This window comes from Micromonospora sp. HK10 (assembly GCF_000982955.1).
Taxonomy (GTDB): domain Bacteria; phylum Actinomycetota; class Actinomycetes; order Mycobacteriales; family Micromonosporaceae; genus Micromonospora.
In genome coordinates this window covers 1-55,979 of the sequence record NZ_KQ058892.1, presented here as the reverse complement: position 1 = coordinate 55,979, position 55,979 = coordinate 1, and the positions used below count along the sequence as shown (strand labels likewise).

General features: G+C 73.9%; 52 protein-coding genes and 2 pseudogenes. 33 read left to right on the top strand and 21 right to left on the bottom strand.

The features are described 5' to 3' along the window. Nucleotides 1-30: 30 nt before the first annotated feature. Nucleotides 31-1,152: a lytic polysaccharide monooxygenase gene (locus LQ51_RS28400; protein ID WP_046571001.1), complete on the bottom strand. Its 1,122-nt coding sequence runs from the start codon at nucleotides 1,150-1,152 to the stop codon at nucleotides 31-33. Between the two features lie 352 nt (nucleotides 1,153-1,504). On the opposite strand from LQ51_RS28400, the gene LQ51_RS28395 reads away from it, so the two are divergent. Further along, on the top strand, nucleotides 1,505-2,437 hold the full coding sequence (locus LQ51_RS28395; RefSeq protein ID WP_046570999.1) for a carbohydrate kinase family protein: 933 nt from the start codon (nucleotides 1,505-1,507) through the stop codon (nucleotides 2,435-2,437). Nucleotides 2,438-2,552: 115 nt separating this feature from the next. Here the strand turns inward: LQ51_RS28395 and LQ51_RS28390 are convergent, their stop codons facing one another. Further along, nucleotides 2,553-3,773 (bottom strand): multidrug effflux MFS transporter, encoded by a 1,221-nt coding sequence (locus LQ51_RS28390; RefSeq protein ID WP_046570997.1) that lies wholly within the window; start codon nucleotides 3,771-3,773, stop codon nucleotides 2,553-2,555. 82 nt (nucleotides 3,774-3,855) lie between these two features. Between LQ51_RS28390 and LQ51_RS28385 the strand changes: the two genes are divergently transcribed. After that, nucleotides 3,856-4,374, top strand: a complete 519-nt coding sequence (locus LQ51_RS28385; RefSeq protein WP_046571019.1) for a MarR family winged helix-turn-helix transcriptional regulator — start codon at nucleotides 3,856-3,858, stop codon at nucleotides 4,372-4,374. Between the two features lie 7 nt (nucleotides 4,375-4,381). Further along, nucleotides 4,382-5,281 carry an aminoglycoside phosphotransferase family protein gene (locus tag LQ51_RS28380; protein ID WP_046570996.1) on the top strand — a complete coding sequence of 300 codons (900 nt, stop codon included), beginning with the start codon at nucleotides 4,382-4,384 and terminating at the stop codon, nucleotides 5,279-5,281. Between the two features lie 19 nt (nucleotides 5,282-5,300). Here the strand turns inward: LQ51_RS28380 and LQ51_RS28375 are convergent, their stop codons facing one another. After that, the gene (locus LQ51_RS28375) at nucleotides 5,301-6,131 is read right to left on the bottom strand and encodes an MBL fold metallo-hydrolase (protein ID WP_046570994.1); all 831 of its coding nucleotides are present in this window, start codon (nucleotides 6,129-6,131) and stop codon (nucleotides 5,301-5,303) included. Beyond that, nucleotides 6,128-6,532, bottom strand: coding sequence for a thioesterase family protein (locus LQ51_RS28370; protein WP_046570992.1), 405 nt, complete (start codon nucleotides 6,530-6,532; stop codon nucleotides 6,128-6,130). Before LQ51_RS28370 ends, LQ51_RS28375 begins: the two co-directional genes overlap by 4 nt. 111 nt (nucleotides 6,533-6,643) lie before the next feature. On the opposite strand from LQ51_RS28370, the pseudogene LQ51_RS28365 reads away from it, so the two are divergent. Continuing rightward, nucleotides 6,644-7,711, top strand: a pseudogene (locus tag LQ51_RS28365) (phosphatase PAP2 family protein); the annotation flags it as partial. A 212-nt stretch (nucleotides 7,712-7,923) separates the two neighbouring features. Here LQ51_RS28365 and LQ51_RS28360 read toward each other — a convergent pair. The 3 genes from LQ51_RS28360 to LQ51_RS32465 all read right to left on the bottom strand — a co-directional run bounded on the left by LQ51_RS28360 (nucleotide 7,924) and on the right by LQ51_RS32465 (nucleotide 10,433). After that, a complete protein-coding gene (locus LQ51_RS28360) occupies nucleotides 7,924-9,318 on the bottom strand; it encodes a PH domain-containing protein (RefSeq protein ID WP_369799905.1) in 1,395 nt (464 codons plus the stop codon). A 337-nt stretch (nucleotides 9,319-9,655) separates the two neighbouring features. Continuing rightward, a complete protein-coding gene (locus tag LQ51_RS28355; RefSeq protein ID WP_046570990.1) occupies nucleotides 9,656-10,180 on the bottom strand; it encodes a PH domain-containing protein in 525 nt (174 codons plus the stop codon). Between the two features lie 22 nt (nucleotides 10,181-10,202). Then, a complete protein-coding gene (locus tag LQ51_RS32465; protein WP_082159702.1) occupies nucleotides 10,203-10,433 on the bottom strand; it encodes a hypothetical protein in 231 nt (76 codons plus the stop codon). A gap of 241 nt (nucleotides 10,434-10,674) precedes the next feature. On the opposite strand from LQ51_RS32465, the gene LQ51_RS28350 reads away from it, so the two are divergent. The 3 genes from LQ51_RS28350 to LQ51_RS28340 are packed head-to-tail and all read left to right on the top strand — an operon-like array spanning nucleotide 10,675 to nucleotide 13,708. Next, on the top strand, nucleotides 10,675-11,784 hold the full coding sequence (locus LQ51_RS28350) for an AAA family ATPase (RefSeq protein WP_046570989.1): 1,110 nt from the start codon (nucleotides 10,675-10,677) through the stop codon (nucleotides 11,782-11,784). Then, entirely contained in the window at nucleotides 11,763-12,761 is a 999-nt protein-coding gene (locus LQ51_RS28345) for a DUF58 domain-containing protein (protein WP_197087942.1), read from the top strand. The genes LQ51_RS28350 and LQ51_RS28345 overlap by 22 nt, the downstream gene beginning before the upstream one ends. After that, nucleotides 12,758-13,708 carry a VWA domain-containing protein gene (locus LQ51_RS28340; protein WP_046570985.1) on the top strand — a complete coding sequence of 317 codons (951 nt, stop codon included), beginning with the start codon at nucleotides 12,758-12,760 and terminating at the stop codon, nucleotides 13,706-13,708. The genes LQ51_RS28345 and LQ51_RS28340 overlap by 4 nt, the downstream gene beginning before the upstream one ends. Before the next feature lie 428 nt (nucleotides 13,709-14,136). On the opposite strand, the gene LQ51_RS28335 is transcribed toward LQ51_RS28340, so the two are convergent. From LQ51_RS28335 to LQ51_RS28320, 4 genes are all read right to left on the bottom strand, one after another. Beyond that, complete coding sequence (locus LQ51_RS28335) at nucleotides 14,137-15,282, bottom strand: acyltransferase family protein (protein WP_046570984.1); 1,146 nt, start codon at nucleotides 15,280-15,282, stop codon at nucleotides 14,137-14,139. After that, entirely contained in the window at nucleotides 15,279-16,175 is an 897-nt protein-coding gene (locus tag LQ51_RS28330; RefSeq protein WP_052745093.1) for an alpha/beta hydrolase, read from the bottom strand. The genes LQ51_RS28335 and LQ51_RS28330 overlap by 4 nt, the downstream gene beginning before the upstream one ends. Nucleotides 16,176-16,273: 98 nt before the next feature. Next, nucleotides 16,274-16,936 carry a response regulator gene (locus tag LQ51_RS28325; protein ID WP_046570983.1) on the bottom strand — a complete coding sequence of 221 codons (663 nt, stop codon included), beginning with the start codon at nucleotides 16,934-16,936 and terminating at the stop codon, nucleotides 16,274-16,276. Continuing rightward, the gene (locus LQ51_RS28320; protein WP_052745092.1) at nucleotides 16,933-18,156 is read right to left on the bottom strand and encodes a sensor histidine kinase; all 1,224 of its coding nucleotides are present in this window, start codon (nucleotides 18,154-18,156) and stop codon (nucleotides 16,933-16,935) included. Before LQ51_RS28320 ends, LQ51_RS28325 begins: the two co-directional genes overlap by 4 nt. 153 nt (nucleotides 18,157-18,309) lie before the next feature. Between LQ51_RS28320 and fabG the strand changes: the two genes are divergently transcribed. The 4 genes from fabG to LQ51_RS28300 all read left to right on the top strand — a co-directional run bounded on the left by fabG (nucleotide 18,310) and on the right by LQ51_RS28300 (nucleotide 21,766). Next, nucleotides 18,310-19,014 carry a 3-oxoacyl-ACP reductase FabG gene (gene fabG / locus LQ51_RS28315; RefSeq protein WP_046570982.1) on the top strand — a complete coding sequence of 235 codons (705 nt, stop codon included), beginning with the start codon at nucleotides 18,310-18,312 and terminating at the stop codon, nucleotides 19,012-19,014. A gap of 23 nt (nucleotides 19,015-19,037) precedes the next feature. Further along, on the top strand, nucleotides 19,038-19,805 hold the full coding sequence (gene fabI / locus LQ51_RS28310; protein WP_046570981.1) for an enoyl-ACP reductase FabI: 768 nt from the start codon (nucleotides 19,038-19,040) through the stop codon (nucleotides 19,803-19,805). A 113-nt stretch (nucleotides 19,806-19,918) separates the two neighbouring features. Beyond that, nucleotides 19,919-20,950 (top strand): ferrochelatase, encoded by a 1,032-nt coding sequence (locus tag LQ51_RS28305; protein ID WP_046570980.1) that lies wholly within the window; start codon nucleotides 19,919-19,921, stop codon nucleotides 20,948-20,950. Nucleotides 20,951-20,986: 36 nt separating this feature from the next. Further along, nucleotides 20,987-21,766, top strand: coding sequence for an HAD-IIA family hydrolase (locus LQ51_RS28300; RefSeq protein WP_046570978.1), 780 nt, complete (start codon nucleotides 20,987-20,989; stop codon nucleotides 21,764-21,766). Between the two features lie 12 nt (nucleotides 21,767-21,778). Here LQ51_RS28300 and LQ51_RS28295 read toward each other — a convergent pair whose 3' ends face one another. Next, nucleotides 21,779-22,573, bottom strand: coding sequence for a hypothetical protein (locus LQ51_RS28295; protein ID WP_046570976.1), 795 nt, complete (start codon nucleotides 22,571-22,573; stop codon nucleotides 21,779-21,781). Nucleotides 22,574-22,734: 161 nt separating this feature from the next. On the opposite strand from LQ51_RS28295, the gene LQ51_RS28290 reads away from it, so the two are divergent. Beyond that, a complete protein-coding gene (locus LQ51_RS28290) occupies nucleotides 22,735-23,547 on the top strand; it encodes a DUF3097 domain-containing protein (RefSeq protein ID WP_046570973.1) in 813 nt (270 codons plus the stop codon). A gap of 21 nt (nucleotides 23,548-23,568) precedes the next feature. On the opposite strand, the gene LQ51_RS28285 is transcribed toward LQ51_RS28290, so the two are convergent. Beyond that, nucleotides 23,569-24,882: a serine hydrolase domain-containing protein gene (locus LQ51_RS28285; RefSeq protein ID WP_046570971.1), complete on the bottom strand. Its 1,314-nt coding sequence runs from the start codon at nucleotides 24,880-24,882 to the stop codon at nucleotides 23,569-23,571. Nucleotides 24,883-24,973: 91 nt separating this feature from the next. Here LQ51_RS28285 and LQ51_RS28280 point away from each other — a divergent pair, with 91 nt between their 5' ends. The 5 genes from LQ51_RS28280 (at nucleotide 24,974) to LQ51_RS28260 (ending at nucleotide 30,530) form a co-directional block, all read left to right on the top strand. Continuing rightward, entirely contained in the window at nucleotides 24,974-25,447 is a 474-nt protein-coding gene (locus tag LQ51_RS28280; protein ID WP_046570969.1) for an NfeD family protein, read from the top strand. A 4-nt stretch (nucleotides 25,448-25,451) separates the two neighbouring features. After that, nucleotides 25,452-26,558, top strand: coding sequence for an SPFH domain-containing protein (locus LQ51_RS28275; RefSeq protein WP_046570966.1), 1,107 nt, complete (start codon nucleotides 25,452-25,454; stop codon nucleotides 26,556-26,558). A 136-nt stretch (nucleotides 26,559-26,694) separates the two neighbouring features. After that, entirely contained in the window at nucleotides 26,695-27,489 is a 795-nt protein-coding gene (locus LQ51_RS28270) for a hypothetical protein (protein ID WP_046570965.1), read from the top strand. Nucleotides 27,490-27,598: 109 nt separating this feature from the next. After that, nucleotides 27,599-29,806 carry a transglycosylase domain-containing protein gene (locus LQ51_RS28265; protein ID WP_046570964.1) on the top strand — a complete coding sequence of 736 codons (2,208 nt, stop codon included), beginning with the start codon at nucleotides 27,599-27,601 and terminating at the stop codon, nucleotides 29,804-29,806. Between the two features lie 166 nt (nucleotides 29,807-29,972). Then, nucleotides 29,973-30,530 (top strand): dihydrofolate reductase family protein, encoded by a 558-nt coding sequence (locus LQ51_RS28260; protein ID WP_046571008.1) that lies wholly within the window; start codon nucleotides 29,973-29,975, stop codon nucleotides 30,528-30,530. 3 nt (nucleotides 30,531-30,533) lie between these two features. On the opposite strand, the gene LQ51_RS28255 is transcribed toward LQ51_RS28260, so the two are convergent. Next, nucleotides 30,534-32,372 (bottom strand): thiamine pyrophosphate-requiring protein, encoded by a 1,839-nt coding sequence (locus LQ51_RS28255; protein WP_046570962.1) that lies wholly within the window; start codon nucleotides 32,370-32,372, stop codon nucleotides 30,534-30,536. Nucleotides 32,373-32,482: 110 nt separating this feature from the next. Between LQ51_RS28255 and LQ51_RS28250 the strand changes: the two genes are divergently transcribed. The 3 genes from LQ51_RS28250 to LQ51_RS28240 all read left to right on the top strand — a co-directional run bounded on the left by LQ51_RS28250 (nucleotide 32,483) and on the right by LQ51_RS28240 (nucleotide 36,821). Further along, a complete protein-coding gene (locus LQ51_RS28250) occupies nucleotides 32,483-33,316 on the top strand; it encodes a TrmH family RNA methyltransferase (RefSeq protein ID WP_046570959.1) in 834 nt (277 codons plus the stop codon). 28 nt (nucleotides 33,317-33,344) lie between these two features. After that, a complete protein-coding gene (gene argG / locus LQ51_RS28245) occupies nucleotides 33,345-34,796 on the top strand; it encodes an argininosuccinate synthase (RefSeq protein ID WP_046570958.1) in 1,452 nt (483 codons plus the stop codon). Nucleotides 34,797-35,147: 351 nt separating this feature from the next. Then, nucleotides 35,148-36,821 carry a PucR family transcriptional regulator gene (locus tag LQ51_RS28240; protein WP_046570955.1) on the top strand — a complete coding sequence of 558 codons (1,674 nt, stop codon included), beginning with the start codon at nucleotides 35,148-35,150 and terminating at the stop codon, nucleotides 36,819-36,821. 27 nt (nucleotides 36,822-36,848) lie between these two features. Here LQ51_RS28240 and LQ51_RS28235 read toward each other — a convergent pair whose 3' ends face one another. After that, nucleotides 36,849-38,198: a hypothetical protein gene (locus tag LQ51_RS28235; RefSeq protein ID WP_046570953.1), complete on the bottom strand. Its 1,350-nt coding sequence runs from the start codon at nucleotides 38,196-38,198 to the stop codon at nucleotides 36,849-36,851. 89 nt (nucleotides 38,199-38,287) lie between these two features. Between LQ51_RS28235 and murD the strand changes: the two genes are divergently transcribed. Further along, a complete protein-coding gene (gene murD, locus LQ51_RS28230; protein ID WP_046570951.1) occupies nucleotides 38,288-39,634 on the top strand; it encodes a UDP-N-acetylmuramoyl-L-alanine--D-glutamate ligase in 1,347 nt (448 codons plus the stop codon). 55 nt (nucleotides 39,635-39,689) lie between these two features. On the opposite strand, the gene LQ51_RS28225 is transcribed toward murD, so the two are convergent. From LQ51_RS28225 to LQ51_RS28215, 3 genes are all read right to left on the bottom strand, one after another. Beyond that, entirely contained in the window at nucleotides 39,690-40,259 is a 570-nt protein-coding gene (locus tag LQ51_RS28225) for a DUF6114 domain-containing protein (RefSeq protein ID WP_082159701.1), read from the bottom strand. 1 nt (nucleotide 40,260) lies between these two features. Then, complete coding sequence (locus LQ51_RS28220; protein ID WP_046570949.1) at nucleotides 40,261-40,890, bottom strand: DUF6230 family protein; 630 nt, start codon at nucleotides 40,888-40,890, stop codon at nucleotides 40,261-40,263. Between the two features lie 214 nt (nucleotides 40,891-41,104). After that, entirely contained in the window at nucleotides 41,105-41,869 is a 765-nt protein-coding gene (locus LQ51_RS28215; protein WP_046570947.1) for a TetR/AcrR family transcriptional regulator, read from the bottom strand. Between the two features lie 412 nt (nucleotides 41,870-42,281). Here LQ51_RS28215 and LQ51_RS28210 point away from each other — a divergent pair, with 412 nt between their 5' ends. Then, nucleotides 42,282-42,944 (top strand): hypothetical protein, encoded by a 663-nt coding sequence (locus LQ51_RS28210; RefSeq protein WP_046570946.1) that lies wholly within the window; start codon nucleotides 42,282-42,284, stop codon nucleotides 42,942-42,944. A gap of 152 nt (nucleotides 42,945-43,096) precedes the next feature. Here LQ51_RS28210 and LQ51_RS28205 read toward each other — a convergent pair whose 3' ends face one another. Then, nucleotides 43,097-44,068, bottom strand: a complete 972-nt coding sequence (locus tag LQ51_RS28205; RefSeq protein WP_231605913.1) for a hypothetical protein — start codon at nucleotides 44,066-44,068, stop codon at nucleotides 43,097-43,099. Between the two features lie 88 nt (nucleotides 44,069-44,156). Here LQ51_RS28205 and LQ51_RS28200 point away from each other — a divergent pair, with 88 nt between their 5' ends. The 4 genes from LQ51_RS28200 to LQ51_RS28185 all read left to right on the top strand — a co-directional run bounded on the left by LQ51_RS28200 (nucleotide 44,157) and on the right by LQ51_RS28185 (nucleotide 48,787). Beyond that, nucleotides 44,157-45,023 carry a hypothetical protein gene (locus LQ51_RS28200; protein ID WP_046570944.1) on the top strand — a complete coding sequence of 289 codons (867 nt, stop codon included), beginning with the start codon at nucleotides 44,157-44,159 and terminating at the stop codon, nucleotides 45,021-45,023. Nucleotides 45,024-45,035: 12 nt separating this feature from the next. After that, on the top strand, nucleotides 45,036-45,818 hold the full coding sequence (locus LQ51_RS28195) for a hypothetical protein (RefSeq protein ID WP_046570942.1): 783 nt from the start codon (nucleotides 45,036-45,038) through the stop codon (nucleotides 45,816-45,818). A gap of 174 nt (nucleotides 45,819-45,992) precedes the next feature. Next, on the top strand, nucleotides 45,993-47,300 hold the full coding sequence (locus LQ51_RS28190) for an aspartate aminotransferase family protein (RefSeq protein WP_046570940.1): 1,308 nt from the start codon (nucleotides 45,993-45,995) through the stop codon (nucleotides 47,298-47,300). Then, a complete protein-coding gene (locus LQ51_RS28185) occupies nucleotides 47,297-48,787 on the top strand; it encodes a CoA-acylating methylmalonate-semialdehyde dehydrogenase (protein WP_046570939.1) in 1,491 nt (496 codons plus the stop codon). Before LQ51_RS28190 ends, LQ51_RS28185 begins: the two co-directional genes overlap by 4 nt. On the opposite strand, the gene LQ51_RS28180 is transcribed toward LQ51_RS28185, so the two are convergent. After that, nucleotides 48,759-50,219 carry an acyltransferase family protein gene (locus LQ51_RS28180; protein WP_046570937.1) on the bottom strand — a complete coding sequence of 487 codons (1,461 nt, stop codon included), beginning with the start codon at nucleotides 50,217-50,219 and terminating at the stop codon, nucleotides 48,759-48,761. The two genes, LQ51_RS28185 and LQ51_RS28180, sit on opposite strands and share 29 nt — an antisense overlap. Before the next feature lie 206 nt (nucleotides 50,220-50,425). On the opposite strand from LQ51_RS28180, the gene ngcE reads away from it, so the two are divergent. From ngcE to LQ51_RS28145, 7 genes are all read left to right on the top strand, one after another. Further along, a complete protein-coding gene (gene ngcE / locus LQ51_RS28175) occupies nucleotides 50,426-51,844 on the top strand; it encodes an N-acetylglucosamine/diacetylchitobiose ABC transporter substrate-binding protein (protein WP_046570935.1) in 1,419 nt (472 codons plus the stop codon). Between the two features lie 68 nt (nucleotides 51,845-51,912). Then, complete coding sequence (locus LQ51_RS28170; RefSeq protein ID WP_046570934.1) at nucleotides 51,913-52,821, top strand: carbohydrate ABC transporter permease; 909 nt, start codon at nucleotides 51,913-51,915, stop codon at nucleotides 52,819-52,821. Between the two features lie 5 nt (nucleotides 52,822-52,826). Beyond that, a complete protein-coding gene (locus tag LQ51_RS28165; RefSeq protein WP_046571003.1) occupies nucleotides 52,827-53,726 on the top strand; it encodes a carbohydrate ABC transporter permease in 900 nt (299 codons plus the stop codon). Nucleotides 53,727-53,812: 86 nt separating this feature from the next. Continuing rightward, nucleotides 53,813-54,460: a hypothetical protein gene (locus LQ51_RS28160; protein WP_046570932.1), complete on the top strand. Its 648-nt coding sequence runs from the start codon at nucleotides 53,813-53,815 to the stop codon at nucleotides 54,458-54,460. A 90-nt stretch (nucleotides 54,461-54,550) separates the two neighbouring features. Then, entirely contained in the window at nucleotides 54,551-54,928 is a 378-nt protein-coding gene (locus tag LQ51_RS28155) for a VOC family protein (protein ID WP_046571002.1), read from the top strand. A gap of 1 nt (nucleotide 54,929) precedes the next feature. Beyond that, the gene (locus LQ51_RS28150; protein WP_231605912.1) at nucleotides 54,930-55,244 is read left to right on the top strand and encodes an ArsR/SmtB family transcription factor; all 315 of its coding nucleotides are present in this window, start codon (nucleotides 54,930-54,932) and stop codon (nucleotides 55,242-55,244) included. Continuing rightward, a complete protein-coding gene (locus tag LQ51_RS28145; protein WP_046570929.1) occupies nucleotides 55,237-55,668 on the top strand; it encodes an SRPBCC family protein in 432 nt (143 codons plus the stop codon). The genes LQ51_RS28150 and LQ51_RS28145 overlap by 8 nt, the downstream gene beginning before the upstream one ends. A gap of 78 nt (nucleotides 55,669-55,746) precedes the next feature. Here the strand turns inward: LQ51_RS28145 and LQ51_RS28140 are convergent. Continuing rightward, a pseudogene (locus LQ51_RS28140) lies at nucleotides 55,747-55,979 on the bottom strand (ATPase); the annotation flags it as partial.

Genomic DNA, 55,979 nt, shown 5'->3' with positions numbered 1-55,979 from the left:
CGTCCCCGGGGGCCCTCCTTCGGTGCGTGCTCAGCGGCCGGTGCAGCTGACCGTGGGCAGGCTGTTCGTGCCGGAGACGTTCGCGGTGAAGCCGAAGGTGGTGCTGCCCTCCGGCGAGATCGTCCCGTTGTACGCGGCGTTGTTGACCGTCACCGCCGAGCCGTTGGCACTCAGCTGGCCGTTCCAGAGCTGGGTGATGGTCTGACCATTGGCCCAGCTCCAGGTCGCCGTCCAGCCGGCGTACGTCCGGGTGCTGTGGTTCATGATCGTGACCTCGGCCTGGAAGCCGCCGCCCCACGCCGTGACCACCTTGTAGACCGCCATGCAGCTGTTGGTGCCCGGCGACGTGTTCGGGGTGCTCGGCGAGGTGCCGGGCGTGGTCGGCGTGGTGCCCGGGGTGGTCGGCGTGGTGCCGGGCGTGGTCGGCGTCGTACCCGGGGTGGTCGGCGTCGTGCCGCCGCTGCCGACCCCGGTCACCTCACCGTTGCCTCCGTCGAAGGTCACGTCCGAGCAGCCGAAGAAGTTCTCCTGGCTGTCCGAGCGCACCCAGCGCGAGTAGATGATGTGCCGGCCGCTCTTGTTCGACGGCAGCGTGCCGTTGAAGTAGTAGTGGCCGTCGTTGGTCCCCACCGCGCCGCTCTGCGGCGGGTTGGTGACGGTGAGGAACGGCTGGTCCTCCAGGTCGCTCCAGGCCAGCGGCCGGGTCGGGCTCCAACTGTCCTTGGTCACGTAGAAGTAGAAGGTGCCCGGGTGGTGGGCCCAGTTGCTGTAGTTGAACTCCATGGTGCGCCCGGCGGTCAGGTGGGTGAGCGGCCAGTCGGTGCGGGCCGCGTCGTAGCCGGTGAAGTTCGGGTTGCCGCCGCTGCACAGCTTGCCGTCGGGGATGAACCCGACGGTCCGGCCGCCCGCGTCGGAGCGCAGCACGCTGAACCAGTTGTACAGCGAGTTCGTCCCGCTCTCGGCGACCGCCGCCGCGCAGGCGGGGTTGTTGGGCCGGATGTCGCCCTGCGGGCTCAGCCCGTCCTTCCAGCACAGGTAGGTCCGGGAGCCCGGCTTCATTGCCGCGCCGTGCGCGGCGGCCGGGTCGGGATTGCTGGCCAGCGCGAAAACGCCCAGGGCCAGGGTGGCGACCGCGGTGAGCAGCGCGGCCATACGGGATCGGTGCACGGGTTTCTCCTGACTCGCGGGGCGCGACCGCACGGATCCGCCCCGCTGCGAGCAGCGGATGCGTCGATCGCGGTGCCACGCCCGACGGGCCCGGGAGTGCTGCCGGGCTGTCGGAGCGCGCGCACCGCCCCCGGTCCGTGCCACGGACCGGTGTGCCCTCGCGTCGGCTCGACCCGGCGGCCGGGCGGCGCGGCAGCCCCCGCGCCGGTCCGGCAAGCGCCATCCCATCACGTCCCGGCAGCGGAGGCAATAGCCGCCGGTCGATGAGGCCGTCTCGTCGCGCCGCCCCGGTGCGATACGCCAGGATCGGGGGGTACCAAGGACGGAAGGAGCCAGCATGGGATACGCGGTGGTGCTCGGCGAGGCGCTGGTCGACCTGCTCGACGACGAGTTCGACGGGCAGCCCGGCTACCGGCAGGCGATCGGCGGCGGGCCGCTCAACGTGGCCGTGGCGGTCGCCCGGCTCGGCGGCGACGTCCAGTTCGTCGGCTCGCTCGGCGATGACGCCTTGGCGGAGCGGATCCGCGCCTTCCTCACCGCCGCGGGCGTCGGGCTGGCCGGGGCGGTGACCGTGCCGGCCCCGACCGCGCTGGCCGTGGCCACCTTCGCCGGCCCCGAACCGGACTTCCGCTTCTACGGCGAGCCGCGCTCGTACGCCCAGCTCACCGCCGACGACCTGGATGTGGCCCTGGTCGAGGGCGCCGACGTGCTCTACTGCGGCTCGATCGTGCTGCTCGACCCGCCGGTGCTGGCCGCCGCCCGGCGGGCCTGGACGATCGCCGGAGCGCTGCGGGTGTTCGACCCGAACGTGCGGCCGCGGCTGCTGACCGGGCCGGACGCGCTGGACGGGCTGCGCGGGGTGGTCGCCGAGTTCGCCGCGAGCGCGCATCTGGTGAAGCTGAGCAGCGCCGACGCCCGGCTGCTCTACCCGGACGAGCCCGTCGAGGGGGTCGCCGCGTACCTGCGCGAATTGGGCGCGACAACCGTGGTGGTCACCCTCGGCGCGGACGGCGCCCTGGTCGCCGCCGCCGACGACGTGGTGCGGGTGCCCGCGCCGAAGGTCGACGCGGTGGACGCCACCGGCGCCGGGGATTCGGTGATGGGCGCGCTGATCGCCGACCTGCTCGCCGCCGGCGAGCCGGCCGAGCCGGCCGGCTGGCGGGACCGGGTCGCCTTCGCCCTGCGGGTCGCCGGCCTGGTCTGCGAGTCCCCCGGCGGCGCCACGGCCATGCCCACCCGCCCCGCCGTCCACTCCCGCTTCCCCACCTGACCCGCCCCCGGCCTTTGCCCCGCGCCTTCGCCGGTCAGGGCGTGGTGGTGGTTGACAGACAAGCAGCGGTTGCCGGTGGGGCGCCACAGCTCCATGACCGGTGCGGGGCGCGGGGTCAGCGGGGGCGGGTGAGGGTGAGGACGGCGGTGAGGGAGAGGGCGGCGGCGCCGGCCAGGACGACGGCCATCGGAAGGGCGCTGCCCTCGCCGCCGAGCCCGACCAGCGGCGCGGCGAGCGCGCCGACCACCGACTGGACGCCGCCCATCAGCGCGGCCGCCGTGCCGGCGTGCCGGGCGTGCGCGTCCAGCGCCAGCGCGGTGCTGTTCGGCATCACCATGCCCAGCGAGCCGACGAAGGCGAACAGCGCCACCGCCGTCACGGCGAGGCTGCCGGCGAGCGCGCCGGTGAGCACGCCGACCGCCGTGACCAGCCCGACCACGAGCGTGGTGACCAGCAGCCGACGCGGGCTGAACCGGTCGAGGAGCCGGGCGTTGAGCTGCCCGGTGGCCACCAGGGCCAGCGCGTTGACCCCGAACAGCACGCTGAACACCGCCGCCGAGACGCCGAAGACGTCCTGGAACACGAACGATGACCCGGAGATGTACGCGAACAGCCCGGCGAACGCGAAGCCCTGGGTCAGCGCGTACCCGAGGTAGACCCGGTCGACGGCCAGCGAGCGCATGGTTTGGGCGGTGCTGGCCAGGCCGCCGGTGCTGCGCCGCTGCGCCGGCAGGGTCTCCGGCAGGCGCAGCGCGACGGCGACGGCGAGCACCGCCCCGATGACGGCCAGGGTGAGGAAGACCGCCCGCCACGAGCCGAACCGGAGCACCAGGCTGCCCACGCTCGGCGCCGCCACCGGCGCCACGCCGAAGACCAGGGTGAGCCGGGAGAAGTACCTGGCGGCGTCGCGGCCGGAGTAGAGGTCCCGGACCACCGCGCGGGCCACCACCACGCCCATGCCGCCGGCCAGCCCCTGCGCGAAGCGGGCGGCGGCCAGCATCGGGGCGTTCGGCGCCGCGGCGCAGGCCAGCGCCAGCAGGGCGTACGCGGTGACGCCGATCAGCACCGGGCGGCGCCGGCCCCACCGGTCGCTGAGCGGGCCGGTGACCAGTTGACCCAGCGCCAGGCCGATCAGGCAGGTGGTCAGGGAGAGTTGGATGCCGGCCTGGTCGGCGCCGAGGTCGCGGGTCATCGCCGGGAACGCCGGCAGGTACATGTCCAGCGAGAGCGGGCCGATCGCGGTGAGGGTGCCGAGCAGCACCAGCAGCGTGACGCCACCACCGCGGGGGGACCGGTCGGCGGGCGGGCGCGCGGCGGTCCGCACGGTCTGGCTCACGAAGGTACCCCCTGGTTCTGGTGCGCTCCGGGTACCTTATCTCTGTAGTCAGAACTATTGCGATGTGAAGCAGGTGACTCCGGTGGCGACCCAGGAGGAGATCGCGCGGTTCGGGGCGGTGCTGGGCGAGGTGCACCGGCTGCTGCGCCGCAGGACGGTCGCCCGGGCCGACCGCGAGCCGTTGCCCGAGGCGCAGGTGGAGGTGCTCCTGCTCGTCCGGGGCGCGCCCGGAATCAGCGGCAAGGAGGCGGCCCGGCGCCTGGGCACCGCCCCGAACACGGTCAGCACGCTGGTCCGCGACCTCACCGACGCCGGTCTGCTGGCCCGCGACCGCGACCCCGCCGACCGGCGGGTGGTCCGACTGCGCATCACCGAGGCCGCCCGGGAGCGGATGGCCCACTACGAAATCCACCGCGCGGCGTTGCTCGCCGGGGCCCTGGCCGAACTGGATCCGCCGGTACGGGCGGCGATTCTGGCCGCCGCTCCGCACCTCGACGCGCTGCGCGACGCGCTGGCCGGGCCGGCCCGGCCGGAGGGGTCCGGGCCGGCCGCCGGGACGGCGGGAAATCCGCTGGCCGTCGCACCGCCCGGCACCGCATGATCCCGGGATGCTGCACCAGGACGAGATACCGGTGGACGAGGAGGTCGTCCGCGCGCTGCTGACCGAACAGCGCACCGAGTGGGCCGCGCTGCCGCTGACGCCCGCCGGCGGCGGGACCGACAACACCATGTACCGGCTCGGCAGCGACCTGCTGGTCCGGCTGCCGCGTACCGCGGGGAAGACCGCCGCCCTGCGCAAGGAACAGCTGTGGCTGCCCCGGCTGGCGCCGCTGCTGCCGTACCAGGTGCCGGAACCGTTGTACGCCGGCACGCCGGGCGCCGCCTTCCCGCTGCCGTGGTCGGTGCAGCGGTGGATACCCGGCGACGAGGTCCGGCCCGACACCGTCGCGGACTGGGCCGCGCTCGGCGCCGACCTGGCCGTGTTCGTCCGGCACCTGCACTCGGCCGACCTCCTCGGCGCGACCCGGGCGGGCGAGCTGAGCGGCTACCGCGGCGGCAGCCTGCGTCCCTGTGACACCTGGATCACCGCCGCGCTCGACGACTGCCGGACCCTGATCGGCGCGAACACGGACGTCGGCACGCTCCAGCGGTGGTGGCGCGAGGCCCTCACTCTGCCCGAGCCCACCGGCCCGTACGTCTGGCTGCACAGCGACCTCAAGCCCACCAACCTGCTGGTGCACGGTGGCCGGCTGCGGGCGGTCATCGACTTCGGCGGCCTGACTGTCGGCTGGCCGGACGCGGAGCACGCCCCGATCTGGGACCTCCCCCCAGCGGCCCGGCACGCCTACCGGGAAGCGCTCGGCCTGGACGACGTGACGTGGGCCCGCGCCCGTGCCTGGGCGCTCGGGGTGGCGGCCAGCGGCGTCTCCTACTACTGGCACACGTTCCCGGCGTTCGTCGCCGAGTGCCGCAACCGGCTCCGCGAGATCCTGGCCGACGCCGGCTGAGCCCGGCCCTCGCCGCCGGTCAGGCGGTGCCGTCGAGTTCGGCGTAACCGCGGCGGGCTGCGATCAGCCCCGGACGGGCCCCGAAGGGCGACTCGGCGGCCACCCGCTCGGGCGGAGCGTTGCCGGTGTGGCCGGCCCGGATCAGCCACGCCTGGTGGGCCAGCTGGGCGTGCTGGTCCCGGACGAAGTCGGCGTCGACGGGCTCGCCGTGCCCCGGCACCACCACCGTGCCCGGCGTGGTCAGCCGCAGCAGGTCGGCCACCGCGTCCGGCCACTGCAACGGGTACGACTCCTCGAAGGCCGGCGGCCCGCTCTGCTCCACCAGATCGCCGGCGACCAGCACGTCGGCATCCGGCACGTGCACCACCAGGTCGGCGTCGGTGTGCCCGTGCCCGGGGTGGCGCAGCACCACCCGACGGCCACCCACGTCGAGCACGGTCCCGGTGACCACCCCGTGGGTCGGCGCCAGCAGCTCGGTGTCGGCCAGCTCGGCGGCGAGCGCGGGCTGCTCGGCGCGCATCTCCTCGTACGCCGCCCGGCGCAGCGCGTCCGGATGGTCCCGGAGCACCAGGAGGGCCTGCTCGTGCGCGTACACCGGGCGGGGCGGGTCGGCGGCCAGGGTGGCGTTGCCGAAGCAGTGGTCGAAATGGTGGTGGGTGTTGACGATCGTCCACGGGTGCGGGGTGACCGCCCGGGCGGCCGTGGCCAGCTCCCGGGCCTGGCCGGCGGTGGAGAGCGTGTCCACCAGCAGGGCGGCCCCGTCGCCCACCACCAGCGTCACGTTGACCTGTAGCAGCGGGTCGCGCAGCACGTGCACCCGGTCGGCGACCTCGACGAACCGGGCCGTCATGACGCCCGCGCGGCGCGCTCGACGAACCGCTGGCGGTCGACCAGCGCCCGCTCGACCCGCCCATCGGCGACGGTCTCGTCGCCGTCGGTGACGGCCACCTCGAAGAGCAGCCGCCGGCCGTCGACCTCGGCGAGCCGGGCCTGCGCCACCACGGTCCGCCCGACCGGGGTGGCGGCGCGGTGCGCCAGCTCGACGCGGGTCCCGACGGTGGTCGCGCCGGGCGGCATCCGGGTCGCGGTGGCCGCCACCGTCGCCGCCTCCGCCAGCGCGACGACCCGGGGCGTACCGAGCACCGGCACGTCGCCCGAGCCCACCGCCTGCGCGGTGTCGGCGTCGGTGACGGTCAGCTCGACCCGGGCGGTCAGCCCCGGCGCGAAGGGCGGCTCCCGCTGCTCCTGCATGCCCCGAGCCTAGACGAGCCGGGGTGGGGACGTCCGGGCTCCGGGGCCGCCGGCCGGAGCACCGGTGGTCGCCGTCCGTCGATGCCTTCCGCGCCGTTAACCTTGACCGCGATGGCCGTCCAGACAGAATCCCAGCCCCCCGCCCCGACCAGCGTCCCCGCCGCGCCGGACGGCGGACGTCGCCGCGTCATCGCGATGGTGATCTGGGGGGTCGCCTTCGTGGCCGCCTGGCTCGCCATCGGCCTGCCCACCGACCCGGCGTACGCGTTCGTCTGGATCTGGGCCGGCACCATCGCCTGGCACTCCGCCCGGCCCTGGCGCAGCCACCTGCGCTTCGCCCGGGACTGGATCCCGGTGGTGCTGCTGCTGGCCGCGTACAACCTCTCCCGCGGCTTCGCCGATAACGGCGCGACCCCGCACGCGATGGAGCTGATCGTCGCCGACCGGTTCCTGGCCGGCTGGGCCACCGGCGGCGCGGTGCCCACGGTCTGGCTCCAGCAGCACCTCTACCGGCCCGAGGTGCACTGGTGGGACGTGCTGGTCAGCTGGATCTACTTCTCGCACTTCGTGGCGACGCTGGCCGCCGCCGCGGTGCTCTGGATGCGCAACCGGGCGAGCTGGGCGGCGTACATGCGCCGGTGGGGCTTCCTCTGCGCCGCCGGGCTGGTCACCTACTTCCTCTACCCGGCCGCCCCGCCCTGGTGGGCCGCCCAGAACGGACTGCTGACCGAGGTCGCCCGGATCTCCACCCGGGGGTGGAAGGAAGTCGGCATGCACGGCGCGGGCAACCTGCTCAACGCCGGGCAGGTGGCGTCCAACCCGGTGGCCGCGATGCCGTCCCTGCACACCGCCTTCGCGCTCTTCGTGGTGCTGTTCTTCCTGCCCGCGGTGCGCCGCCGGTGGTGGCCGCTGCTGCTCGCCTACCCGCTGGCGATGACCTTCACGCTGATCTACAGCGGCGAGCACTACCTGATCGACGTGCTGGTCGGCTGGGTGTACGTCGGGCTGACCTTCCTGGTCGTGGGCCTGGCCGAGCGGGCCTGGGCCGGTTACCGGTCCCGGCGCGCCGCGGCGCGGCCCCCGGCGGCGACCGCGCCGGCCGACGCCGGCCTCGCTGGGCCCGCCACCGAGCCGGTCCCGGCCGGGAGCGCACCGGCGGCACCGGCCCGGCCCACCGGCCCGGCCGGCAGCGCCACGGGTACCGGCCCGACCGGCAACGGCGGGCCGGGCCCGAACGGTGGCGCAGGGGTGGGCCCGGCCGGTGACGGCGGGGCGGGCCCGAACGGTGGCGCTTGGGTGGGCCCGGCCGGTGACGGCGGGGCGGTTCCGGACGGCCCGGTCACCAGCGACCCGTCCGCGGTGTCCGCCGAGCGCTGAGCGCCCGGCCCGGCTCAGCGCCGCCGGCCCCGGCCGTCGTGCCGGGCGGCGTGCGCCCGCGCTGTCAGCTCGGCCGCCAGCTCCCACGCCTCGCCGAGGTCCCGGTCCGGTGCGGCGGCGCCCGATCCGCCGGCGGTGTCCGCGTGCACGGTGGCCAGCCGTAGCCGCCGCTGGGCCGGACCCTGGGTCACCCGCACGCTCTGGATCCGGGCGTACGGCACCAGCGTCAGCCGGCGGGTGAGCAGCCCGGCCCGGGCGACGAACACCTGCTCGTCGAGGCCGGCGCCGACCGCCCGCCGGCTCAGCGGGCGCAGCCACCGGGCCCGGCGCGGCGGCGGCGTCGAGGGCAGCGCGTCCAGCCGCACGCCGGGCAGCACCTCCGCGACGACCAGCGCCGCGGTACCCGCGTCGCCGACCGGCAGCAGCCGGTCCGGCCGGTTCCGGTCGTCCGGCTCGGCGGCCGAGTAGCCGGCCACCTCCAGCCGCAGCCGCAGCCAGCCCTTCATCCGCCAGAGCAGCGGCCAGGTGACGCCGACCGTCTGCACCCGGTGCAACGGCACGGTCTGCACCCGGGTCTCCAGCAGCCCGTTGCGGACCCGCAGGGTGCCGTCCTCGCGGTCGAGCCGGAAGCCCCAGTCGTCGAGGACCCGACGGACCGGCTGGAGCAGGACGCCGGCCATCGCGGTGAGCGTGCTGGCCACCGCGATGAACGACCACGACCCCTCGGAGAGGAACTGCGCCACGACGAAGGCCACACCGAACGGCAGCAGGAACGCCTGCGGGGTGAGCAGCTGGCTGACCAGCAGGTCCGCGTTGCGTACCGTGTGCAGCCGGCGCCCGGCCGGGGCGGGCGGGGGCACCGGCGCGGCGCCGGCCGGGACGAGCGCCGGCGGGGTGTCGGCCGGGACGGGCTGCGGCGGCCGGCCGGCCACCGCGAGCAGCCGCTGGCGCAGCGCGGTCGCCTCGGCCACCGAGAGGTACGCCAGCGGCGCCTCGGTCTTGCCCCCGCCGACCACCTCCAGCCGCAGCTCGGCCAGCCCGGTGAGCTGGGCCAGCAGCGGCCGGACCACCTCCACGGCCTGCAACCGCTCCAGCGGGATCGCCCGGGTACGCCGCCAGAGCAGCCCTTCGTGCACCCGCAGCTCCCGGCCCACCACGTGGTAGCCGGTGTTCCACCAGCTGACGATGGAGAGCACGGTGGCGCCGAGCACGAAGATCACGACCAGCGCGGCGAACCACCCGAAGCCGACCCGGGACAGCGTGGACCAGGACAGACCGGCGATCACCACGACCAGGGACTTGGCCCCGTGCAGCACCGGGCTGAGTGGGTGCAGCCGGCGCCGCGGCTCCACCGGACCGCCCGGCGGCCCCGGGAACGGCGGCAGGCCCGCGCCCCCGGCGTACGGCACGCCGGGAAGCGGGCCGTACCCGGGTACTGGTGGCGGCGGACCGTACCCGGGCGGTGGCGCCGGCGGGCCGTATCCGGGTGCTGGCGCCGGCGGACCGTATCCGGGCGGTGGTGCCGGCGGGCCGTACCCGGGTGGTGGTGGCGTGGCGGGGTGGTAGCCGGGCGGTGGCGTCGGCGGGCCGTGTCCGGGCGGTGGTGGCCCGGCCGGGCCCGGTCCCGACGGGACCGGCGGCGCGTGCCCGGGCCCGGCCAGGGCTGGCCGTTCACGGCCGGCGGGGTGCGGGCCGGGCCGTCGTCGGCCGGCGGCGTCGCGGGTCCCGGCCCGGCCGGGCCCTGGCTCACAGCCCCTCCGCCCGGTCCTCGCCGAGCGCGGTGAGCCGGTCCCGCAGCCGGGCGGCCTCGGCCGGCCGCAGCCCCGGCACCCGAGCGTCGCTCGCCGCGGCGGCCGTGTGCAGTTGCACGGTGGCCAGGTCGAACGCCCGCTCCAACGGCCCCGCGGTGACGTCCACGAACTGCATCCGGGCGTACGGGACGATGGAGAGCCGCCGGACCAGCAGCCCGTGCCGGACCAGCAGGTCCTGCTCGCGTTCGGCGTAGCCCCAGGCGTGCACGGCCCGGACGATGGTGACGGTGCGCCAGCCGGCCAGCAGCAGCAGCACGCCGACGGCCAAGCCGAACAGCCAGTGGCCGGTGGTCGCCCAGCCCACCGCGAGCACCACCAGCGTCACCGCGAGCAGGATGCCGAGCCGGATCAGCTCCACCCAGATCAGGTCCCGGGAGATCGGCTGCCACCGGACGGTCGCCGGCCAGGGCTCCAGCGGGCCGGGCGGGGTGGGTGGCCGGCCGGCGAGGTCGTCGCTCACCGGGTTGGTCCGCTGCGCTCGATCACCCTTCGAGAGTAGGCGATCCGGGCAGCGCGACCACCTCGCGCAGGAAGCCCCGCGCGTCCAGGAAGCCGCCGAGGGACTCCCGATGGTCGGGACAGGCCAGCCAGGTCTTGCGCCGGTCGGGCTCGTGCAGGCGGGGATTGTTCCAGCGCAGCTCCCAGCGGGCGGGGGCACGACACCCTCGCGCGGAGCAGATCAACGCCTCGTCGGCGGGAGGGGGAGTGCTCACCGGGGCCAGTCTAGGGTCGCCACGCCGGGAGTTTTAGCGCCGGGCGGCCACGGGGGGAGCCGCCCGGCGACGGGATGAATCGTACACGCGGCGGACCCCCTGTTGTCCACCCGTGTTCGGGGTTTTCAGTGGCCGGTGACGACGCGGCGAAAATCGTCCCTCTCCCGCCCTCGGCTCTCAGCGAGGCATGACAGTCTTGGTACGCATCACATCGCGACGCCGACCAAGCTGTGGAGGACCGGTGGCCCAGCCGACCACGCCCGACGCTTCGACCCCGACCGAGGCGCTGCCGGAGGCGCCGCCGCCGGCGGTCAGCACCCCGGCCCAGGACGCCACGCTGCTGGAGCGGGCGCTGTTCGAGATCAAGCGGGTGATCGTCGGCCAGGACCGGATGGTCGAGCGGATGTTCGTCGCCCTGCTCGCCCGCGGGCACTGCCTGTTGGAGGGCGTGCCGGGCGTCGCCAAGACGCTGGCCGTGGAGACCCTGGCCAAGGTGGTCGGCGGCTCCTTCGCCCGGGTGCAGTTCACCCCCGACCTGGTGCCGGCCGACATCATGGGTACCCGGATCTACCGGCAGTCCAGCGAGAAGTTCGACGTCGAGCTGGGGCCGGTGTTCGTCAACTTCCTGCTCGCCGACGAGATCAACCGCGCCCCGGCGAAGGTGCAGTCGGCGTTGCTGGAGGTGATGAGCGAGCGCCAGGTGTCGATCGGCGGGGAGACCCACCGGGTGCCCGACCCGTTCCTGGTGATGGCCACCCAGAACCCGATCGAGCAGGAGGGCGTCTACCCGCTGCCGGAGGCGCAGCGGGACCGCTTCCTGATGAAGATCATGGTGGGTTACCCGACCGACGCCGAGGAGCGGGAGATCGTCTACCGGATGGGCGTCGCCGCGCCGGAACCGGCCCGGGTCTTCGACACCCCGGACCTCATCGCGCTGCAGCACAAGGCCGACCAGGTCTTCGTGCACAACGCGCTGGTCGACTACGCGGTCCGGCTGGTGCTGGCCACCCGGGCGCCGGCCGAGCACGGCATGCCCGACGTCGCCCAGCTCATCCAGTACGGCGCCAGCCCGCGCGCCTCGCTCGGCCTGGTCCGGGCCACCCGGGCGTTGGCCCTGCTGCGCGGCCGGGACTACGCGCTGCCCCAGGACGTGCAGGACATCGCCCCGGACATCCTGCGCCACCGGCTGGTGCTCAGCTACGACGCGCTCGCCGACGACGTGCCGGCCGATCACATCGTGCACCGGGTGATGTCGACCATCCCGCTGCCGGCGGTCGCCCCGCGGCAGCAGGCCACCCCGCCGCCACCGGCCGTGCCGAACGGCGCCGGCTGGCCCGGGCAGCGGCCGTGACCCCACCCACCCGAGTGCCGGCCAGCGGCGACCGTTCCGGCGCCGTGCTGTCCCGGCTGCAGTTGCTGGTCACCCGCAAGCTCGACGGGTTGCTCCAGGGCGACTACGCCGGGCTGCTGCCCGGGCCGGGCAGCGAGGCGGGGGAGTCCCGCGAGTACCGCCCCGGCGACGACGTACGCCGGATGGACTGGCCGGTGACCGCGCGGACCACCATGCCGCACGTGCGGCGGACGGTGGCCGACCGGGAGCTGGAGACCTGGCTCGCGGTGGACCTGTCGGCGAGCCTGGACTTCGGCACCGGCCAGTGGCTCAAGCGGGACGTCGTGGTGGCCGCGGCGGCGGCCCTGGTGCATCTGACGGTCCGGGGCGGCAACCGGATCGGCGCGGTGGTCGGCACCGGCGCCCCGGTGCCGGCGCGCACCGGCCGGTGGCGCGGCGCACCACCGGCCACCGGGCCGGGGACGCTGGTCCGGCTGCCCGCCCGGGCCGGCCGCAAGGAGGCGCAGGGCCTGTTGCGGGCCATCGCCGGCACCGAGATCCGCCCCGGGCGCGGCGACCTCGGCGCGCTGGTGGACATGCTGAACCGGCCACCGCGGCGGCGGGGCGTGGCCGTGGTGATCTCCGATTTCCTCGCGCCGCCGCAGCAGTGGTCGCGACCGGTCCGTAAGCTGCGGGTCCGGCACGACGTGCTGGCGATCGAGGTGGTCGACCCGCGCGAGCTGGAGCTGCCCGACGTGGGGGTGTTGCCGGTGGTCGACCCGGAGACGGGCGAGCTGCACGAGGTGCAGACCGCCGACCCGGGCCTGCGCCGCCGGTACGCCGACGCGGCGGCCGCCCAGCGCGCCGCGATCGCCGCCGAGCTGCGTGGCGCCGGCGCCGGGCACCTGCGACTGCGTACCGACCGAGACTGGCTGCTGGACATGGTGCGATTCGTGGCCGCGCAGCGGCACGCCCGCACCCGGGGGACGACGCGATGATCCGTTTTCTGCAACCGTGGTGGCTGCTGGCCGTGCTGCCGGTGCTCGCGCTGGCCGCCGCGTACGTCTGGCGGCAGCTGCACCGCCGGGCGTACGCGATGCGGTTCACCAACGTGGACCTGCTGCGCACCCTCGCGCCGAAGGGGTTGGGCTGGCGGCGGCACGTGGCGGCTACCGCCTTCCTGCTCTGCCTGCTGGTGCTGGCCACCGCGCTGGCCCGGCCGGCGGTGGACACCAAGGAACCCCTCGAACGGGCGACGGTGATGCTGGCCATCGACGTGTCGCTGTCGATGCAGGCCGACGACGTCGCGCCGAACCGGCTGGAGGCCGCCCAGGAGGCGGCCAAGCAGTTCGTCGGGGAGCTGCCGGAGAGCTACAACCTCGGGCTGGTGTCGTTCGCGAAGTCGGCGAACGTGCTGGTGCCGCCGACCAAGGACCGGGGTGCGGTGACCACCGCCATCGACGGCCTGGTGCTGGCCGAGGCGACGGCCACCGGGGAGGCGGTCTTCACCTGTCTGGAGGCGATCCGGTCGGTGCCGGCGGACGGCGCGGCCGGCGTCCCGCCGGCCCGGATCGTGCTGCTCTCCGACGGGTACCGGACGGCGGGGCGGTCGGTGGAGGAGGCGGCCGCGGCGGCGCAGGCGGCGAACGTCCCGGTCTCGACCATCGCGTTCGGCACCGACTCGGGTCAGGTGGACATCGGCGGCCAGCTCCAGCGGGTGCCGGTGGACCGGATGGCGCTGTCGCAGCTCGCGGAGACCACCCAGGGCTACTTCTACGAGGCGGCGTCGGTGAGCGAGCTGAAGCGGGTCTACCAGGACATGGGCAGCTCGATCGGGTTCCGCACCGAGCCGCGGGAGGTCACCCAGTGGTACGCGGGGCTGGCGCTGCTCCTCGCGCTCTGCGCGGGCGCGCTGAGCCTGGTCTGGTCGTCCCGCCTGATCTGAGGCGGGCCGGGCCGGCCCGGCCGGCGGCGGTCAGTGACCGCCGCCGGCCAGCACGAAGAGGACGGCCACCCAGACGGCGGCGAGGGTGAAGCCCAGCGGGGCGACGTAACGGCTCATGGGACAGCTCCGTGGCGACGAGACGGTCCGGGCGGCGCGGGCCGGACCGCGGGGGTGGCTCAGGGCGTACGCACACGAAGTCGTGACCGGGGTGCTCCGCCGGCGGGTCGCGCAGCATGCCGCCCCGGCCGGCAGGCCGAGGAGGCGGGCAACGCGGAGGCGGAAAGCGGGTCAGCTCGCCTGACTGAGTCGCGGCTCAGCAGGGCTGACGATCGGCCCGGCCACGACTGGGAGGATCGCTATCTCGCACAGCGATCACCTCCTGCGGTCGGCGGGTCCGAGGGCGGGCGGTCGATCGCCCGCAAACGCGATCATCGTACACCCGGGGCGCGGCGGGCACGCACTCGGCCGAGTGGCCCGGGCGCACCCACCGACCGGGCCGGCCGCGGGGCCGACGACCGGCCGGGCCGGCGCCGCATCGCCAGCAGGACCGCCGCGAAGACCGGCAGCCAGCAGAGCCGGGCCAGCACCCAGACCAGGTCGTGCGGCGCGGTGTGCAGGCCGGGCAGCGGATGGCCGGCGTGGGCGGTCAGCGCCGTCACCCCGACCAGCACCGGCTGGTGGCTCAGGTAGACGCCTATGGCGGACCGGTTGAGCGCCGCCACCGCCCGGGCCGGACGCGGGCGTCGCAGCAGCCGGGCCAGCGCCGGACGCAGCAGCAGGGCCAGCCCCACCTGGGTGACGGCCAGGGCCACCGCCACGAGGGACGGTGGGCTGAGGTTCGACATCGCCGCGCCGGGGACGCCGACCGCGCTGACCGGGTAGCCGAGCGTGACCAGCGCGGCCAGCGCCACCGCGCCGGTACCGGCCAGCACCGCCCCGGCCCGCCGGCCGACCAGCCGGCCGTCGGCGTGGGCCAGGCCGAGCAGCCAGGGCACGCACCAGGCGGCCAGGAGTGCGACCGGCAGGCGCCCCGGCACGGCCGGCAGCAGCCGGGCGGCCAGATCGGCCGCGGCGACCAGGGCCACCGCCGGGGCCACGCAACGCCACGGCCCCCACCGGCGTACGGCGGCACGCAGCGGCACGATCAGCGCGGAGAGGGCGACCAGCGGGAGCAGGAACCACAGTGGGCTGATCGCGAGGTGGAGCGCCACGGCGAGGGTGGCGTCCGGGGTACCCGTGACGATCGCGGCGAGCAGCACGGCGGCGCCGATGCCGAGCAACGCGAGGGTGGGCAGGACCAACCGGCCCATCCGCCGGGCCCACCAGCGCGCCGCGCCGCCCGGACCGCCCGCCAGGGAACGGGCGGCGGCGTACCCGGAGACGAAGAAGAACAGCCCGAGGGTCTGCAGCAGCCAGGTGACCGGCGCCAGCCCCGGCAGGGCGACCAGCGGGCTCGCCACGTGCAGCGTGCCGTCGGCGTCCAGCACCAGCGCGGTGACCAGCCAGTGCCCGAGCACCACACCGCCGATCGCGTACGCCCGCAGCGCGTCGATCACCCGGTCCCGGCCGTTCACCGGGCCACCCCCCGGGCGCCGGCACCGTCCAGCACCACCGACGCCACCGCGGCTGTCGTGGCGCTGCCGGCGGTCAGGTAGTCGTCGTGGCCGGCCACCCCGGTCACCGGCAGGGACCGCGCGCCGAAGGCCGGGTCGCCGGGCCGGCGGCCGTGACCGAGCCCGAGCAGCCGGACCTGGGGCACCCGCCGGATCCAGTCCGTCGGCGCCTCCGCCGCCCACACCCGTACCGGGCCCAGGTCGGTGGCGCGGTCCACGCCGAGCCCGATGCCACCCAGCGCCACCACGTCGGTGACCTGCGCCGGGGCGTCGTGTGCGGCGAGACCGGCGACCAACGCGCCGTAGCTGTGTCCGACCAGGACGATGTGTGCCCGCGGGCGGCGCTCCGACAGCTCCCGCAACTCCGCGCGCAGCCCGGTCGCGCCGCGCCGGGCGGCGGCCGAGCCGGCGGCCGAGGCCACCGTGCCCGGCGGGTCGTAGCCGAGCCAGGCGAGCACGGCGACCCGCGCGCCGGGCGCGGCGGCGTGCACCGCCCGGTACACCTCGGCCGCCTGCCGGGCCGGCGCACGGCGCGCGACCCCGCCCAGGCCGCGGTCGAAGTCGCGCAGCGTGCTGCCCACTCCCGGCACCAGCACCACGATCCGGTCGGCGGTGGCCAGGTCGCCGAGGACCTCGACGGCGAGACCGTCGCCGCGGGGCTCGAAGGCCAGGAACCGCCGGCCCGCCGCGGCCCATCCGTCGTACGGCGCCCCGGCCGCCCGCAGTCGGCCGTCCACCACCGGGTACGCCTCCAGGTACGCCACCGGCGCCAGCGGACCGGGCCGGGCCGGTGCCAGCAGGCCGAAGCCGAGCAGCGCGGCCAGCGCCATCCGGGCGGGTCGAGTCCAGTGCATCGTGCTGCCTCCTCCGCGAGTTCCCGGCGGAAGAATGCGGTGCGGAGCGGCCGCAGATCGTCACTCCACGGGACGGTTCCCGGCGTGCTACCCGGGAGCTACTCCCCGGCGGCGACCAGACCCGTCTCGTACGCGACGACCACCGCCTGGGCGCGGTCGCGGAGCTGGAGCTTGGCCAGGATCCGCCCGACGTGGGTCTTTACGGTCTGCTCGGCGACCACCAGGTCGGCGGCGATCTCCGTGTTCGAGCGGCCCCGGGCGATCAGCCGCAGCACGTCCGTCTCGCGCGGGGTGAGCGCGGCCAGGTCGGTCGGGCGGGGCCGGCGGTGCGCCGGCCGGGCCGCGAACTCGGCGATCAGCCGGCGGGTCACCGCCGGGGCGAGCAGCGCGTCACCGGCCGCGACCACCCGTACCGCCTGCACCAGGTCGGCGGCGGGCGCGTCCTTGAGCAGGAAGCCGCTGGCGCCGGCGCGCAGCGCCTCGTACACGTAGTCGTCCAGGTCGAAGGTGGTCAGGATGAGCACCCGGGGCCGGTCGGTGCGGCGGTCGCCGAGCAGTTGCCGGGTCGCCGCGAGCCCGTCCAGCACCGGCATCCGGACGTCCATCAGCACCACGTCCGGGTCGAGCCGGCGGGCCGCCGCGACGGCCGCCGCGCCGTCCGCGGCGTCGCCGACCACGAGCAGGTCCGGCTGGGCGGCCAGCAGCGCGCCGAACCCCTGCCGGACCATCGCCTGGTCGTCGGCGATCAGCACCCGGATCATCGCGTCGGGTCCTCCGTTCCCAGCGGCAGTTCGGCGGTGACGGCGAAACCGTCGGTGGTCCGTCCGGCGCTGAACGTACCGCCCAGCAGCCGGGCCCGTTCCCGCATGCCGGTCAGCCCGTGCCCGCTGGTCGACGGCGCGGGCGCGGGCGCCGCCGGCCCGCCGGTGTCGCGTACCGCGATCGCCAGCAACCCGTCGCGCTCCCGCAGCCGGACGGTCACCGCCGCGCCCGGCGCGTGCCGCGCCGCGTTCGCCAGCGCCTCCTGCACGATCCGGTAGGCGGCCAGCCCGACCGCGTCCGGCGCGGCCGGCGGCGTGCCGTCCAGCCGGACCGCCATGCCGGCGCGCTCCGCGGCGGCCACCAGGTCCGGCACGTCCGCCATACCGGGCTGCGGCGCGGTCGCGGCCGGGTCGGCGTCGCTGCGCAGCACCCCGAGCAGCCGGCGCAGCTCGGTCAGCGTCTCGCGGGCCGAGCCGGCGATGTCGAGGAACTCGGTCCGCGCCGCGTCGGGCAGTGGGCCGACCCGGTACGGGGCGGTCTCCGCCTGCACGGCGATCATCGACATGTGGTGTGCCACGACGTCGTGCATCTCGCGGGCGATCCGGGTGCGCTCCTCCAGCACCGCCCGCCGGGCCTGTTCCAGCTCGCTCCGCTCCGCCTGCTCGGCCAGCGCCCGCCGGGCGTGCACGTTGCGCCGCACCAGGTCGCCGAGGATGAGCAGCACCACGAACAGCAGGCTGACGCCGACCTGGTTGGGCCGCGGCACGAAGATCCAGACCGGGAGCAGGCTGAACAGCCCGAGCCAGGCCAGCACGCCCCGGTCGACCCGGGCGGCCACCACGGCCAGCACGACGATCATGACAATGACCTGGCTGGGGCTCCACGGCCAGTCCTCGGTCGGCGACACGTTGAACGTGCCGAAGAACGCGCCGACGAACATGACCCGCCAGGCCGCCAGCGGCCGGGCCGGCAGGAACGGCAGCGGCGCCACGGTGAGCGCGGCGAGCAGCCAGGCGGTGCCGGTCGCCAGCTTCCGGTCGTCGAGCAGGTACTGCGCGGTGATCAGGGTGAACGCGAGCAGGATCAGCAGCGCCACCGCCGGAGCGGCGAGGGCGAGCCGGGGCCAGCGGCGCAACGACGGCCGGATCGGCGGGTAGTCGGGGCCGGCCCAGAGGCGCCGCAGCGCGGCCAGGCCGGCGCGGACGGGACGGAGGTCCATCCCTCGCAGGCTAGTGCGGTGACCCCGGCCCGTCGTGCCACCGTGGGGGGACCCGGCCTGCCCTACCTGGGTATGACCCGCGGTTAGCGATTACCTACCGGTAACCCCTAGGCTCGCCAGCGACCGAGAGATCAGCAGAGCAGAGGGGGAACCGTGGCCCGTACCGTGCTGGTGACCGGCGGAAACCGGGGCATCGGCCTGGCCATCGCGCAGGCCTTCGCCAAGCAGGGCGACCGGGTGGCGGTGACCCACCGCAGCGGCGACGCTCCGGAAGGGCTGTTCGGGGTGCGCTGTGACGTGACCGACGCCGAGTCGGTCGACGCCGCCTTCGCCGCGATCGAGGCCGAGCTGGGTCCGGTGGAGGTGCTGGTGGCCAACGCGGGCATCACCGACGACACGCTGATCATGCGGATGTCCGAGGAGCAGTTCACCCGGGTGCTCGACACCAACCTCACCGGCGCGTTCCGCTGCGCCAAGCGGGCCTCGACGAAGATGCTCCGGGCCCGGTGGGGTCGGATGATCTTCGTCTCCTCGGTGGTCGGCCTCTCCGGCGGCGCCGGGCAGGTCAACTACGCGGCCAGCAAGGCCGGCCTGGTCGGCGTGGCCCGCTCGATCACCCGCGAACTGGGCAGCCGCAACATCACCGCGAACGTGGTGGCGCCCGGCTTCATCGACACCGACATGACCGCCGGGCTGCCCGAGGAGCGCAAGGCGGAGATCCGCAAGTCGATCCCGGCGGGCCGGATGGCCAGCGCCGACGAGGTCGCCGCCGTGGTCACCTGGCTCGCCTCGGACGCGGCCGGCTACGTCTCCGGCGCCGTCATCCCGGTCGACGGCGGCCTGGGCATGGGTCACTGAGAGAGAGCACGGAGGAACTGGCAATGTCCGGACTGCTGGCCGGTAAGCGGCTGCTCGTCACCGGCGTCATCACCGACGCCTCGATCGCCTTCTCGGTCGCGAAGCTCGCCCAGGAGAACGGCGCCCAGGTCGTGCTCACCGGCTACGGCCGGCTCTCGCTGGTCGAGCGGATCGCCAAGCGGCTGCCCGAACCGGCCCCGGTGATCGAGCTGGACGTCACCAGCGCCGAGCACCTGGCCGGCCTCGCCGACAAGGTCCGCGAGCACGTGGACGGCCTCGACGGGGTGGTGCACTCGATCGGCTTCGCCCCGCAGAGCTGCCTGGGCGGCGGCTTCCTGGACGCCCCCTGGGAGGACGTGGCGACCGCCCTGCAGGTCTCCACCTACTCGTACAAGTCCCTGGCCATGGCGGCGCTGCCGCTGATGTCGGCGGGCGGCGCGGTGGTCGGGCTCACCTTCGACGCCACCAAGGCCTGGCCGGTCTACGACTGGATGGGCGTGGCCAAGGCCGGGCTGGAGTCCGCCTCCCGCTACCTGGCGCTGCACCTGGGCAAGCAGGGCATCCGCAGCAACCTGGTCGCCGCCGGCCCGCTGCGTACCATCGCCGCCAAGTCGATCCCCGGCTTCGAGCAGTTCGAGACCGCCTGGGCCGAGCGCGCCCCGCTCGGCTGGAGCCTCACCGACCAGGAGCCGGCCGCCCGGGCCTGCCTGGCCCTGCTCTCCGACTGGTTCCCGGCCACCACCGGCGAGATCGTCCACGTCGACGGCGGCTACCACGCGATCGGCGCCTGAGGTGTGAGCAGGGGCCCGACCGCGACCTCTCCGGTTGCGGAAGGGCCCCGGGTCACACCCGAATCCCGGGGGCCATCGCCGGGCCGGCCCGGGCCGCGAGGAAGAATGGGCCCATGGCGTACGACGCGTTGGTGCTGGTCTCCTTCGGCGGGCCGGAGCGGCCCGAGGACGTGGAGCCGTTCCTGCAGAACGTGACCAGGGGACGGGGCGTGCCCCCGGAGCGGCTGGCCGAGGTCGTCCAGCACTACCTGCACTTCGGCGGGGTTTCCCCGATCAACCAGCAGTGCCGCGACCTGCTCGCGGCCATCCGCGCGGACTTCGCCGGGCACGGCGTGGACCTGCCGGTCTACTGGGGCAACCGGAACTGGGACCCGATGCTCGCCGACACCGTGGCCCGGATGCGTGACGACGGGGTGCGACGGGCGCTGGCCTTCGTCACCAGCGCCTACGGCGGCTACTCCTCGTGCCGGCAGTACCAGGAGGACATCGCCGCGGCGCGGGCCGCCGTGGGCCCGGACGCCCCGGTGATCGAGAAGCTCCGCCAGTTCTGGGACCACCCCGGCTTCGTCGAACCGCACGCCGACGCGGTACGCGCCGCGCTCGCACAGCTCGACCCGGCCAAGCGGGACACCACCCGGGTGGTCTTCACCGCCCACTCCGTACCCACCTCGATGGCGGCCACCGCCGGCCCGCACGGCGGCCGGTACACCGCCCAGCTCGCGGAGACCGCCCGGCTGGTGCACGCGGCGGCCGCCCCGGACCTGCCGTACGACCTGGTCTGGCAGAGCCGCTCCGGGCCGCCGCAGGTGCCGTGGCTGGAGCCGGACATCAACGACCACCTGGCCACCCTGGCCGAGCAGGGGGTCACCGCCGTGGTGGTCAGCCCGATCGGGTTCGTCTCGGACCACCTCGAGGTGGTCTGGGACCTGGACACCGAGGCGCTCGAGACGGCCAAGCAGCTCGGTCTGGACTTCGTCCGGGCCGGCACGCCGGGCACCGACCCGCGGTTCGTCGCGATGGTCCGCGAGCTGGTGCTCGAGCGCACCACCCCGGACGGCGAGCGGCTGCGGCGCCGGCTCGGTGAGCTGCCGATGTGGGACACCTGCCCGACGCCGTGCTGCGTGCCCCCGGCCCGCCGTCCCTGAACCCGACCGACCACCGACATCCCGTGGGGACGACACATGCATGAGCGCAAGCCGGTGCAGAGCTGGCTCACCGACATGGACGGCGTACTGGTGCACGAGGGGCAGCCGGTGCCCGGCGCGCCCGAGTTCGTGAAGAAGCTGCGCGCCTCCGGCAAGCCCTTCCTGGTGCTGACCAACAACTCCATCTACACGCCCCGTGACCTGCGGGCGCGGCTGGGCCGGATGGGGCTGGACGTGCCGGAGGAGGCGATCTGGTCGTCGGCCCTGGCCACCGCCAAGTTCCTCGCCGATCAGCGGCCGGGCGGCACCGCGTACGTGATCGGCGAGGCCGGCCTGACCACGGCGCTGCACGCGGTCGGCTACGTGCTCAGCGACTTCGCGCCGGACTACGTGGTGCTGGGGGAGACCCGCACCTACAGCTTCGAGGCGATCACCAAGGCGATCCGGCTGATCAACGACGGCGCCCGGTTCATCTGCACCAACCCGGACGCCACCGGCCCGTCAGTCGAGGGCGCCCTGCCGGCCGCCGGCTCGGTCGCCGCCATGATCTCCAAGGCCACCGGGGTGGAGCCGTACTTCGTCGGCAAGCCGAACCCGATGATGATGCGCTCGGCGTTGAACACCATCGACGCGCACTCCGAGTCCACCGCCATGATCGGCGATCGGATGGACACCGACATCCTCTGCGGCCTGGAGGCCGGCCTGGAGACGATCCTGGTGCTGACCGGGATCAGCTCGCGGGCCGAGGCGGAGCGGTATCCGTACCGGCCGTCCCGGATCGTCGAGTCGGTGGCCGACCTGATCGACGAGCTGTAGCCGCCGCTGCGGTCAGGGGCGCAGCGGCGCGTTGCAGGCGGCCACCAGGGCCTGCCGGCAGGCGGTGGTCAACGGGCGCAGCGCCGCGTCCCGCTGTTGCGCCTCGTAGGTGTTCACCGCCCCGCCCGGTGCGCTCTCCCCGGCCAGGGCGAGCATCCGGTCCAGCACCGCGGCGCGGGCGAAGAGCCGCCGGGCCCGCGGGTCGAATCCGGGCGGCAGGTCGGTGATGCCGTCCGGGCGGCGCAGCGCGGCCAGGGCGCCGGCCAGCTCGGGCCGCCACTGGGCCACGTCCAGCCGGGTGAGGGCCGCGGTGGTCTCGGCCAGCACGGCGGCCAGTTCGGCCTCCGCCTCGGCGGCGCCCGGCACGAGGAGCGACGCCCGGGGCGCGTCCACCGGCAGCGGGAAGACCCGCCAGAGCACGGTTTCCCAGGTCATGCCCGAGCCTGAGGTGTGGCTGCGCACCTCCGGGACCAGGCCCAGCCCGCTGGCCACCACCGCCTCACCGGCGAGCAGCGCGGCGCCGGCGAAGTCGCCCGGGCCGGGCAGCCCGCGGGGGTCGCCCGGGGCCGGCAGCACCAGGCGGATCTCGTCCGGGGAGAGCTTGGCCAGGCTGGGTAGCGCCTCGCGGAGGGAGACGTCGGTCCAGGTGCCGGGCGCGTCAGCGACCAGGTGCTCCTCGTCGCCGGCGATCTCGTCGGCGACCTCGTCGAACGGCACCAGGCCGGCACGCCAGGCACGCACCCAGGCGACGAACCGGCTCGACCGGCGCGGAGCCAGTGTGGCCGCGCCCGCTGCGGGGAGGGACATGCCGAAAGGGTACGTGCTCGCCGCCGTCGCTGTCTCGGCTGCCGCTCCGGTGGCGTGACCTGCCCCTGACTACCCCCTTCGCCCCTTTCTGTGTCGGGCGCGGAACGCCTGGCCGGCGCGTCGCCGGGCGACACGCCGGGCCGCTGGCTAGCGTGATCGACATGGCGGGGCGATACGACGGTGACGTGCTGGCGGGTGACTGGCGGCGGCGCAAGGTCATCCCGGAGGTGGACGCCGAGCCCGACCTCGTGGTCGAGGACGCGGAGTCCGGGTTCTGCGGCGCGGTGGTCGGCTTCGAGTCCGGCGCGGTGGTGCTGGAGGACCGGCACGGCCGGCGGCGCAACTTCCCGCTGCTGCCCGCCGCGTTCCTGCTCGACGGCCGGCCGGTGACGCTGCGCCGCCCGGCACGCGCGCCGGTGCCCGCCGCGCGACGGCGTACCGCCTCCGGCTCGATCGCGGTCGACAACGTCCCGGCGCAGGTCGCCCGGGCCAGCCGGATCTGGGTCGAGGGCGTGCACGACGCCGCGCTGGTCGAACGGATCTGGGGCGACGATCTGCGCGTCGAGGGCGTGGTGGTGGAGCCCCTGGACGGCATCGACGCGCTCGTCGCCGAGGTACGCGCCTTCGCGCCCGGCCCCGGCCGCCGGCTCGGCGTGCTCGTCGACCACCTGGTGCCCGGGTCGAAGGAGAGCCGGATCGTGGCGCAGGTCACCTCGCCGCACGTGCTGGTCACCGGGCACCCGTACGTGGATGTGTGGCAGGCGGTGAAGCCGGCCGCGCTGGGCATCCGGGCCTGGCCCGTGGTGCCGCCGGGGCGGCCCTGGAAGGAAGGGGTCTGCGCGGCCCTCGGGGTGGCCGAGCCGGCGGACCTGTGGCGGCACATCCTGTCCCGGGTGAACAGCTTCGCGGACGTGGAGACGCTGCTGATCAACGCGATGGAACGGATGATCGACTTTGTGACGTCGCCTGCGTGAGTGGTCGCGGGCGGGGGCGGGTCAGGGTTCCTGATCGGGGTCTCTCGTGAAGACGAAGGTGGCGATGTCCAGGGCGACGGGGCGCCCGGAGTCGTCGCGGAGGACGGTGAGGATTTCGCCGTCCTGGGAGCCGGATCGGCCCCGCCAGCGGTCCGGGCCCTCGGGGGTGAAGCGGAGCAGCGGTTTGCCCACCGGGCCGCCGACCAGGTCGCCGGCGGAGTCGATGTGGAACTCGGACTCGCTCCCCATCCACCACCAGCGACCGGTCAGCTCGGCGAGGGCGGCCGGCGGGGCCTCGGCCGGGCGCCACGGCGCGGGGGCGGCCGGCTCGGCGTCCAGCACCAGGGTGAGGATCTCGCGGGCCAGCCCGACGATGTGGTGCCCGGCGCGCAGGCCGTACGAGTTGGCGAAGTCGACCACGGCGGTGCGGGTCGGCCGGTGCACGGCCAGGCCGGCGATGTACCCGGGCATGGAGCCGCCATGGCCCAGGTACACCCGGTCGCCGACCCGGTAGAGCTCCACGCCGAGGCCGTGTCCGCCGGTCCAGGAGTCCAGGTCGCTGATCACCACGGGCGCGCACATCTCGGCGAGCGTCGCCGGGGCGAGCACGTCCGGGGCGGGGTCGGCCAGGAAGGCCGCCCAGCGGGCCAGGTCCTCGACCGTCGACCAGAGTTGGCCGGCCGGCGCCATGGCCCCGGTGTCGGTACGCGGCTCCTCCCGCAGCGTCTCGTGCCAGGGGTGCACCACGTAGCCCCGAGCGTAGGGCTCGGTGGGGTGGTAGGTGGTGCGCCGCATGCCCAGCGGCTCGAGCAGCCGTTCGCGGAGCAGGTCCGCCCAGGGGGTGCCGGTGCTCCGCTCCAGCACCCCGCCGAGCAGCCCGTACGCCAGGTTCGAGTAGTGGTAGACGCGGTGCGGCGGGTGGGCGATCTTCGCCGGGGTGAGCCCGGCCACCAGGGTGGCCAGGTCGCTGCCGGCGGCCCGCTCCCACCACTGCCCGTCCGGCTCGCGCTGCAGGCCGCTGGCGTGCCCGAGCAGCTGGCGCAGGGTGAGGGCGCCGACCGGGGTGCCGGGCAGGTGCTTCTCGAGCGGGTCGTCCAGGGCGAGCCGGCCGGCGTCCCGCTGCTGCATCACCAGCACGGCGGTCATGGTCTTGCTGATCGAGCCGATCCGGTACTGCAGGTCCGCGTCGGGGCGGGGCTGTTCGCCGGCGAGCGCCACGTGCGCCAGGGTGCCGTCCCGGACCACCCCGAGGGCGAGGGAGGGGCCACGCCCTTCCGCCTGGGCCCGGGCGACCAGCAGGTCGACCTGTCGGGCGGTCTCGGGCAACAGGGCCATCTCGTCCTCCTCGTCGCTCCGGCGCCGCTCACCGGAACCCCGTGATCATGACAGTTCGATGACAGGTGCGTCGACGTGTCACGATCGGTAGGTGGACGCCGTGTTTTGGATCGTGCTGGGTGTGGTTTTGGCGGTCGCCGAGATCTTTACGACGACGCTCTTCCTGATCATGTTCGGGGCCGGGGCGTTCGCCGCCGCCGGGGCCGCGGCGCTCGGTGCCCCGGTCGCGCTCCAGGCTCTGGTCTTCGCGGTGGTCTCCGCGCTGTCGCTGTTCCTGGTGCGGCCGGTGATCAAACGCCACGCCATGCCGGCGCTGGAGAGCGGCGACCAGCCGTTCGGCGTCGAGGCGATCGAGGGCTCCACCGCGGTGGTGCTGGAGACGGTGGACGCCGAGCGGGGGTTCATCAAGATCGACGGTGAGTTGTGGACCGCCCGGTCGTACGACGCGACGCGCAGCTACCCGCCGGGCGAGCGGGTGCAGGTGATAAAGGTCCGGGGCGCGACCGCCCTGGTCTGGCAGGACGAGATTTCCACCCCGGGCGCGCTGCCCGAAGGGGAAAGGTGAAGATATGGAATTTGCAGCGATCGTGTTGATCGCCGTCGCCGTGATCGTCGTGGTCACGCTGGTCAAGGCCGTACGCATCGTGCCGCAGCAGCGGCAGGACGTGGTGGAGCGGCTGGGCAAGTACAAGCGCACGCTGAACCCGGGCCTCAACCTGCTGGTGCCGTACATCGACGCGGTGCGGACCAAGGTCGACATGCGGGAGCAGGTGGTCAGCTTCCCGCCCCAGCCGGTGATCACCTCCGACAACCTGGTCGTGTCGATCGACACGGTGCTCTACTTCAAGGTGGTCGACTCGGTCCGCGCCACCTACGAGATCTCGAACTTCCTGCAGGCCATCGAGCAGCTCACCGTCACCACCCTGCGTAACGTGATCGGCTCGCTGGACCTGGAGCGGGCGCTGACCAGCCGCGAGGAGATCAACCGGCACCTGTCCGGTGTCCTGGACGAGACCACCGGCCGGTGGGGCATCAAGGTGACCCGGGTCGAGATCAAGGCGATCGAGCCGCCGCCGAGCATCCGTGACTCGATGGAGAAGCAGATGCGCGCGGAGCGGGACCGCCGGGCCGCGATCCTCAACGCCGAGGGGCACAAGCAGTCCCAGATCCTCACCGCCGAGGGTGAGAAGCAGGCCGCCGTGCTGCGCGCCGACGGTGACCGGCAGGCCCGGATCCTCCAGGCGGAGGGCCAGGCGAAGGCGATCCGTACCGTCTTCGACGCGATCCACCAGGCCAACCCCAGCCAGAAGGTGCTGGCCTACCAGTACCTGCAGGCGCTGCCGCAGATCGCCAACGGCACTGCCAACAAGGTCTGGATCGTGCCGACCGAGCTGACCAAGGCCCTGGAGGGTATGGGTGGCGCGCTGGGTGGCCTGGCCAACATGGTCGGCGACGTGCCGTCGCCGGAGGCCAGCCAGAGCGCCGGCGAGGTCGAGCGGGAGGCCGCCGAGGCCGCGCAGGCGGCGGCCGTCGCCGCCCAGGAGATCCACAACGAGGTACGCGTCGCCGAGGCGCAGGCCACCGGGGGCAACGGCCCGCAGGGGCTGCCGGCTCCCGAGCCGGTCTCCCCGCAGAGCCTGCTCAACGACCCGACCGACCAGCGCGAACGGGGCTGACTGGCCCCGCCGGCAAATCCGAGAATCACTCATACGGTGCCCCGGCGCCTGCCACGATCGGTCTGAGGACCGGTGATGGCGGGGCCGGGGCGCCGTCGTGTGCCCCGCGCCGCCCGGAGGCGGAGCGAGGTGTCGCATGAAGGATCCGGCGGACAGGCTGTTCTCCAGGACTCCGGTGCCCGGCGCGCACGACCCCGCCGGGCCGGTGGGAACCCGGCGTACCGGGGGCGGGTTCCGGGTGCTGCCGTTCGTCGCCGAGCCCGGACCGGCCGCGCCGGCCACCGACGCCAGCTGGGCCTGGTCGGTCCGCCGGTTCGCCCGGGCGGCGGTCTGGCTGCTGCCCGCGTACGCGATCCTCTACGGCCTGGTGGCGATGGCCAGCGACGGCGGGGTGGGCAACGACCCGTACCCGGCCGACGGCCGGCCCGTCTACCTGGTGGGCTGGGTGGCCGCGGTCTGGCTCGGACTGCTCGCGCTGCTGGCGCTCGCCGGTCTGCTCGCCGCCACCCGCTGCCGGCGGGTCGCGCTGGTGGGCCTGCTCGCCAGCATCGGCGGGATGGTGCTGATGCTGCCCTTTGCCGGGCTGGCCGAGCAGGCGCCGGTCTTCGGCACCACGGCGCGCCACATTGTGCTGGTCGGGGCCACCTTCTACAGCCTGGGCTGGCTGCTCACCGGCTGGTCGGTGGCCCGCTCCGGGCTGTTCAGCATGGGGGACGGGGTGATGCTGATGATCGCGGCGCCGCTGCTCGGTCTGGGCGGCGCGTTGATCGGCTCGCTGCAGACGTTCGGCGCGATCTTCGTGCTGATCGCCGGGATCGGCATCGGCTACCGCTCGGGCCGGCTGGTGCCGGCCGTCATCGCCCGCGACGCGGTCGCCGCCAGCGTGGCCGCCACCCCCGCCCCACCCCCCAACGGCCCCTTGCCGAGCTGACCGGGGCCGCGACCTGGCCGGGCCGGCACGCTGGGAAGTCACCGTGAGGTAACTGACAGTTGGCTGGCGGACTGGCCGGTTGGCGGCTTTCGCGGTAATCCTGGGGGGCATGCCGTCACCCCGGTCGCCGCTGTCGCGGCTCTTCACCGTGCTCCTCGCCGGCCTGCTGGCGGGGCTCGCCCTCGCGGTCGCCGGCCTGCCCGGCAGCCTGCTGGGCGGGTTCGCCGCCAAGGCCGCCCTGGGCGCGTACGGGGAGCTGCCCGACGCCCTGCGCACCCCCACGCAGCCGCAGCGGTCGTACCTCTACGCCAACGACGGCAAGACCCTGATCACCACGTTCTACGACGTGAACCGCAGCGACGTGCCGCTGGCCGAGATCGCGCCGGTGATGCGGCAGGCGATCATCGCGGCCGAGGACCGGCGCTTCTACTCGCACGGCGGCGCCGACCCGCGCGGCATCGTCCGGGCCCTGGTCGCCAACGTCAAGGGCGGCGGCACGGAGCAGGGCGGCTCCACGCTGACCATGCAGTACGTCCGCAACGTGCTCAAGACCGACCCCTCCCGCACGGCCGAGGAGCGGCGGGCCGCCACCGAGCAGACCGTCGGGCGCAAGCTCCAGGAGATCCGGTACGCGAACGCGCTGGAGAAGACGCTCAGCAAGGACGAGATCCTCAACCGCTACCTCAACATCGCCTACTTCGGCTCCGGGGCGTACGGCGTCGCCGCGGCCAGCCAGCGCTACTTCGGCAAGGCGCCGGCCGAGCTGACCCTCGGCGAGGCCGCCCTGCTCGCCGGCCTGGTGCAGTCGCCCGACGAGTACAGCCCGATCGACGGGGACAAGGACCAGGCCGTGGCCCGGCGGGCGTACGTGCTGGACTCGATGGCCGAGACCGGGGCGATCACCGCGCAGCAGGCCGCCACGGCCAAGGCCACCCCGGTGACCCTGCACCCCACCCCGCAGCCCAACGGCTGCACCGCGGTCGCCCAGGGCCACGACGACTGGGGCTTCTTCTGCGACTACCTGCGCCGCTGGTGGCTCGGCCAGCCGGCCTTCGGCCACACCGTCGAGGAGCGCGAGCAGGCGCTGCGCCGCGGTGGCTACACCGTGGTCAGCACGCTCGACCCGAAGATCCAGCAGACCGCGCAGCAGCAGGCCACCAAGGTCTACGGGTACGACAACAAGCGGGCCCTGCCGATCGCCGCGGTCGAGCCGGGCACCGGCCGGGTGCTGGCCATGGCCGTCAACCGGCACTACAGCCTGGCCGACAACCCGGCCGGGCAGGCCAACCACCCGAACACGGTGAACCCGCTGATCTCCGGCGGCGCCAGCGTGCACGGCTACCAGGCCGGCTCGACGTTCAAGCTGTTCACCATGCTCGCCGCGCTGGAGGCCGGCAAGCCGCTGGCCACCGGCTTCGACGCCCCGGCCAAGCTGCCCACCCGGTACGCCTCGGACGACGAGGGCAACTGCGACGGCAGGTGGTGCCCGGCCAACGCCAACCCGGCGTGGATGGACGGCTACCGGATGATGTGGGACGGCTTCGGCCGCTCGGTGAACACCTACTTCGTCTGGCTCGCCGAGCAGGTCGGCGAGGAGAAGGTGGTGGAGATGGCCCAGCGGCTCGGCATCACCTTCCGGGCCGACTCCGACGCCGCCTTCGCCAAGGACGACGCGGAGAACTGGGGCGCCTTCACCCTGGGCGTGGCCGCCACTACCCCGCTGGACCTGGCCAACGCGTACGCCACCGTGGCGGCCGAGGGCACCTACTGCACCCCGCTGCCGGTGGTGTCGGTGACCGCGGCCAACGGCGAGAAGGTCGACGTCGGCCAGCCGTCCTGCCGGAAGGTGCTGGACACCGACGTGGCCCGGGCCGCCACCGACGCGGCCCGCTGCCCGGTCGGCCAGCAGTCGGCGTACGGGCAGTGCAACGGGGGCACGGCGACCTCGGTGGACCGGATCGTGGGCCGCCCGGTGGCCGGCAAGACGGGCAGCTCGGAGCAGAACGCCACCGAGACGTTCGTCGGGTTCACCCCGCAGGTGGCGGTCGCCGGGATCGCCGCCAACCCGGACGACTCGACCGACCTGGTCGGCTCGGCCGTGCAGGCCAGGGTCATCGACGGGGTGGCCCGGGTGATCAGGACGGCGGTGGCGGGCAAGCCGGTGCGGGACTTCACCGGGCCCAGCCGCGCGCTGGCCGGCGAGCCGCGCCGGCCGCAGCCCCGCGACACCCCGACGCCGGACGACGAGCGCCGGCCGGACCGGGGCGACCTCCCCTCGGACCTGCTGCGCTGGCTCCAGGGCCGCGGCCGCGGCTGATCCGTCGGGAGGGCCCCGCCGCCCGGTGGTGGTAACGGCAGGCCGGACCGTAGTGGGTGCGGGCAGATCTTCTGGAAAAGTTCGGGCCGAGGTGTCGGATCCGGTCGGAGGGCTCCGACCCACCGGTGAGCGCGCCCGCCGGGCGCCCGTCGAGCAGGAGGACACCATGCGCAAGCTCGTCTACTGGGTGCACCAGTCGGTCGACGGCTTCATCGAGGGGCCGAACGGCGAGTTCGACTGGCCGGTCATGGGGCCGGAGCTGTCCGCGTACTCGTTCGAGCTGACCGACCGGGCCGACGCCTTCCTCTACGGCCGCAAGGTGTGGGAACTCATGTCGTACTACTGGCCGCGGGTGGAGGAGCTGTCGCAGGACCCGCACGACCTGCGGTTCGCGCCGGTCTGGCGGCGTACCCCAAAGATCGTCGTCTCCCGGAGCCTGGACCGCGCCGAGTACGGCGCCCGGGTGATCGGCCGTGACCTGGCCGCCGAGGTCGCCGAGCTGAAGGACCAGCCGGGCGGCGAGTTGCTGCTCACCGGCGGCTCGGGCGCGGCGGCGGCGCTGACCCGGCTCGGACTCGTCGACGAGTACCAGGTGGTCGTGCACCCGGTGGTGCTCGGCGGCGGCACCCCGGTCTTCCCCGACAAGGACCGCCTCGACCTGCGGCTGGTGGAGACCCGGACCTTCGACGGCCGGTCGGTGCTGCTGCGCTACGAGCGGACCTGACGGTCAGCGGCCCCGGCGGCGGGGACGGTACGTGGCGATGACGGACGGTACCCCCCGCCGGAGGATCTCGGCGCGATCGCTGTCCCCGCGCAGCATCGCGGCGGCCGTCTTGCGGGCCTGCTCGGCGGTGAAGTGCGGCGGCAGCATCAGCTCCGCCGGATCCACCACCGCGTTGATCACCACTGGCCGGTCGGCGCGGAGCACCCGGTGCCACAGGTCCGGCACCTGGTCGGGGGAGTCGACCAGCACCCCGTCGAGCCCCAGCACCTCCGCCCACCGGTGGTACGCCACGTCCGGCAGGTCCTGGCTGGCCGGGAACATCGGCGTCCCCTCGTCGGAGCGCTGCTCCCAGCTGACGAAGGACAGGTCCCGGTTGTTGAGCACCAGCACCACGAACCGCGGGTCGGCCCACTCCCGCCAGTACTTCGCCACGGTGATCAGCTCATTGACCCCGTTCATCTGCATCGCGCCGTCGCCGATCAACGCGACCAGCGGACGGTCCGGGTGGGCGAACTTCGCGGCGATGGCGTACGGCATGGCCCCGCCCATGGAGAGCAGGGTGCCGGAGAGGCTGGCCAGCATGCCCGGCCGGACCCGGATGTGCCGGGCGTACCAGGCGGTCGCGGTGCCGCAGTCCACCGCGAGCATCGCGTCGTCGGGCAGCACGTCGTCGAGGGTGGCGAAGAGCAGCTGCGGGTTGACCGGCTGGGCCGACTGCTCGGCCAGCTCCCGTTGGGCGCGCCGCCACTTCGACGTGGCGTCGGCCAGGGTGGCCCGCCAGGCGGTGGGCGCCGCCCCGGTGCCCAGCTCGCGCAGCAGTGCCCGCAGGGTCGGCGCGGCGTCCCCGGTCAGGTTCACCTCGGTCGGGTAGCGCAGCCCCATCCGGCTGCCGTCCAGGTCGATCTGCACCGCCCGGGCCCGCCCCTGCGGCGGATAGAACTCCGAGTACGGCATGTTGCTGCCCACGATCAGCAGCCGGTCGCACTCCTGCATGAGCTGCCAGCTGGGGCGGCTGCCGAGCAGGCCGATCGCGCCGGTCACCCAGGGCTCCCGGTGGTCGACGGCGGTGAAGCCGAGCAGCGCGGTGGCCACCCCGGCGCCGAGCCGGTCGGCGACCTTGCGTACCTCGGGCTCGGCCCCGATGGCACCCTGCCCGACCAGCATCGCCACCTTGTTGCCGCCGCGCAGCACCTCGGCGGCGCGGCGCACCTCCTCGGCCGGGGGCACGGTCGGCGTGCTGCTCGGCACCGCGCTGGTGTGGTAGTAGCCGTGCGTGTGCGGCGGCTCCGGCACGGCCGGCTCGTCCTGCACGTCGGAGGGGAGCACGAGGGCGGTGACCGTACGCCGGGCCAGGGCGGTCCGGCACGCCCGGTCCACCAGGTGCCGCGCCTGCGACGGGTCGTCGAGCTGGGCCAGGAAGGCCGACGCCACGTCCTTGTAGAGGGCGAGCAGGTCCACCTCCTGGTAGTAGCCGCCGCCCTCGGCGGGCAGCGCGGTGTGCCCGAGCAGGGCCACCACGGGCTGGTGGTCGAGCTTGGCGTCGTAGAGCCCGTTCAGCGCGTGGATCGCACCGGGGCCGCTGGTCACCACCACGCAGCCGAGCGGGCCGCCGCCGTACTTGACGTGCGCGGAGGCGGCGAAGCCGGCGGTCTCCTCGTGGCGTACCTGGATGAACCGGGCCCGTCCCTCGGCGCGTTGCAGTGCCGAGGTCATCCCGTTGATCCCGTCGCCCGGATAGCCGTAGTAGCGGTGCACCCCCCACTCGGCGAGCCGCGCCACGATGTAGTCGGCGACCGTGGCGTTCCGGGGCAGCAGGCCGTCGCCGGTGGGGTCCGCGTTCATCCTGGTGGTCCCTTCGTCGCCGGCCGCTTCCCGGAAGTCCGTTCCCCGCCTACGTCGGCGGAAACCCGGGCCGCGCCGGGCCGACCGGGCGGACCAGGCAGAATCGTCCGGTGCCCGTCCACGAGATCACCGACCCCGACGACGACCGGATCGCCGACTACCGCGCGCTGACCGACGTCGAGCTGCGCACCCGGTGGGAGCCGCCGCACGGCCTGTTCATCGCCGAGGGGGAGCTGGTGCTGCGGCGGGCGCTGCGGGCCGGCTACCCGGCCCGGTCGTACCTGGTCGACGCGAAGCGGGCCGACCAGCTCGCCGACCTGGACACCGGGGACGCGCCGGTCTACGCGGCCACCCCCGAGGTGCTCCAGCGGGCCACCGGCTTCCACGTGCACCGGGGCGTGCTCGCCTCGTTCCACCGCAAGCCGCTGCCGTCGGCCGCCGCGGTGCTCGCCGACGCCCGGCGGGTGGTGATCCTCGAGGACGTCAACAACCACACCAACCTCGGCGCGATCTTCCGGGCCGTGGCGGCGCTCGGCGTGGACGCCGTGCTGCTCTCCCCGACCTGCGCCGACCCGCTCTACCGGCGCAGCGTCCGGGTCAGCATGGGCGAGGTCTTCGCCATCCCGTACGCGAAGCTGGACCCCTGGCCCGGCGCGCTGGCCCAGGTCCGGGCGGCCGGTTTCACCGTGCTGGCGATGACACCCGCGCCGGACGCGGTGCCGATCCAGCGACTGGACGCGGCGCAACGGGGCCGGGCCGCGCTGCTGATGGGCGCGGAAGGCGCCGGCCTGACCCGGGCAGCGATGGACGCCAGCGACGTCCGGGTGGTGATCCCGATGCGGCGCGGGGTGGACTCGCTCAACGTGGCCGCCGCGACCGCGGTGGCCTGCTGGGAGCTGGGCCGCGACGACCCGCTGGACGCGCCCGCCCGTCCGCTTGCATGACCATGCGACACGGTGCATAATCTTCCTTGTGTCCAAGGTTCTCACCTCCCTGCCCATCGGCGAACGCGTCGGCATCGCCTTCTCCGGTGGCCTCGACACCTCGGTCGCGGTCGCCTGGATGCGCGACAAGGGCGCCATCCCCTGCGCGTACACCGCCGACATCGGCCAGTACGACGAGCCCGACATCGCCTCGGTGCCCGGTCGCGCGCTCAGCTACGGCGCCGAGGTCGCCCGACTGGTCGACTGCCGAGCTGCCCTGGTCGAGGAAGGCCTCGCGGCGCTGACCTGCGGCGCCTTCCACATCCGCTCGGGCGGGCGGGCGTACTTCAACACCACCCCGCTGGGCCGCGCCGTCACCGGCACCCTGCTGGTCCGCGCGATGATCGCCGACGACGTCCAGATCTGGGGCGACGGCTCGACGTTCAAGGGCAACGACATCGAACGCTTCTACCGGTACGGCCTGCTGGCCAACCCGCAGCTGCGCATCTACAAGCCGTGGCTCGACACCGACTTCGTCACCGAACTCGGTGGGCGCAAGGAGATGTCGGAGTGGCTGCTCGAGCGGGGCCTGCCGTACCGGGACAGCACCGAGAAGGCGTACTCCACCGACGCCAACATCTGGGGCGCCACGCACGAGGCGAAGACCCTCGAACACCTCGACACCGGCATCGAGACGGTCAGCCCGATCATGGGCGTCCGGTTCTGGGACCCCGCGGTGGAGATCCCGACCGAGGACGTCACCATCGGGTTCGACCAGGGCCGCCCGGTGACCATCAACGGCAAGGAGTTCGGCAGCGCGGTCGACCTGGTGCTGGAGGCCAACGCCATCGGCGGCCGGCACGGCCTGGGCATGTCCGACCAGATCGAGAACCGGATCATCGAGGCCAAGAGCCGGGGCATCTACGAGGCGCCCGGCATGGCGCTGCTGCACGCCGCGTACGAGCGGCTCGTCAACGCCATCCACAACGAGGACACCCTGGCGAACTACCACACCGAGGGCCGCCGCCTCGGCCGGCTCATGTACGAGGGGCGCTGGCTGGACCCGCAGGCGCTGATGCTGCGCGAGTCGCTGCAGCGCTGGGTCGGCACGGCGGTCACCGGCGAGGTGACGTTGCGGCTGCGCCGGGGCGAGGACTACTCGATCCTGGACACCACCGGCCCGGCGTTCAGCTACCACCCGGACAAGCTGTCGATGGAGCGTACCGAGGACTCGGCGTTCGGCCCGTCGGACCGGATCGGCCAGCTCACCATGCGCAACCTGGACATCGCCGACTCGCGGGCGAAGCTGGAGCAGTACGCCAGCCTCGGCATGGTCGGAGGGGCGAACGCGGAACGGATGATCGGCGCCGCGCAGGCGGCCTCGACCGGGCTGATCGGCGCCATGCCCGAGGGCGGCGCGGAAGCCATCGCCTCCCGGGGCGTCGCCTCCGGCGATGACGCGGCACTCGACCGCGCCGCGATGGAGTTCGGCGTCGACTGATTTCCTCCGCGGACGGCCCTTCCGGCGAGTCGGCGAGTCGGCGAGTCGGCGGGGTCGGCGGGTCGGCGGGTCGGCGGCTCGCTGGTTCGCTGGGGTCGGCGGGTCGCGGGGGCGGTGCGGGGTCGGTCGGGGCATGGCGTCTTGCCGTCTGGTGGTCGCGCCGGGTTGCGGTGTTTCGGTGCTTTCCGGGCCGTGGAGGGGCCGCTTTGCCGCATCTCGTGTGTCGGCGCGCGGCTGCGCGCTCGCCGCTACGTCGGCCGGAGCCGCTACCGGTCCGCACCGGTCGGGCGTAGCGACCGACGCCCCGGCCGGTCCGACGGTCCTTCGAGTTCGGCGGTGACGCAGGGTAGCGTGTCGCCCGTGTTCCCTACCGTGCGTGAGGTGCTGGCTCTGGTGCCGGTGCGCCACGGCGCCCCGCGCCTGGTTGCCGGGGACGCGGGACTGGACCGGCCGGTGCGCTGGGTGCACGTGGCCGAGGTGCCGGACATCGCCACCCTGCTCGGCGGGGGCGAGCTGGTGCTCACAACCGGCATCGGGCTGCCCGCCGACGACGCCGGTCTGCGGGCGTTCATCGGTGACCTGGCCGACGTCGGGGTCTCCGGCCTCGTGGTGGAACTCGGCCGCCGGTACGTCAGCGGGGTGCCCCGGGTGATGGCCGCCGCCGCCGAGCGGCGCGGGCTGCCGCTGGTCGAGCTGCGCCGGGCCACCCCGTTCGTCCGGATCACCGAGGCGGTCCATGCGCTGATCGTGGATGCCCAGCTCACCGAGCTGCGCGCCACCGAGGAGATCCACCAGCGGTTCACCGAGCTGTCCGTGGAGGGCGCCGAACCGGCCGAGGTGGTCCGGCAGGCCGCCGAGCTGGCCGGCTGCCCGGTCGTGCTCGAGAACCTGTCCCGGCAGGTGCTCGCGTACGACCCGGCGGGGGAGAGCGCGGAGCTGCTGCTGGAGGGCTGGGAGCAGCACTCTCGGCGGATCCGTCCGGCCGGGCGGACCGCGTACGACCCGGACAGCGGGTGGCTGGTCACCACGGTTGGCGCGCGCGGGCAGGACTGGGGGCGGTTGCTGCTGCGCTGGCCGGTGGCCGAGGCAGCCCCGCCCACCCGGCTGACCATCCTCATCGAGCGGGCCGCCTCCACGCTGGCCCTGGGCCGGCTGATCCGGCGCGACGCCGAAGGGCTGGAACGGCAGATCCACCGCACCCTGCTGACCGCGCTCATCGACCACTCCCGGCCGGTGGACGAGGTGGCCCTGCGCGCCAAGGCGCTCGGCGTCACCCTGGACCGGCGGCACCTGGTCGGCGTGGTGGTGCGGCACCGGGACGACGACCCGACCGGCGAGGCCGACCTGCCCGACGACTCCGGCCCGGCCCGGCTGCGTGACCTGGCCGAGGCGGTCGGCCAGGCCCTGCGGGAGACCAGGCTCACGGCGCTGACCAGCGCCGTCGACGACCAGGCGGTGGGCGCGCTGCTGGCGCTGCCCGACCCGGCCGACGAGGAGAAGGCACTCGCCGCGTTCGCCGCGGCGTTGCGTCGGGTACGCCTCGACGCCGTACCGGCCCGTCCGACTGCCGCCCGACCGGCGGTCCTCGTCGCGGCCGGCTCCGGGGTGGGCGGCCTGCGCGAGGCGCGCCGGTCACTGGTCGAGGCGCGGCAGATCGCCGAGGCGGCCCGCCGGGACCCGCGCGACCTGCCCTGTTTCCGGCTGCCGCACGTCGGGCTGGCCGGCCTGCTGCACCTGCTGCGGGACGAGCCCCGGTTGCAGACCTTCGTCGAGCGGGAACTCGGCCCGCTGCTGGCGTACGACGCCCAGCACCCCCGGGAGCAGCTGCTCGGCACGCTGCGGGCGTACCTGGAGCAGGGGCGGAACAAGTCGGCGGCGGCGTCGGCGGCGCACCTGTCCCGGCCGGCCTTCTACGAGCGGCTGGCACGCATCGGCCGCATCCTCGACGCCGACCTCGACTCCGTCGAGCAGTGCCTCTCCCTGCACGTGGCTCTGCTGGCCCTGGACGCCGTCCGCACCCCCTGAACCCACGCCGGCGGTCCAGCGGCGGGCTCAGGTGAGGGCGGTGAGGGCTTTGGCGTAGGGGGCGGGGACGAAGTTCGGGCCGCCGGGGCTGAACACGTCGGAGGTCGACGCGGCCTGCCAGGCGGTGTCCGGCAGCTCCGCCACCAGCGCCCGCACCACCGGGGCGTCGCGCCACTGCTCCTGCTGGGCGAGCAGGCTCAGCGCCACCACGGACTCCTCGACCTCGCCGACGCACTCGAACGGCTTGTGCCCGTCCACGCCGAGCAGTTCCCGGTACCCGGGGAGCTGGGTGGGGTCGGCGAGCAGGTCGCCGCCGAAGATCCGGGTGACCCGCTCCCGGGTCATGAAGGGAGCCATGGCCAGGAAGACGAACCGGCACTTCGGGCAGTCCCGGCACCACCGCTCACTCGGATCGCGCAGCTTGAACGCGGCGTTGCAGCTGGTCACCACGGCGTCGTACCGGTCGATCTCGGCGAAGAGGCGGGCGATGTGCAGCTCGGACAGCGACCGCAGCAGGGAGAAGTACGGCTCGGTCAGCCCGGCGTGCTCGGCCAGCGCGGCCCGCAGCAGCCCTTCCGCCTCGACGCCCTTGGACCACTGGTGGTTGATCTCGTGACCGTTCCAGATCAGGTTCGGGTCCGACGCGGAGCGCTCGTTGGACATCACCACCGGGCCGAGTCCGTGCAGCACCGCGGTGGCGACCGCGATCAGCGAGTTGATCGCGGTGACCGGGATGTGCCCGTTGCGCGCGCCGGCCGCGTTGAGGTCGAACAGCACCGGGTCGATCCGCCGCCGGGCCGCGAGGGGCACCAGGTCGGAGGCCTCGTTGACCGAGACGATGACGTGGTTCGGGTTGACCGAGAACGGCACCGGGTCGAAGCCGGCGCGGCGCAGCGCCTCCAGGGTGACGATGGAGTCCTTGCCGCCGCCCACCGCCGACAGCGGGCGCCGGTCGGAGTTGTCCAGCGGCGCGGCGGCCGGCACCGACCCGGTCGGCACCTCCGGGCGCAGCTCCAGCACGTGCGGGAGCTGATTGCGGTACGCGTACTCGGCGAGTCCCTTGGTGTAGACGGCGGTGACCAGCTCGACGGCGGCCGCGCCCAGCGGCGCCGGCAGCACCAGCCGGGGCGGCGCGGCGGCCTTGTAGTAGCTGACCCCGGCGACCACGTGCAGCAGTTCGAGGACCCGGTTGAGGGTGGCCGCGGTCTCGTCGGACACCGGCTCGGCCGGCAGCGGGAGGGTGATCGCCTCGGTGAACCGCTGCTCGCCGTCGGGGCCGGTCAGGGCGTAGTCGAACAGCACCTCGCCGGTGCCGAAGTCGATCGAGTAGGACGGGAAGGTGAAGGCGTCCATCCGCCGGAGCTGCTCGTTGCGCACACGCCATACTAGGCCCTGGTTCGTCCGGCCGTGTCCGGCTGCGTCGGACCATGCCCGCCGACCGCCGTCGCTACCCCCGAGGAGAGCCTGTGCGCCTGTCTGATCTGCGCGGACGACATGTCGCCGTCTGGGGCGCCGGCCGGGAGGGCCGGGCCGCGGTGACCGCGATCGCCGCGCACGGCCCGGCCGATCTGGTGGCCGTCGACGACAGCGCGAACTTCCTCACCCTGCCCTGGGAGGGCCCGCTGGCCGCGGCCGCGCCCCTGGTCACCGGCGAGGAGGGCTTCGCCCGGCTGGCCGCGGCCGACGTGGTGGTCCGTTCGCCGGGCGTGCCGAACACCCACCCGTGGATGGTGGAGCTGCGGCGCCGGTCCGTCGTCGTCACCCAGGGCAGCGCGCTCTGGATGGCCGACCACGCGGACCGGACCATCGGCGTCACCGGCAGCAAGGGCAAGAGCACCACGTCCAGCCTGATCAGTCACCTGCTGACCGCGATGGACCGGCCGAACGTCTTCGGCGGCAACATCGGGGTGCCGCTGCTCGACCTGCCCGACGCCGAGCTGTACGTGCTGGAGCTCTCCAGCTACCAGTGCGCCGACCTGACCGACTCGCCCCGGGTGGCGGTGGTGACGGCGCTCTTCCCGGAGCACCTGGACGCGCACGGCGGGGAACGCGAGTACTACCGGGACAAGTTGAACCTGCTGGCGCACGGCCCGCACACGGTGGTGGTCAACGGCGCCGACCCGCGCCTGGCGCTGGAGTTGGGGGATCGGGCGGCGGTGCGGGCCGGTTCGCCGGACACCACGCACGTGGCGGCCGGCCCGGACGGCGCCCCCTGGTTCCATCTGCGGGACACCCCGCTCTTTCCCCGGGCCGTGCTGCCGCTGGTGGGCCGCCACAACGAGGGCAACCTCTGTGTCGCGCTGGCGGTGCTCGACGCGCTCGGCGTGGACGTGGCGGGCCGCAAGGACAGCCTCGCCGTGGCGGTCGCCGGGTTCCAGGGGCTGGCTCACCGGCTCACCGAGATCCCCGACCCGTCCGGGCTCACCTTCGTCGACGACACCCTGGCCACCAGCCCGTACGCGGCCATGCACGCGATCGACGCGTACGAGGGCCGGCCGCTGACCGTGATCGTCGGCGGCACCGACCGGGGGCTGGACTACGCGCCGCTGCGGGAGCACCTGGCGGAGCGGGAGCTGACCGTGATCGGCATTCCGGACAGCGGCCCGCGCATCGTCGAGGCGCTGGCCGGCCTGCCCGGGGTGCGTACCGAGATCGCCGACGACCTGGTCGACGCGGTGGCGTTGTCCCGGAAGCTCACGCCGGCCGGTGGCGTGGTGCTGCTCTCCCCGGCCGCGCCGAGCTACGGCCGGTTCCGCAACTTCGAGCACCGGTCGGAGGTCTTCGCCCGGGCGGTGGCGGACACCGCGCGCTGAGTCGGGCCGGCCGGGGGTACGGGGCCGGCTTCCGCCGGCTCAGCCTTCCGCCGGCTCAGCGCGGCTCGCCCGAGGCCGCCTCGGGCGTGCCCGCCCGGGTCCGCGCCGGGTCGAGTTGCGTCGGGAGGACGGGCTCGGTGCCGGGTTCCGGCGCTCGGTGCCGGGGGCCGGCCTCGTCCGGCGGATCCGGCTCGCCCGCCGGGGTCTCCTCCGGCAGCGCCGCCGGGCTCCGGGCCGGGGACGTCTTGTCCGGTGTCCAAGCGAACGCGAGCGCCCCGCCGACCAGGGCGAGGAGCATCCCGACCAGGAAGCCGCCCAGGTTGGAGGTGAGCCAGGAGACCAGCCCCAGCAGCAGTGACAGCAGCGCGTAGAAGACGCGCTGCTGCGGGGTGGCGATCAGCAGCACCCCGCAGATCACCAGCACGGCCGGCACCAGGTACGCGGCCAGCCCTTGTGGACCGACGTGCAGCAGCACCCCGAGCGGCGCCCGCAGGGTCACCAGCATCTCGATGCCGCCGAGCGCGATCAGCAGCCCGGCGGTGAACGGCCGGCCCCGCCGCCAGCGGCGCCAGCGTCCACCGCGGTGGTGGACGGCCGGCGCCGGGGCGGTTGGTTCCTCGGTCACCTCAGCACCCGTCGGAGCTGAACCCCATGTGCAGGTTCGGCAGGGTGAATACGGCGGCCGTGGTGGCGTAGTTGTTCTGCCGCAGGTTGGTGATGGTCACCGTGTCGGCCTGCTGGGCGAAGACGCCGGGGTTGCCGCGTACGCCGGGCACCTGGTCGACGGTGCTGGCGTCCTGCCCGACGTTGATGTTCCGGAAGGACGCGTTGCCGGCGATCTCGTCGCCGTCGACGACCAGGGTCCGGGCGCTGACCGGCTTGCCGGACCCGCCGGCGGTGATCCGGAGGTTGATCCCACCGAGGCTGATGCTCTGGCAGAGGTTGGTGAGCTCGGCCTTGTCGATGGCCGAGACGATGACCACCACCTGGCCGCCGGTGTCACCCTGGTTGGGGCTGTCGGGGATCATCTGGTCGAGGGTGGCGAACTGCTCGAAGCCGGTGCCCTCGAGCCGGTCCGCGGTGACGGTGAACGGCATGCCCGAGATGGCGAACTGCGCGCCGAGCACGCCCTGCGCGGTCAGCACGACCATGCCGGCCGCGCCCACCGCGACGGTGCCGAGCGTGACGGCGAACCGGCGCCAGCGCACCCCGCTCTGCGGCGGTCCGGGTTCCAGCGGTGCGTTCTGGTCCGACATGGCGGCTCCCTTTCGAGATCAATTCATCGGCGACGATGCCATTGGGGTGTCGTCCGATGCCGTGCGAGAGACCTGAATTGGCTGCGCATGGTGCCGCGCCGAGGGCGCAGGCCGAAGTTACCGCTGGGTAAAGGACGGGTCAACAGTCTGTAGCAGACAGTTGGGCGGCATTTGCGAAATGGGGCCAACAGTCAGAAACCGCAGCGGTTTTTCATCAAAAGGGCTCTCCGGGGGTGGCGCACGGGGCGGCGATGCTCGGGCCGTCGCCGGCGCGCACCGGCCGGATCGCCCGGCTCGCCTCGGCCGAGCCGAGGAAGGGCGCCACGGCCGCGTAGGTGAGCACGGGCAGCAGCAGGGGCAGCTCCTCGATCGGGCCCCGCGCCACCCGGCTGCGGATGGTCGCGTGCAGGCCGCCGACCACGGTGGACACCAGCAGGTCCCGGTCGACGTCGGCACCCGGCCCGGGGCCGGCGTCGACGAAGAACCGGCGGAAGCTGGCGAGCAGCGCGTCGCGTTCCCGGCGCGCGTCCGGGCCGGCCGCGTCCACCTCGACCAGTGCCATCCGGGCGAAGGCGGGAACGCTCGCGAGCACCTCCAGCAGGGTGCGCAGCGCGGCCCGGGCCGCGTCCGGCCAGTCCGGACCGGCCTCCCGGTAGGCGTGCTCCATGAGCTGCGACACCACCGCGATGCCGTGCCGGTAGGCGGCGAGGAAGGCGTCCTCCTTGCCGGTGAAGAGCGCGTAGAAGGCGGGCCGAGTCACCCCGGCCGCGCGGCAGATGTCGGTCACCCGGGCGTTGTCGTACCCCCGGGTGGCCACCTCCTGCACCAGCCCGTCGAAGAGCCGGTCGCGCTGGGTGGCCGCCACCACCTCGGCGGAGACGCGGCGGGGCCCGCGCTTGATGGCTCGCTCCGGGTCGCGGCCAGGGCGGGCGCCGGGGAGCGGGATCAGCGCCGGTTGCGGGCGGCGCGGAGTGGACAAGTGATCGACCTCCTTTGATGGATTGACTTTACGACCCTCCGGGGTTTATAAAAATTTCACTCTCGGTTGACGCCCTGTCACGATTGGTGATCACCTCGAACGGTCACCCCGAGTTCGTCTAAGGAGGGCGCTGTGGCAGCCATTATCGCCAACGAAGGGTGCTCTCCCAAGGCCGGAGAGGCGCAGGTGACGCGGCCACGCCGCAGTGCCCCACCCGCACCAGCGCGCTGACGGCGCGGCACCGACCGCCGCCCGATCGGACCGCTCGACGGGCCGTGCCGGGGCGTCCACCACCATCACCACCGTCCCCCGTGGACGGTGCCCACCGTCCGGTCCGTACGGCCGGGCGGCGGCCGCGCCCACCCCCATGCGGCGCGGCCCGACATCCCCGTCCCACACGGAAGGAACAACCATGCCCAGGTACGGACGAATCGGCGCGGGCCTCGCCGCCGCGGCGCTGCTGGCCAGCAGCCTGATCGGCGCCGCCCCCGCCACCGCCGCCCCGCTCGCCTCCTCGGTGCTGACCTACGCCAGCGTCGGTGGCAGCGCGGTCTCCGTCGGCGACGTCATCCAGGCCAGCCTGGCCAGCAGCACCAGCGCCACCTTCTACTCGTCCACCAGCGGCAGCACCGGCGTGAAGTGTGCCGCGTCCAGCTTCAGCGCCAAGGTGCTGACCAACCCCACCGCCCCCGGCACCGCCACCGAGAGCCTGACCGCGCAGAGCTTCACCAGCTGCACCACCAACGTGTTCGGGACGACCGGCGTGCAGAGCGTCACGGTCAACAACCTGCCGTACGCCACCTCGGTCACCAGCGCCGGCGTCCTCACCATCACCGGCTCGATCCAGAGCACCGTGGTGCTGAACACCCTGCTGGGCACGACCACCTGCGTCTACAAGGCCACCAGCCTCACCGGCACCACGAACAACGGCACCAACTCGATCACCTTCACCAACCAGGTGCTCACCAAGTCCTCCGGACCTGTCACCTGCTTCAACACCGCGTACTTCTCGGCGCGCTACTCGCCGGTGAAGGACATCACCAAGAGCGGCAGCCCTGCCGTCTACGTGAACTGACCGCACCGGAGCGGGGCGCGGCGGTTCGCCGCGCCCCGAGCCGGTCCGGGCCCGCAGCCGCAGGGCCGCGTCCCGCGCCGGTCCGAGCCGGTACCGGCCTTCAGGGCAGCGCCGCGTCCCGAGCCGGTCCGCGCCCGAGCCGGGACCGGCCTTCAGGGCAGCGCCGCGTGCAGGGCACGCAGGGACCGGATGGCCGAACGGATCTCCTGCAGGTAGCGCCCCGGGGTCAGCGTCGGCTCCGGCACCCCGGCCACCGCCGCCAGCGCCGGGTCCACCCCGACGGTGTCGATCCCGCAGCCGTACGGCACGGCGAGGGTGCGCAGCGCGTCGCAGTGCTGGAACGGCACGTAGATCGGCGCGGTGACCATCAGCACCGCGTCGCCGGCGCACAGCCGCACGTGTTCGGCCCAGAACCGCTGGGTGTCGGCCGTGTGTGCCCGGCGCCGGTCCGGCTCGGTCGACGGAGCGGCCAGGACCCGGACCGGGGGCAGACCGGCGGGGCGGTAGGTGCGCGACGACCAGGACCGGTGCGGGTGGTCGGCGTCCTCGCCGATCTCCTCGCTCGGCGCCGACACCGCGAACGCGGCCCGCACCCCGGCGTCGAGCACGTCCACTTCGGTAGCGCAGCCGGTCACCCCGACCTCGGCCAGGATCCGCGTCTCGGCCGGGGAGAGCGCCCGGAAGCTGCCCAGCACCGCCACCTCGCCGGCCACCCCGACGACCGCCCGGGCCAGGTGCGCGGCGTACGCGGTGCGGCGCAGGCAGGCGTGTGCCAGGCCGCCGAGCACCAGCAGGTGGGCGTACCCGGGCAGGGTCGGCGGGCTGGCCCGGACCAGACCCAGCGCCCGCGCCGAATCCAGCACCAGCCCGACGGTGGCCGGGTCGAAGGCCGGCTCGCGGGCGTCCGGGCGTTCCCGGCCCTGCCGGAAGTCCCAGTGCCGGGCGGAGAAGTCGTCGAGCCCGGCCAGCACCGCACCGACGTCCCCGGCCGGCCACTCGCCGCCGAAGTGCCCGACCAGGGCCCGCAGCGGCGGGGACTCCACCCAGGCCCGCACGCCCGCCGCGAGTCGTCCGGCGCTCGTACCCGCCGCGCCCGCCGGCAGCGCCACCTCCGTCGTCCGCACCCGGCGGATGCTACCGCCGGGCGGCGCGGCGGATCCGGACGTTGTGGATCGTGGCTACCCTGAGGCCCTACGGGATCGGAGGCGTCCGATGGCGGGTGACCTGGTACGACGACAGCCCCGAGGACGGGCCGGGGCCGGCTTCGTCCGGCTGGTCGCGCACACCGACCCGGTCGCCCTGATCGGCATCATGCTCTCGGTCTTCCTGTCGGTGACCCTGGACCTGACCAACGCGGCCACCGGGGTCGAGTCGCTGCTGGCCGGGCTGATGGGCATCACCATCTCGCTGCTGGTCGACTCGCTGGCCCGGGCGGAGCGCCGGTTCCATTTGCGAACCCTGCTGGACGGGCCGTCCTGGCTGGTCCGCACCACCCCGCTGGTGGCCGGTGCGGTCCGCGAGGCGGCCGAGCAGCACGCGGGCACCCGGGTCGCCGCCGAGGCGCGCCGCCGTTACGAGGAGTTCCACCTGGCGGCCGAGCAGCTCGCCGCCGGGCGGATCATCCGGCCTGGTGACGACGGCGAGGACCTGGTGGGCGCCACCCGCGACTGCACCGGGCAGCTGGTGGCGCTGACCAACGTGATGCCCCGGGCGAGCGGGGAGCTGAGCTGGTGGCGGGGGGAGGTGGGCCGGCGCTACTGGGAGGCCAACGTCGCCGCCCTCGCCCGGGGTGTCCGGATCACCCGGATCTTCATCCACGCCACGCTCAGCGAGGAGCTGCGCGAGCTGGTGGAGACGCAGCGCCGGGCCGGCGTCCGGGTCGGGCTGCTGCCGCACGGCGCGGTCAGCTCGCAGCTGCACGTCAACCTGGTGGTCTGGGACTCGTCGAGCTGCTGGGAGGCGAGGATGACCGCGCACGGCGAGATCAGCGAGCACCAGTTCTCGGTGAACCGGTCCGACGTCGAGCGGCTCGACCGGGTCTTCCGGCTCTGCGCCGACGCCGCCCGCTTCACGGACTGAACTGAAACTGCCATGACCTGGGGCGGCGTGCTGCTGGTGACCGCTGTGGTCTGGGCGGTCAGCATGCTCCGTTCGGTCCGGCTCCGCGCCCTCGTCTACAGCCTGCCGTTGCCGATGACCCTCGCCCTGGTCACCACCGGACACCGGGTCGGCGGGGCGCAACTGCTCGGGGTGGTCGGGCTCAATCTCTTCTTCGCGCTCGTCGCGCTGACCTACCGCCGGCTGCGCTGGCCGATCCTCGTCGCCGACCTGGCCGGGGTCGCCGGTTACCTGGCGCTGAGCGTCGGGGTGCTGGCCGTGCCGCTGCCGTTCGAGGCCGCCCTCGCCGGCACCGTCGCGCTCTGGGTACTGGCCATGGCGCTGCTGCGCCGCCGCGCCCCCGACCGGACACCGGCCGCGCCGGAGCCGGCCGGGCAGGAGCCGGCCGGCAGCGGGCGGGACGGGCTCGCCGCCCCGGCCAAACTCGTGGTGATCTTCGTGGGCGCGCTCCTCACCGGGCTCCTCGGTGAGCTGCTGCGCGGCATGGTGGTCACCTTCCCGTACTCCGGGGTGCTGGTCGCCGTGGAGGCGCGCCGTGAGCTCGCCGATTTCACCCGGCACTTCGCCCGGAACAGCCTCGGCCTGGTCGGCTTCCTGACCGGCTACCACTACCTGCAGGACACCTCGCCGGTGCTGGCGCTGGCCGGTGGCTGGGCCGCCTTCGCGCTGCTCGCCACGGTCCTGCACCTGCCGCGCCGGACCCGCCGACGGCTGCGGCCAACGTCCGCCGGGGTGCGCTGCGGATCGAGTGGTTGATCGTCGGTACGCCCGCCGGAAAGGTGAGTGCGGGGCGGGTTCGACGCCGGAAACCGCACCGGCTGGTTGACGCGGTGTCAGGCGCGGGTGGTCGCTGCGCTACACAGTGACAGTTGTCCCTGTGCCCGGCCGGTGAGAGCGTGCGATGACCAACCGCCGCTGAAGGGTGCGCCGATGACCGCCGACGACCTGCTCGCCCGCCACCGGGCCGTGCTCCCCTCCTGGATGCCGCTCTACTACGCCGAACCGCTCGAACTGGTCGCCGGCTCCGGCCGCCGGGTCACCGACGCGCAGGGCCGCAGCTACCTGGACTTCTTCGGCGGCGTGCTGACCAACATGATCGGCTACGACATCCCGGAGATCCGCGAGGCGGTCGAGCGGCAGCTGCGTACCGGCATCGTGCACAGCTCGACGCTCTACCTGATCCGCCAGCAGGTCGAGTTGGCCGAGAAGGTCGCCCGGCTCTCCGGCATCCCCGACGCCCGGGTGTTCTTCACCAACTCCGGCACCGAGGCCAACGAGGCCGCGTTGCTGATGGCCACCAACCACCGCCGCTCGCACCAGATCCTCGCCGTACGCAACAGCTACCACGGCCGGTCGTACGCGGCGATGGGGGTGACCGGCAACCGGGGCTGGTCGGCCAGCGCCCTCAACCCGCTCCAGGTGGCCTGGCTGCACTCCGGCGAGCGGCTGCGCGGGCTGCTGGCCCGCCTCGACGAGGCCGACCGGATCGACGCGGCCGTGGAGGACCTGCACGAGGTCCTGGCCACCCAGACCGCCGGCGACGTGGCCTGCCTGATCGCCGAGCCGATCCAGGGCGTCGGTGGCTTCGTGCACGGCCCGGACGGGCTCTTCGCCGCCTGGAAGAAGGTCCTCGACGAGCACGGCATCCTGCTCATCTCCGACGAGGTGCAGACCGGCTGGGGCCGCACCGGCGAGCACTTCTGGGGCTACCAGGCGCACGGCGTCACCCCCGACCTGCTCACCTTCGCCAAGGGCATCGGCAACGGCTTCGCCCTGGCCGGCGTGGTCGGCCGGGCCGAGGTGCTGGAGGCGGTGCCGGCGATCAGCTTCTCCACCTTCGGCGGCAACCCGGTCTCCACCGCGGCCGGCAACGCGGTCCTCGACTACCTGCTCGACCACGACCTGCAGGCCAACGCCGCCCGGGTCGGCGGGATCCTCGCCGACGGCCTGCGCGCCGCCACGGCCGACCTGGACCGGGTCGCCGAGGTACGCGGCAAGGGGCTGATGCTCGGCGTCGAGTTCGTCCGGCCCGGCACCACCGAACCGGACCCGGCGCTCACCACCCGGGTGTTCGAGGCGTGCCGGGCCGGCGGCCTGCTGGTCGGCAAAGGCGGCCTGCACGGCAACGTGGTGCGGATGGGCCCGCCGCTGACCCTCACCGAGGACGAGGCCCGCGAGGGCCTGGCCATCCTGGTCGACGCGATCCGGTCCTGCGCCGCCGAGGAGGTCACGGCATGAGCAGCATCGGGCACTTCATCGACGGCAAGCGGGTGGCCGGCGACTCCGCGCGGCGCGGCGACGTCTTCGATCCGGCCACCGGTCGGCGTACCGGTCAGGTGGCGCTGGCCTCGGCCGCGGACGTGGCGGGAGCGGTGGAGGCCGCCGAGCGGGCCGCGCGGGCCTGGCGGGACGCCTCGCTGGCCAAGCGGACGGCGGTCATGTTCGCCTTCCGGGAGCTGGTCAGCGCCCGCCGGGACCGGCTCGCCGAGGTGATCACCGCCGAGCACGGCAAGGTGCTCGCGGACGCCGCCGGCGAGGTGCAGCGCGGCCTGGAGGTCATCGAGTACGCCTGCGGTATCCCCTCGGCGCTGCGCGGCGGCTACAGCGAGAACGTCTCCACCGAGGTCGACTCGTACAGCCTGCGCCAGCCGCTCGGCGTGGTCGCGGTGATCTCGCCGTTCAACTTCCCGGTGATGGTGCCGCTCTGGTTCGTCCCGGTCGCGGTCGCCTGCGGCAACGCCGTGGTGCTCAAGCCCAGCGAGAAGGACCCGAGCGCGGCGTTGCTGCTGGCCGAGTGGTTCGTCGAGGCGGGCCTGCCCGACGGGGTGCTGAACGTGGTCAACGGCGACAAGGAGGCGGTGGACGCGCTGCTCGACCACCCGGGCGTGAAGGCGGTGTCGTTCGTCGGCTCGACCCCGGTCGCCCGGTACGTGCACCAGCGCGGGTCGCTGGCCGGCAAGCGGGTGCAGGCGCTCGGCGGGGCGAAGAACCACATGGTGGTACTCCCCGACGCGGACCTGGACCTGGCGGCCGACGCGGCGGTCAACGCCGGCTTCGGCTCGGCGGGGGAGCGGTGCATGGCGGTCTCCGCCCTGGTCGCGGTCGAGCCGGTCGCCGACGCCCTGGTCGCGAAGATCGCCGAGCGGATGGCCGGCCTGCGCACCGGCGACGGCCGGCGCGGCTGCGACATGGGCCCGCTGGTCACCGCCGCGCACGCCGAGCGGGTCCGCTCCTACGTGGCGTCCGGGATCGCGGCCGGCGCGGTCCCGGTGGTGGACGGCCGGACGGTCACCCCGGACGGGGACGACGGCGGCTTCTGGCTCGGCCCGACCCTGTTCGACCAGGTCACCCCGGAGATGTCGATCTACACCGACGAGATCTTCGGGCCGGTGCTCAGCGTGGTCCGGGTCGGCTCGTACGACGAGGCGGTCGAGCTGGTGAACGCCAACCCGTACGGCAACGGCACGGCGATCTTCACCAACGACGGCGGGGCGGCCCGGCGCTACCAGCACGAGGTGGAGGTCGGCATGGTCGGCATCAACGTGCCCATCCCGGTGCCGATGGCCTACTACTCCTTCGGCGGCTGGAAGTCCTCGCTCTTCGGCGACCTGCACGCGCACGGCGCCGACGGGGTCGCCTTCTTCACCCGGGGCAAGGTGGTCACCAGCCGCTGGCTGGACCCCCGGCACGGCGGGGTCAACCTCGGGTTCCCCACCCAGACCTGAGCAGGCGCAGCACTCCCGCCCCGGCCAGGTACGCGGCCAGCGCCGGGGCGGGCAGCCCCAGCGGCTCGGGGGCGGCCTTGCGGGTGAGGCTGTTCAGCAGCAGCCCGGCGACGACGCCCGCGTACCCGGCGACGGCCAGCGCGGTGCGCGACCGTCCGGGGTGCCCGCCGCGGCCCGTCGACCCGCCCGTGTCGTGGGTCGGCGGCCCGGGTGGGCGGCGGGTGCGCGCCTCGATCGGGCCGAAGACGGCGACCAGGGCCGCCAGGACGACGGTGAGGGCGAGCAGCCACGGGATCCGCCAGCCCCACCAGGCCGCCGAGCCGACCGGCGGGGTGGGCAGCACGCCGAGCGCGTCGAGCAGGCCGACCAGCAGCACCGCCGCGGTGAGGTGCCAGAGGAAGACGGTGAGCACCACGGCGTTCACCGCGATCACCGCCTGCCAGGGACCGGGCCGGCGTAGCCAGCGTCCGGCCGGCACCCGTAGCAGCAGGATCAGCCCGAGCTGGGCGGCCGCCACGGCGAGCAGGGCCAGGCTCGGCGGGGCGGCGTTGTCCAGCCGCGCGCCGGGCACGTTGAGCATCGCCACCGGGTACGGCCCGAGCACCGTGAGCAGCACCAGCGCGGCCAGGCCGCCGGCCAGCAGGGCCACCCCGGCGCGGCGGGACAGCGGTAGCCGCCGCCGGCGCAGCCCGCGTGCGTTGCCACCGGCCAGGTTGCCGGGTGGCGCGGCCGGGCTGGCGGGTGGCCCGGGGGTGGCGTCGCCGGGCGGCCCGGCCGGGGTGCGGGTGTCGTACCAGGCGAAGCCGACCTGGTGCACGGCCAGCCAGCCGAACAGGTAGTTGCCGGTGGCCAGGCCCGCCGGCCCGAGCAGCCGGCCCAGGTCGCCGAGGGCGACGAGCCCGACCAGCGCGACCGGCACGGCGAGCCCGAAGCGGCGGTGCAGCGCGTACATGGGTGGGGTCAGCGGCACCACCACCAGGTAGGCGACCAGGAACCAGAGGGGGATGGTGGCGAACCAGACCACCGTGCGGACCTGTGCCGGGTCCGCGCCGCGCAGGCTCGCGACCGCGGCGCCGGCCGCCAGCACCACCAGCAGCGCGGTGGTGGGCCGGACCAGCCGGGCGCTGCGGTCGACCAGCCAGCCGGTGGTGCTGCCGCCCCGGCGCCGCCGGGCGTTCAGCGAGGCGGCGTTGGCGTACCCGCCGACCAGGAAGAAGACCGGCATCACCTGGGCCACCCAGGTCAGCGGCCAGGCCCAGGGGAGGTCGCCCAGCGCGGAGTGGCCGGTCGGGCGGCCGACGCGGTCGTACCCGATGACGCTGATCCCCCAGTGGCCGAGCACAACCATGGTGATGGCCAGGGCCCGGAGCAGGTCGGCGTAGCGCTCCCGCCCGGCCGGCGTGCGCTCGGCGAGCTGCCGCAGGCGGCGCATGGGCCCAGGCTATGCCAGCCGCTGGCGGACGGTGGTGATAACGGTTCGGTCGTGAGGTCTTGTGGTCCGGGCCGCACTGCCGTAGAAATTCTTCAGCAACATCAACTTAAGTGAAGACAAGCAACAGTTGAACCCGAGTGCCTCGACGTCGCGGCCGCCGTTCCCCCATCCCGGCCGGTCGCACCTACCCGAACCGAGGAGATGCGATGAACAGGCGTGAGATCCTCCGGCGGAGCGCCGCCGCCGGTCTGCTGGCCACCCCCGCCGCCGGCCTGCTCGCCGGCTGCGCCACCTCCGGTGGCGACGATGACAAGGGCGACTCCGGGGCCTACAAGGGCACCAAGAGCGAGCAGAACCCGCTCGGTGTCAAGGAGGATGCCCCGCTCGAGGTGGTGATCTTCAACGGCGGCTTCGGCGAGGAGTACGCCAAGGCCCACGAGGCCATGTACAAGGAGAAGTACCCGAAGGCGGAGATCAAGCACTCTGCCACCCAGGAGATCAACAAGACCCTCCAGCCGCGCTTCGTCGACGGCACCCCGCCGGACGTGGTCAACAACTCCGGCGCCGGTCAGATCGACTTCAACGGGCTGGTCAGCCAGAACGCGATCGCCGACCTGGGCGAGCTGCTCGACGCGCCGAGCCTCGACCAGCCCGGCAAGAAGGTGCGGGACACGCTGCTGCCCGGCGCCGTCGAGGTCGGCTCGTACGACGGGAAGTTCCTGGTCCTCAACTACACCTACACCGCGTACGGCATCTGGCACTCCACCAAGCTCTTCGCCGACCGCGGCTGGCAGTACGCGAAGACCTGGGACGAGCACATCGCGCTCTGCAAGCAGATCAAGGCCGCGGGCATCGCCCCCTGGACGTACGCGGGCAAGCACCCCCGCTACATGAGCTGGCCGCTGATCGCCACCGCGATCAAGTTCGGCGGTCCCTCGGTGGCGACCGCGATCGACAACCTCGAGCCGAACGCCTGGAAGTCCGACGCCATGAAGGCGGCGGCCGACGCCTGGTACCAGATCGTCAAGGACAAGTACATCCTGGACGGCTCGCCGGGCCTGGACCACATCCAGTCGCAGACCGCCTGGTGCCAGGGCAAGGCCGCCTTCATCTCCTGCGGCTCCTGGCTGGAGAACGAGCAGGCCAAGGTCACCCCGGCGGGCTTCAACATGACCATCGCGCCGACGCCGAGCCTGGGCAGCGGCGACAAGCTGCCGTTCGAGGCGATCCGGGGCACCGCCGGCGAGCCGTTCATGGTGCCGGCGAAGGGCAAGAACGTCGCCGGCGGCCTGGAGTACTTCCGGGTGATGCTCTCCAAGAAGGGCGCCCAGGACTTCACCAAGAAGGTCTCCAGCCTGACCGTCGTGGCCGGCTCGACCGAGGGGGTGGAGCTGCCGTTCGGCCTGACCAGTGTGGTCAAGGCGCTGGACGCCTCCGGCAGCAACGGCTTCAACTGGGTCTACAACAACTACTACCGCAAGCTCGAGCGCGAGCTGGTCGACGCCGCCTGCGGCGAGTTCTTCAGCGGGCGGAGCAACCCGGCCGCGTTCCTCGACGCGTGCCAGAAGGGCGCCGACTCGATCGCTCAGGACAGCTCGATCAAGAAGTACAAGCGGGCCGCGTAACGTCCGGTCGGTGGGGGCGGGCCCGTCCCGCCCCCACCGGTCCGTTGCTGGGGGAGTAGGTCCTTCTCGTGAGACATGGCAAGTACCCGCTGATCATCACCTTCCTGGTGCCACCACTGCTGCTCTACGGCATCTTCGTGCTCTCGCCGTACCTGCAGGCGTTTCAGATCTCCACCACCAACTGGCTCGGCTACTCGGCACACGCCGACCCGGTCGGGATGGCGAACTTCCGGACGCTGTGGCACGACGGCCAGGTGTGGAACGCGATCAAGAACAACGCGATCATGCTGGCCGTGGTGCCGGTGCTGACCATCGCGCTCGGCCTGTTCTTCGCCACCATGCTCAACATGGGCGGCCGCAAGGGGCGGGCCGGCGTCACCGGCGTCCGCGGCACGGCGGTCTACCGGATGGTCTACTTCTTCCCGCAGGTGCTCTCGGTGGTGATCATCGCCCTGCTCTGGAAAGAGGTCTACCACCCCAACAACGGCCTGCTCAACGGCGCGCTCCGGGCGCTCGGCCTGCCCGCGCCGACCTGGCTCGGCGACCCCCGCACCGCCTTCTGGTGCGTGCTGGCGGTGATGGTCTGGAGCAACGTCGGGTTCTATGTGGTGCTCTTCGGCGCGGCCATGTCGGCCATCCCGCGCGACATCTACGAGGCCGTCATGCTCGACGGGGCGTCCCGGTGGACCACCCTGCGCCGGGTCACCGTCCCGCTGCTCTGGGACACCGTGCAGGTCGCCTGGATCTATCTGGCCATCGCCGCGCTGGACGGGTTCATCCTGGTCCAGCAGATGACCAACGGTGGCCCCAACTTCTCCTCCGACGTCATCGGGTTGCGGATGTACGAGACCGCGTTCGGCAGCGAGAGCAAGTTCGGCTACGCCTCCGCGATCGGCGTGGTGATGCTGTTCCTGACCCTGTCGGTCGCGGTGCTGGCGCTGCGTACCGGCCGTCGTGATCGGATCGAGTACTCGTGACCACCATGGACCGCCCGGCGACGACCGCCGCCGAGACGCCCGAGCCGTCCTCTGGGGAGGACCGGCGGCCCCGCCGCGAACTGGGCGTCGCGAACGCCTTCTCGCACGGCTTCCTGCTGCTCTGGTCGGCGCTGACCGCGCTCCCGCTGCTCTGGATGTTCCTCAGCTCGTTCAAGAGCGACAGCGAGATCCTCTCCCACCCGTGGGGGCTGCCCGGCGCGCTGCGCTTCGAGAACTGGTCCCGCGCCTGGACCGAGGCGCACATCGGCCGGTACTTCCTGAACAGCGGCGTGGTGGTGGCCGGCTCGCTCACCCTCACCATGCTGCTCGGCGCCACCGCCGCGTACGTCTTCGCCCGGTACGAGTTCCGGGGCCGGCAGGCGGTCTACTACCTGTTCGTCGGCGGCATGATGTTCCCGGTCTTCCTCGCCCTGGTGCCGCTCTTCTTCGTGGTGCGCAACGCCGGGCTGTTCGGCACCTGGACCGGGCTGATGTTGGTCTACGCCGCCTACTCGCTGCCGTTCACGGTGTTCTTCCTGACCGCCTTCTTCCGGACCCTGCCGACCTCGATCGCGGAGGCGGCGCTGATCGACGGCTGCGGTCACTTCCGGCTCTTCTTCCGGGTGATGCTGCCGATGGCGCGACCGGGACTGATCAGCGTCGCGATCTTCAACTTCCTCAGCCACTGGAACCAGTTCATCCTGCCGCAGGTGCTCATGCAGGGCGACGACTCCAAGTGGGTGCTGGCGCAGGGACTCACCGCGCTCGCGGTCAGCCAGGGCTACCAGGGCGACTTCAGCGGCCTGTTCGCCGGCCTCACCATCGCCACCCTGCCGGTGCTCGCGGTGTACGTCGCGTTCCAGCGGCAGATCCAGACCGGACTCACCGCAGGTCAGCTCAAGTGAGGCGGTTGCCACAGGCAACGGGACAGCGCGACCGGTGACGGTTCCCCTATCGTGGGCCGGCATCTTCATCGATCGACAGGGATCCTATGTTCTTCCTCATCTACGATCTGCTCCTGCTGCTCGGCGGCATCGCGATGGTCGCCGTCGGCCTGCTGGTCAAGGAGCAGTCCAAGCTCTCCCGGGTCATCGACGTCGTGGCCGGTGTGGCCTTCTTCTGCTACGGCTTCTACTTGCTGTTTCTCTTCGACGGCGGTGAGTACCGGGTCTTCATCTACGTCTTCATCCTGCCGATCCTGCTGATCGTGCAGGCGGTCAAGGCGCGCAAGCAGGCGCGGGAGGAGGCGGCCGGGCAGCAGTTCGCCGGGGCGCCCCAGCCCGGGGCGTACGGTCAGCCGACCCCGTACGGGCAGCCGGCCCCCGGCCAGCAGCCGAACCAGGGCTGGCCGGCCGCGCCGGGCCAGCCGGCGCCGTACGGCGCGGCCCCGCAGGGCCAGTACGCCCCGCCCGCCCAGGGCCAGTACGGCGGCCAGGGCCAGCCCGGCGGGGGCCACTACGGTCAGCCCGGCCAGGGCCAGTACGGCCAGGGTCAGCCCGGCCAGGGCCAGTACGGCCAGGGTCAGCCCGCGCAGGGCCAGTACGGCCAGTCCGCGCCGGGCCGGTACGCCCCCGGCCCGCAGGGCCAGCCCGGTCAGTACGGCCAGCAGCAGGGGTGGCCCGGCCACCCGAACGCCTGACGGTTCCACCGCGGACGGGCCGGTCGACGCGGGTCGGCCGGCCCGTTCGCCGCTTGACTGGTAGGAAATCTCCTACCTATTGTGGTGGCCATGACCGTGACCCACGTGAAGCTCGTCTCCGTACCCGTCAGCGACCAGGACCGGGCCCGTGACTTCTATGTCGACCTGCTCGACTTCGACCTCATCTTCGACAACCCGATGGGCCCGGGCGGCCGCTGGATCCAGGTCGCCCCGAAGGGCGCGGACACCGCGTTGACCCTGGTCACCTGGTTCCCGACCATGGCACCCGGCTCGCTGAAGGGTCTCGTGCTGGAGACCGACGACCTCGACGCCGACGTGGCCCGGCTGCGGGAGCGGGGCGTGGTCTTCGCCGACGACGGCATCATCCAGACGGCCCCGTGGGGCCGGTACGTCACCTTCGACGACCCCGATGGCAACGGCATCGTGCTCCAGTCGACCCGGGTCTGACGTGGCGGACGTCTTCGCGGCGCTGGCCAACCCGACCCGGCGCGAACTGCTCCGGCTGCTCCTGGAACGGGGGGAGCAGCCGGTGCAGCAGCTCGCCGACCACTTCGACATGCGCCGGCCGAGCCTGTCGGAGCACCTGCGGGTGCTCAAGGACGCCGGTCTGGTCACCGAACAGCCGGTCGGCCGGCAGCGGTTCTACGCGCTGCGCCCCGAGCCGCTGCGCGAGGTGGCCGACTGGATCGGCCCGTACGAGCGGTTCTGGCGGTCCCGCCTCGCGGATCTGCGTGACGTGCTGGACGGCCTGCCCGATGACTGAGCGGACCACCGTGTCGGTGGACCAGTTCCTGGCCCATCCGCCGGCGAAGGTGTGGCGGGCGCTGACCGATTCCGATCTGCTTGCCCGCTGGCTGATGCCGAACGACTTCCGGCCGGTTCCGGGGCACCGCTTCACCTTCCGGACCACCCCGCGGCCGGGGCAGGGCTTCGACGGCGTCGTGCACTGCGAGGTGCTGGAGCTGGACGAGCCGCGCCGACTGCGCTGGGCCTGGCGGGGCGGCCGGCTTGACACCGTGGTCAGCTGGTCGCTGGTGCCGGAGGGGCGGGGCACCCGGCTCTTCCTCGAGCATGCCGGCTTCGACCCGGACGACCCGGTGCAGCGGCGCACCTTCACCCTGCTCGACGGCGGCTGGCGCAGTCACGTCTGGTCCCGCCTTGAGCAGGCCCTCGCCGCCCTCGCCTGACAGCCGCGCAGCCAGCCGGGGCTGGTCAGCCAGCGGCGTCGCCCGCCCAGCGGCATCGGCGCCGGTGGGCGGGCGCGGTCAGGCTGCCGGGACCAGGAGCGCGTGCAGCGCCGCCGGGTCGGTGACCTCGGGCAGGTCCCGGGCGGCGAGCCAGGCGGCCGCGGCGGCGCCGTCGCCGGCGGCGTGCAGCGGCGCGTCCGGCCATCGCCGGGTCAGCTCGGCCCGGACCGCACCGGCCAGCGGGGTGCCGCCGGTGAGCAGGCCGCCACCGAGCACGACCGGATCGGTCGCGCCGGGCGGGCGGATCCGGG

Excerpts from the sequence above, each read along its gene's own strand:
- LQ51_RS28400 (WP_046571001.1), bottom strand. The coding sequence starts at position 1,152 with ATGGCCGCGCTGCTCACCGCGGTCGCCACCCTGGCCCTGGGCGTTTTC.
- LQ51_RS28395 (WP_046570999.1), top strand. The coding sequence starts at position 1,505 with ATGGGATACGCGGTGGTGCTCGGCGAGGCGCTGGTCGACCTGCTCGAC.
- LQ51_RS28380 (WP_046570996.1), top strand. The coding sequence starts at position 4,382 with ATGCTGCACCAGGACGAGATACCGGTGGACGAGGAGGTCGTCCGCGCG.
- LQ51_RS28375 (WP_046570994.1), bottom strand. The coding sequence starts at position 6,131 with ATGACGGCCCGGTTCGTCGAGGTCGCCGACCGGGTGCACGTGCTGCGC.
- LQ51_RS28370 (WP_046570992.1), bottom strand. The coding sequence starts at position 6,532 with ATGCAGGAGCAGCGGGAGCCGCCCTTCGCGCCGGGGCTGACCGCCCGG.
- LQ51_RS28340 (WP_046570985.1), top strand. The coding sequence starts at position 12,758 with ATGATCCGTTTTCTGCAACCGTGGTGGCTGCTGGCCGTGCTGCCGGTG.
- LQ51_RS28330 (WP_052745093.1), bottom strand. The coding sequence starts at position 16,175 with ATGCACTGGACTCGACCCGCCCGGATGGCGCTGGCCGCGCTGCTCGGC.
- LQ51_RS28325 (WP_046570983.1), bottom strand. The coding sequence starts at position 16,936 with ATGATCCGGGTGCTGATCGCCGACGACCAGGCGATGGTCCGGCAGGGG.
- LQ51_RS28320 (WP_052745092.1), bottom strand. The coding sequence starts at position 18,156 with ATGGACCTCCGTCCCGTCCGCGCCGGCCTGGCCGCGCTGCGGCGCCTC.
- fabI (WP_046570981.1), top strand. The coding sequence starts at position 19,038 with ATGTCCGGACTGCTGGCCGGTAAGCGGCTGCTCGTCACCGGCGTCATC.
- LQ51_RS28305 (WP_046570980.1), top strand. The coding sequence starts at position 19,919 with ATGGCGTACGACGCGTTGGTGCTGGTCTCCTTCGGCGGGCCGGAGCGG.
- LQ51_RS28300 (WP_046570978.1), top strand. The coding sequence starts at position 20,987 with ATGCATGAGCGCAAGCCGGTGCAGAGCTGGCTCACCGACATGGACGGC.
- LQ51_RS28295 (WP_046570976.1), bottom strand. The coding sequence starts at position 22,573 with ATGTCCCTCCCCGCAGCGGGCGCGGCCACACTGGCTCCGCGCCGGTCG.
- LQ51_RS28290 (WP_046570973.1), top strand. The coding sequence starts at position 22,735 with ATGGCGGGGCGATACGACGGTGACGTGCTGGCGGGTGACTGGCGGCGG.
- LQ51_RS28285 (WP_046570971.1), bottom strand. The coding sequence starts at position 24,882 with ATGGCCCTGTTGCCCGAGACCGCCCGACAGGTCGACCTGCTGGTCGCC.
- LQ51_RS28275 (WP_046570966.1), top strand. The coding sequence starts at position 25,452 with ATGGAATTTGCAGCGATCGTGTTGATCGCCGTCGCCGTGATCGTCGTG.
- LQ51_RS28270 (WP_046570965.1), top strand. The coding sequence starts at position 26,695 with ATGAAGGATCCGGCGGACAGGCTGTTCTCCAGGACTCCGGTGCCCGGC.
- LQ51_RS28265 (WP_046570964.1), top strand. The coding sequence starts at position 27,599 with ATGCCGTCACCCCGGTCGCCGCTGTCGCGGCTCTTCACCGTGCTCCTC.
- LQ51_RS28260 (WP_046571008.1), top strand. The coding sequence starts at position 29,973 with ATGCGCAAGCTCGTCTACTGGGTGCACCAGTCGGTCGACGGCTTCATC.
- LQ51_RS28255 (WP_046570962.1), bottom strand. The coding sequence starts at position 32,372 with ATGAACGCGGACCCCACCGGCGACGGCCTGCTGCCCCGGAACGCCACG.
- LQ51_RS28220 (WP_046570949.1), bottom strand. The coding sequence starts at position 40,890 with ATGTCGGACCAGAACGCACCGCTGGAACCCGGACCGCCGCAGAGCGGG.
- LQ51_RS28210 (WP_046570946.1), top strand. The coding sequence starts at position 42,282 with ATGCCCAGGTACGGACGAATCGGCGCGGGCCTCGCCGCCGCGGCGCTG.
- LQ51_RS28200 (WP_046570944.1), top strand. The coding sequence starts at position 44,157 with ATGGCGGGTGACCTGGTACGACGACAGCCCCGAGGACGGGCCGGGGCC.
- LQ51_RS28195 (WP_046570942.1), top strand. The coding sequence starts at position 45,036 with ATGACCTGGGGCGGCGTGCTGCTGGTGACCGCTGTGGTCTGGGCGGTC.
- LQ51_RS28190 (WP_046570940.1), top strand. The coding sequence starts at position 45,993 with ATGACCGCCGACGACCTGCTCGCCCGCCACCGGGCCGTGCTCCCCTCC.
- LQ51_RS28185 (WP_046570939.1), top strand. The coding sequence starts at position 47,297 with ATGAGCAGCATCGGGCACTTCATCGACGGCAAGCGGGTGGCCGGCGAC.
- LQ51_RS28180 (WP_046570937.1), bottom strand. The coding sequence starts at position 50,219 with ATGCGCCGCCTGCGGCAGCTCGCCGAGCGCACGCCGGCCGGGCGGGAG.
- ngcE (WP_046570935.1), top strand. The coding sequence starts at position 50,426 with ATGAACAGGCGTGAGATCCTCCGGCGGAGCGCCGCCGCCGGTCTGCTG.
- LQ51_RS28165 (WP_046571003.1), top strand. The coding sequence starts at position 52,827 with ATGGACCGCCCGGCGACGACCGCCGCCGAGACGCCCGAGCCGTCCTCT.
- LQ51_RS28160 (WP_046570932.1), top strand. The coding sequence starts at position 53,813 with ATGTTCTTCCTCATCTACGATCTGCTCCTGCTGCTCGGCGGCATCGCG.
- LQ51_RS28155 (WP_046571002.1), top strand. The coding sequence starts at position 54,551 with ATGACCGTGACCCACGTGAAGCTCGTCTCCGTACCCGTCAGCGACCAG.
- LQ51_RS28145 (WP_046570929.1), top strand. The coding sequence starts at position 55,237 with ATGACTGAGCGGACCACCGTGTCGGTGGACCAGTTCCTGGCCCATCCG.